The following is a 41,655-nucleotide window of genomic DNA, read 5'->3' as shown; positions in this document are numbered from 1 at the left end:
GAGTCCTACCTTCGGAGCCATGGCCCGTTGGTCAAGTGGTTAAGACACCGCCCTTTCACGGCGGTAACACGGGTTCGAATCCCGTACGGGTCATAAATTTAAATAATCTAGTATGAAGATGTAGCTCATACAAAACAGGAAAAAGCATGACTTTTGAGTCGTGCTTTTTTTACTTTTTAAAAAACTCTGCTTGTATTATCGCAGTACTTTCCTTAACATCCTACGATTTAGTTTTTAGTCACTTAGGAATTGTTTTTCTATTCGACTTTGTCGAAAAAGGGTGAAAATTAGATAAATGATACTGAAGCCTTTTGTTTGAAGTTAAGGTAAAATGTATTTTAGGTTTAAATACAAATTTCAGGAGATAAGAAGATGAGGCATGAGGGCAAAGAACAGCTGTGGACTAAGAACTTTATTATGATGTCGATTGTTAATTTCTTTATTACGCTTATTTTCTTCTTATTAATTATTACAATTGCTAGTTTTGCGGTGGAGAAATATGAAGCATCAACTAGTGCTGCAGGATTCGTTTCAAGTATTTTTGTTATAGGTGCTTTATTTGGAAGACTTTTTGCAGGGAGAGTGATCACTTCATTTGGCAGTAAGAAGACGTTATTTTATGGATTATTCTTTTTTATAGCGTTAACATTGTGTTATTTTATTGCAATGAGTATGCCACTGTTAATAATTATTCGACTGTTACATGGGCTTTCTTTAGGAGTTGTGACTACGGCAACAGGAACAATCATTGCACAGATGATTCCTAATAGTCGAAAAGGGGAAGGAATCGGCTACTACAGTATGAGTGGTGTATTAGCATCTTCTATTGGTCCGTTTATAGGGTTGTTGCTCATTCCAACAACTTATAGTTTTCAAGCTATTTTTACGTTGAATGCGATTCTGAGTATTTGTTGCTTATTGATGTATTTCTTCATTAATTTAGAAGATTATGAACCGTCGGCAAAGAAGTCAGTTGAGGGATCATCTAAAAGGTTTAATTGGAGAAACTATATTGAACCAAAGGCTGTTCCAGTATCGTTGATAGCGTTAATTATTGGATTTTCTTACTCAGGTGTTATGTCATTTTTAGCATTTTATATAGAAGAAATTAATTTAGTCAAAGCAGGTAGCTTATTCTTTTTTATCTATTCAATTGTTGTGTTATTCTCTAGACCGTTTACTGGTCCATTAATGGATCGTCGAGGTGCAACCATTGTGATCGTGCCATGTTTAATTATTTTTGCATTGGGAATGGTTCTATTCAGTCAAGCGTCTACAGGAGTTTTATTATTAACTTCTGCTATTTTAATAGGATTTGGATATGGGAATTTCAACTCAGTTGCACAAGCTCTCGCTCTAAAGGTAACCGAAAAACATCGGTTGGGATTAGCAACAGCTACTTACTATATTTTATTTGATATTGGATTAGGGATTGGACCTTTTGTTTTGGGTAATTTAGTCTCCCTCTTAGGATACCGAATGATGTTTTTATTAATGGTACCGGTCATTCTTCTTGCGCTTGTTCTTTATATGATTATAGTTAGGAAAAAACAGAATACTGATGTTATCGTTACTGAACAGCGTGGTCACTCCTTAAATTAGGAGGCCTCGCTATTTTTAATTTTATTTATTAGATTTTGAAGTTTTAACTATGTGTGACTTAGGTGCCATGATTTCTTTTTATTATAAGGAGTATGTCTATCTCAGGTGTTCTTGGGCAGGGGGACACTTGTGTTAAGGAAGTGGGACGAGGGACCTGTCCCTCATGTCCCTTGTCCCTGAATTTGAAGTTCAGCTCCATTTAGCTTTATCATGATTGTTACTTTTTTTACTTAATGTACCGATCATGCATTTGATGTCTTCCATACGTACGCAATTATAATAGCAATACCTAAAACAAACGTTGCAAAATAATAGGGATAGTTTAAGTTGAAATCAAATAAGATTCCGCCAATGATTGGTCCAATAATATTGCCTAAGCTAGTAAACATTGAATTCATTCCACCAACAAAACCTTGTTCGTCACCAGCGATTTTTGAAAGATAGGAAGTAACAGCAGGGCGAATCAAATCAAAACCTACAAACACAATACAAGACGTAATTAAGACCGATAAATATGTATTCACAATGGTCATTAAGAAGACGAGTAATGCTGACAAAATGAAACAATAACGAACGAGAGCAATTTCGCCAATTCGTATTGTAATCGGGCCAAAAAGTAACACTTGTGCAACAGCACCAACAAGTCCACCACCGGTTACAATAATAGCTATATCTGTAGGAGTAAAGCTAAATTTATGATCGACAAATAAACTAAATAAAGACTCAAATGAAGCTAATCCAAAAGTACTTAAGAAAATTAAAAACAATGGGATAAAGTATAGTGGCAAAAATAATTTGCCGAATCCACGTTTCAAATTAGAGGGAGTTTCGTTTACATTTTCTCCTCTAGTTCGTTCTGGCTCCTTTAAAAAGATTAGTGAAATTACAACTGCCACTACTGCAAGGATGGATGCAGCAAAAAAGGGGGCACGAGTTCCAAACCCTACTAAAAGTCCGCCAATTCCCGGACCAATAATAAATCCGGTATTAATGGCAGCTGACATATAACCAAGTACTTTGGGACGATCCTGTTCTGTTGTAATGTCTGCTATATACGCAGTAACCGCTGGCATAATAAAAGCTCCACTTACTCCACCTAGTATACGAGAAATAAACAGAACCTCTACTGTTTTTCCTAACCCAAATAATAATTCTGAAAAGCTAAAAATGATGAGTCCCATAATAATCATAATCTTGCGGCCAAATCGGTCAGTCCACTTACCTGCAATAGGCGATAGAATCAATTGAGCTATAGCAAAAGCAGCCACCATATAGCCCACAACCGAGCCACTAATCGACATTTCGTTCATAATGGTCGGTAAAACAGGAATAACGAGACTAATCCCAACAAATGAAATAAAAAGATTACTTAGAAGGATTGCTAATAGAAATTTTTGATTTTTCAAATGCATAATACGCTCCTTAAAAAATTAACGTACACGTGGACTTCTTAATTATAAATTAACCTTATTTATAAAATCAGAATCAATTAATTGGCCTAAATTTATTTTACTTTCTAAGGTTCAATCAATCCAAACAGGTTAATGTTAAATTTACATGTAGTAAAAGAGAAAGAGGCCGGGACATAAGTAGAATTTTTAAGGAAAGCCACTATTATTTTTAGTAAGATATTGATATTTTATAGTTTAAGAGCAATAAGTGTTAGCCATTCTCCGAAAAAACGCGGCCTACCACTGTAAGCCACGCCAGTTTTCGGAAAGTTTAGAAGGACAAATTTTATGTGAGCGGACCTAACACAAAGCCGGGGGCAAAAACGCCACGTCCGCATGTCTTGCCCCCATGACCAAGCACGCGCGGCCTCAAAGACAAGTCGTAAAGACACGTACTACGTGGCTTTGCGGCTTGTGTGGGGAGCGAAAGCGCCACGTCCTGTGGCATCGCTCCCATGACCAACGTCGTGTTGGCCTCTTAGTCCGCTCTCACCGGATACTTAATAGGATTCATTATTAGAATTAACAGCAGTTTTTTGGATTTGTCCCAGCCTCTACACCGTATACTACTAATCAATTTTTCTCCGTTTTCTAGCCCGGAAATTACCACGTAGTGATTTATTCTCGTAATAAACTTCTTTAACCTCTTTTTTCTCTTCTTTAAATGAGGAACTTTCCACATCATGTTGAAGACAACAGCTGCTGGAGGATTCTTCATGACTACAATCTTCATGAGAGCTAGAAGACTCTTCGTAATTACTATTATCATGACAGCTAGAAGATTCTTCAGAATTACTACGGTCATCATAGCTCGAGGATTCCTTATGCTGGTCCTGAGACGCATTTTTGTAATCCATTATAGAATTAAACTTCCCACCAACACCAACAACACTCATTAAATTAATTAACTCAGATAATTGAGTTAAGCTATTCATATCAAATTGTTCAAGTATTTTCATAGGATTATGATCATTTACTACGGGTGAGTTTGATTTTTCTTTAACGAGTTCATTTTTAGGTTTACTAGAAGGCTTATGTTTATTATGGGAAGTTGAAGAAGATGATTCTTCATAGTATTTATGTTCTTTCATATCTTGCTGGTGTTCATAGTTATTTTCATGATTAATTCCCTTGTGTTGGCAAGTATGGCAAATAGGATGCACATCTGCGTATTCTGTTTCTAATTCATCTAATAATGTAATGATTAGTAGTTTTATTAATCGATGTTTCTCCCTTTTTTTGTTAGAGCAATATTCGTTCATTGACATTAACTTTTGCGACTCCTTTTGGTATTGGCTGCACTCGCAAGCACACCCATTTTGGGGTTGGGTACAATTGTTACATTTGCAGTCCATAATTGCACCTCCTCTCTGTCTACATACTATTCACATGATAGATTCAAAGGATAGGCAATAAGCCCTTTTTGGGGAAATATGCCGTTACCATAGAAGATTTAATATATGAATTAGGCTAATTTCTAATTGAAGGTCTTAAGTTTTATGTAATAACAGGGAGAATTAATGATAAACAGATGTACAAAGTTTATAGAGACAAAAGTAGCTACTCTAGAATTAGAGTAGCTGTAGACTAGGTGGGAGGTGGAAGTTTTCCTGGTATTAATTCTTTCTGGGAGCGGAAGAGTAGTAAAGTTGTGTAAGTTGAAATTAATAGCTTAGAGTTTTTTTATTAATTTAGTATTTATATTGTTCGATTGGAAAGCTACTTCTTAAAACGCTAACCTCCTCTTTAGTAGCATTTAAGGCGAATCACCATTTATTAATCAACTTTTTCGATAAGGGAAAAGGAGATTCTTTAGTTGAGGAAGATTCAAATCTATTACAAACCCCTATATTTATTCAACATGTGATGACAATTGCCCTTACATGAAGAGTGGTGATTTTTCGTCCAACAATGTGAAGAAGATTCATAAGATGAAGACTCACAGTCAACCCACTTATGATGACAATGGCACTTGCAAGAAGAGTGGTGATTTTTCGTCCAACAATGTGAAGAGGATTCATGAGATGAAGACTCACAATCAACCCACTTATGATGACAATGGCACCTGCAAGAAGAATGATGCTTTTTCATACAACAATGAGAAGAAGATTCATTATTCCAGTTCATTTCTACACCTCCATTTTGTAATATATTATTCAGTTAATAAATAGGAGAGTGGTTAAATTGCCTTGATAACAAAAAAATGCTATTTCAATAGAAAGGTTTTGAGGGTCTATTGGATAATTTCATAGGAGTTAGGAGAGTAACGTGATATGCAAGGTGTTAGTGGAGGAGAGCCTGAAATAAAGATGAGTAAAAACTTCGTAGATTTAAGAGGAATTTAGATAATTGAACTATCTGTAACAAGGGTCAAATGATTATCTAATTAAGAAAGCTGACAAAAAAGAGCAAATGTGTCTTTTTAATCAGCTTCTATTAGTTATAACATAATTGTTAAAAAACACTTCTTCAACTTTTATAAATTGGTTAATTCTGTTTTACGACTAAGTTGTCTTTTGTCACTGAACCATCTACCAAAGAGTAGAAGAGCTAGTGCAAAGATTACAGCGCTTCCTGCGAAGGTTAATGGAGCCTTATAACTATTAAAATATGCTTCAAAACTACTAGCAAAAATTGGCCCAATAATTTGGCCTAAGGCATAGACTGTTGTCAAGATCGAGACGACAGTTCCACTTTGCTTTGGGAAAAGCTCTCTGGCATAAGCTGTGGATAGTGATACGATACCAACGAAAGTGAAACCAAATAAAAAGGCCGACAGTAATACACTCCAAGCGGTTTGCGAAAAAACAGGTAGCACAATTCCGATTACTTGTAATATGTAAGCAGCTGATAATAATTTGACAGTGCTAAATTTTGAAATCATGGCCATCCATAATGGGGCAGCTGGTGCAGCGGCAATACCAACAACAACCCAACTATAACTAGCATACACTCTTAAACTTTCAATATTATAAATAATATCCACTAAAAATGTACCTGTAATAATATAGCCTAACCCCTCAAGTCCGTAAGCAAGGACAAGCCACGGCATTAACCCTTGGAATATTCTTGTTTCCTTCGACTTTTCTATCTTTACGCTATCATGGACGGTAATTTGCCGCCAAAGTACAATAGTTGTTACAAAGAGAAGTGCAGATAGAAGACCAAGGCTAATCCACGTGCCTTCCCAAGAATAGGAACTTTCAATGAAAGGAACAAGTAAACCCGAAACTGCAATACCTAATCCAATGCCGGAAAATAGAAACCCTGACCATCTGGACAATGAATGTGAAGCTAAATAGTCCATTATAATACTAGAAGTTAAAACAAAGATATAACCAGCCGTAACACCAGCAATGAGCCGTAAAATAATCCAAAGCCAGAAGGAATGGGTTAATCCCATTATAAGAATAGACAGTATATTAAGAAGAATATTTATTATTAAAAATCCCTTTTTACTTCGATTAACAAATCCAGCCCCTAATGCACCAATAAAATAACCAATATAGTTACTCGAAGCAAGATAACCAGCTGCTTCAAAAGTAACGCCTTCATCGTTTCTCATAAAAGGTAGAATTGGTGTAAAAGCAAAACGACTTATTCCCATTGCAACAACTAATAATAATACGCCCCCAAACAGCACCCCTATATGTTGTCGCCTCATAATACACCCCCTAATTTAATCATCTGAAAGTAGAATGAATTTTCCTATAATTGTAACACTCAGATATTTAGAATTAAATAGAGTGAATTGAGAAAGTTGATAGGTGTCATTGAGGAATGCAGGCCAAATGCAGTTGAGATTCCAGTTTAAAGGGACTTTATAAGGGTTTTGAAGACAAAAATCTCTTTGATCGAGTAAAAGTTGACAGGGATTTATTTTTGATGTATATTTATCTCGAATTAGAGATACTTTGATTTGAATGATTTATTTTTTAGATATATATCTCGAAGGCGAGATAATAGAACGTTGGAAAGTTGTCTATCATTAAGTTGAAAAGGAGAATTAGAAATGAAAAAACAAACAATGGGCATCCACCATATTACAGCGATTGTTGGTCATCCGCAAGAAAATGTAGATTTTTATGCAGGTGTTTTAGGCTTGCGTTTAGTGAAAAAAACAGTGAACTTTGATGATCCAGGAACATACCATTTCTACTTTGGAGATGAAAGTGGTAATCCCGGAACGATTATTACTTTCTTTCCTTGGGCAGATGCTTACCAAGGTAAAATTGGCGATGGACAAGTTGGAACTACCACTTATGCAGTACCAAATGGATCCTTTGAGTTTTGGAAAAAGCGATTAAATCAATATAAGATTCAATTTACTGAATCTAAACGCTTCGATGAAGATTACTTACAATTTGAAGATCCTCATGGTTTACAATTAGAACTTGTTGAACGTGAAGAAGGAAAATTGAATAATTGGAACTTTGGAGGGGTTACACCTGAAGTGGCCATCAAAGGTTTCGGTGGGGCTACACTATTATCTTCAAATGCAAATGAAACAGCCAAATTACTAGAAAATGTGATGGGTCTTGAGAAGGTAGGACTAGATGGTGACTTCATACGTTTTAAATCTGCCGGTGATATTGGAAACATAATTGATCTGAAAATATCATCAGGTGGAAGAGGGCATATGGGAGTAGGTACAGTGCATCATATTGCTTGGAGAGCCAAAGACAATGAAGACCAACTTGAGTGGCAAAGTTATGTAGCAGAAAATGGTTATCATGTGACAAACGTTAAAGACCGTAATTACTTTAATGCAATTTACTTTAGAGAACATGGAGAAATACTTTTTGAGATTGCCACAGACCCACCAGGTTTTGCTCATGATGAATCCTTTGAAACAATGGGTAGTGAGTTAAAATTACCTCTTCAATTTGAACCACATCGTGATCAACTAGAAAACATTTTATTACCTTTCGAAATAAGGGAATTAGACTAGTTTCAAAAGCAGCTGTTCCACCTATTGATGAAGTTCAATCAGATAAATATTAAAGTCTTTCCGCCACTTAATTTCACCGAAAAAATTAAGTGGTGGTTTTTTAATTTTTACTTTTTATAGTGGTAGTCGCGCCTTAAGAAAGGCTAACTTTATTATTCTAAAAAAAATTGTTATACAATATTCCTAAATAGAACAATTACACTATGTATTTGTAATAATGGACAGCATATCAATATAATAGGGAGCTTGTTTACATGAAACTTACAGAAATAACAATCAGACATTTAAAGATGCATCTAAAATCGCCATTTAGTACGAGCTTTGGAACATTTTATGATAAAGAGTTTTTATTACTCGAAGCAAAGGATGAGCAAGGTACGAGTGGTTGGGGAGAATCAGTTGCATTTGTGGCACCTTGGTATACGGAGGAAACATTAAAAACAAATTGGCATATGTTGGAGGACTTCTTAATTCCCCTTATTTTAAACAAAGAAATTCAACATCCAGATGAAGTGACTCCACTATTTGCAGGTATTCGTAAAAATAATATGGCAAAGTCAGCAATTGAAGGAGCTGTTTGGGATATTTACGCTCAACATACAAACCAGTCACTTACGGATGCTCTAGGAGGAAATAAAAATAAGATCGAAGTAGGAATTAGTTTAGGCATCCAAGAATCAATTGAAAAACAAATCACTGTAGTAGAGCACTATGTGAAAGAAGGATATAAGCGAATTAAGGTGAAAATCAAACCAGGCTGGGACGTTCAAGTGATTCGTTCATTACGTGAGAGGTTCCCGGATGTTGCAATGATGGCAGACGCAAACTCAGCATATAGTTTGGAAGATATCAATATTTTAAAACAACTCGATGAATACAATTTAACGATGATTGAACAACCATTAGCTTCTGACGATATTATTGACCATGCAGTTTTACAAAAACAAATAAAAACACCCATTTGTTTAGATGAAAGTATTAATTCATTAGAAGATGCTCGAAAAGCCATTGAGCTTGGAAGCTGTGGGGTCATCAATATTAAAATCGGTCGAGTTGGGGGCATAAGTGAAGCGAAGAAAATCCATGACTATTGCGCGGAAAAGGGAGTTCCAGTATGGTGTGGAGGCATGTTAGAGTCCGGGATTGGACGAGCTCAAAATATAGCACTAACCACTCTATCTAATTTCGTACTACCAGGTGACACAGCGGGTTCAAGTCACTATTGGGAGAAAGATATTATCAATCCAGAAGTTATCGTAGAGGACGGGTACATACAAGTTCCAAAAACAATTGGTATTGGGTATGAGCCTAACATGGAGGCAATTAAAGAATTCACGGTTTCAAGTAAAGTTTATAAGTAAGTAGAAAAAAGGGGATTAAGTAGCCAAGAAAGCTAAATGATTCCCGTATAATTTAAAACAAATGAGGGAATTGGTGAGAAAAAGTTTACAAATTGGTGGGGCATTTGTTGGCTTAATAGTAGGTGGGGGATTTGCATCTGGGCAAGAAATCCTTCAATTCTTTACTGGTTTTGGTTGGTATGGGCTACTCGGTGGGATACTAGCTACTCTTTGTTTTGCATTTTTAGGGATGAATGTTGCGCAACTCGGTTGTGAATTACAAACAACTTCCCATAAAAAGGTCGTTTTTCACATTGCGGGTAGACATTTTGGGCTAGTCATTGATTTTCTAATTACATTATTATTATTTGCTATTACGGTTGCTATGTTTGCAGGCGGAGCTTCAACGCTAAATCAAATGTTTGGAATAAATCTTGTTCTTGGAAGTTTAATAATGGCAATACTTACGATTTCAACGCTTATGCTAAATGTCAAAAGTATAATAAATGTGATCGCATTGGCAACACCTTATCTTTTGGCTATTATTTTAATTATTGCTATTTATTCAATCTTTACGATGGATCTATCTTTCGCCGAAGCAGATCGATTAGCAAGAGAACAATCTACCGCAGCACCAAACTGGATTATGGGTTCTTTATTGTATGTTTCTTATAACATTGCGGGAGGACTGACAATGCTTACCGTAATGGGAAGTACGGTAAAAAGTAAAAGAATAGCAGGTCTTGGTGGATTCATCGGTGGGGTTCTTTTAGGTATCCTCATTATTCTAATGAATATCGCACTACTTGCAAAAATGGATATTGTAACAGGAACGGATATGCCAATTCTAGTCATTGCCAATAATATTCATCCGATTGTTGGTCTATTGATGACAATCGCCTTACTTGGAATGATCTACAATACTGCAGTCGGTATGCTGTTTTCATTTGTTGTTCGATTTGTACAACCAAAAGATAAGGCATTTAAAAGACACGTGCTTTACGTAGGAATAATTGGATATATCGCAAGCTTTGTTGGATTTACTACAATTGTTAGTAAAGTTTACTCGACAATGGGTTACCTTGGCTTCGCCATAATGATTGCCATTGTTTACTCTTGGATGAGGCGTAGAAAAATTGTTTGATGGGACAACAGGGACAGGTACATCGTCCCACTTTTCAAAAGAATAGTTGTAGATAAGAAAACGTATTTGAGAGGTTTCTCAAAGCGTTTTTTTATTTTAAAAATAAGTAAGACTTTAGAAACAAGTTTGGGGAACTTTTCAAACCATTACCGAATAAATAAGGAGAGAAATGAATTTTATCTTCACTAAAAATCATTTGTATTTATCATCAATGAAGAGGGGGATGAAGATGAATAGTAATTGGTATCCTAACTTTGACCCTAGAGGAAGAGGATTTTACCAAGCGCAGTTACCAATGCAACAAGGTCCGATCCCACAAACTAGACAAACCATTGTAGCAGTAAAATATGGGGATGTAACAGGTGACCGAGTGGACGATACTGTTTTCCTTACCGCAACGAAAAGCGAAGACAGCCCATTTTTAAAAAACATTACACTCCATATTCGAAATGGAAGAACCAACCAAGTTCAAACATTCCAGTTAACAGAAAATGCAGGGTATGACCCAACACTATGGCTCGGAGATTTTACGGGTAATGGTGTAAACGATATTTTAATCCAGATTCAATCTGGTGGGAGTGGTGGAATTATTTATGCCTACATTTTCGCTAATCAAAATGGAATGAAACAAATATTTGATTCCATAAAGTTTAATGAGCAACACCAATATAAAGTTGAATATGCCAATTACTTTAAAGCCAATGTTACAAGTGAAAATCCTCATAAACGATACACTCTAGATTTGACGTATAAAGGTCAGGAATATTTAAACGAAATTTATAACCCTTATGGAACATTGAAGCAGTCAATTGAAGGTTGGGTTGACCCTGTTAGTGGAATTTATCCAATTCAAATAGCCCAGAATGGGAAATATTACTTATTAACGAATCAACTAATTGCCGGGAGATACCACGCAGATGGTTTAGGTTATGTTGAAAATCTATTGTTATACAACGGAAATGAATTCAATGTTGTTAGGCAAACAGTTTGTATTTACGGGGAGAATTTATAATTTCTAACTTTTTCACTGAATAACCAACTTAAAATGTAACATGCTAACTACACAAATTTAAGGAGGTTTTTACGTGAAAAGATTCGCAATTCCATTTTCAATACTGCTTGCTGCGTTTTTAGTTGGATGTAATACAAATAATGCTGTAGAGAATGATACCAACGAAAGTGGAGAGGTAATTAACGAAGACGTTAATGATGATACTCAAAACGATGGAACAAATAACGCTGGTACCGATGTAATGGATGAAAACGCACAAAATGAAATGAATCAAGATGGTACTGTAGATCAGAATGGTAACAGCATACAAGAAGATGTTAATAACAACAATAATACAAATGGTTCTGCAATTAATGGTGGCATAGAGGAAAGTGTAACAAATCCAAAAGATGTTGAAACTGGGGATGTAGACGAAAATCGTGAAGATATGTCTGCCCCAAAGATAGAAAATAATCACTAAATGTAACTGGTTCCGAATAGGAGCCAGTTTTCTTTTTGCAAAAATGTCATAAAGTGAAAGATCCTTCAATATATAAGAAGATATTAATATTAACAAAATAAAGGGGGGCCATGAAAGATGATTACATATCCAACACTTATAAAAAAAAGGAAGGTCGCTGTGACGGCACCGTCAGCCGGCGTAGAGAGGGAGCTCCATCATCTACTTCACAAAGCTGTTGAGCGATTACAATCTAAAGGATATGAAGTCATGATTGGGGAAACATGTTGGACACAATACAAAGCAAAATCTGCCCAAGCATCGGTTCGCGCAGAAGAGTTAAATTCGTTGCTACAAGATGATACAGTGAATCTAATCTTCCCACCATGGGGGGGCGAATTACTTATTGAAATTCTTGAATTTATAGATTTTGAGAAAGTAATACCAAAGTGGATTTTGGGCTATTCTGATATAAGTGTTTTGCTATTGGCACTCACCCTAAAGACAGGAATCGCCACTGCTCATGGGACAAACTTAATTGATTTACGAGGAAAGTTTTCTGATCCGACAACAGCTATGTGGGAAAATGTATTATTCACGAAAAGTGGACAAGAAGTAAAGCAATATTCTTCAGAAAGATATCAACAAATATGGAATCATCACCAGGAAATCGACATTGTATTTTATTTAACAGAACAAACAAATTGGAAAACAATTTATAATAATCCATTCCTTATAAAAGGTCGGCTTTTAGGGGGATGCATTGATGTTATCCGACATTTAATTGGTACTCCTTATGGAAATGTAACTTACTTTCAACAGCAGTTTATCGAAAATGAACCAATCATTTGGTACTTAGAAAATTGCCAAATGACTGTTGTAGACTTGCGGAGATCCCTGATGCAAATGAAGTATGCAGGATGGTTTGATAACTGCCATGGAATTTTATTTGGAAGAAGTGAAGCGAACCAACCTGTGAATGACTACAATGTAGTAGATGTTTATATGGAATTAGCGGAAGAATTAAATTTACCCATTGCTTATGATATTGATTGTGGGCATATGCCACCTCAAATTACATTTGTAAATGGAGCATATGCAGAAGTAGAAGTTTCAAATGGTAAAGGAAAAGTAACTCAACGGTTTATATAAATTTAGGGTGCTACTTTAATAGTGGCACCCCTTTTAGATTGGTTTAATAATAATTCTTAAAACTAATTTCATTTTAAATATGTTTAAGTTAGAATGGTGCAATAGCATATTTGGATCACATAGAAAGGAGACAACCATGCTTTCAAAATTTTTTTCTTATTATAAACCACATAAACGTTTATTTTTAATTGATTTTACTAGTGCAATCATTGTGGCAATATTAGAACTTGCTTTTCCGATTGCTGTCCAGTGGTTTATTGATAAATTGCTGCCAACAAATGAATGGAATACGATCGTAAAAGTCAGTATACTTCTTCTACTTGTCTACGTATTAAGTACAATCCTAAACTTTATCGTTAATTATTTAGGGCATAAGCTAGGTATTAATATCGAAACAGATATGAGACAAGATTTGTTTAACCATTTACAAAAACAATCATTTCGTTTTTTTGATAACAATAAAACAGGCCATCTAATGAGCCGGATCACAAATGATTTATTTGATATCGGTGAGTTTGCCCACCATGGGCCTGAAGATTTTTTCATTGCTATTATGACCTTCATTGGGGCCTTTGCTATTATGTTTAACGTTAATTCTACATTGGCATTGGTGGCATTGATTGCGGTACCGTTTTTAATTTGGATTGTGACATTTAGTAATAAGAAAATGAATACTGCTTGGAAAACGATGTACGGTAAAATTGCTGATGTGAATGGCCGGGTAGAAGATAGTGTTGCTGGTGTTCGTGTCGTTCAATCTTTTACAAATGAGCAGTTTGAGATGGAACGATTCCGTGAACAAAATGGATTATTCAAATCTGCAAAACTCTATGCATACAAAATCATGGCAGGTACTCATTCGGGAATCTATATGATGACAAGACTCCTAACATTAGTTGTTTTAGTCGTTGGAGCTTGGTTAAGTTTTAATGGAAAACTATCCTATGGAGAACTTGTAAGTTTTGTACTTTATACGAATGTGTTAATTAAACCAATCGATAAAATTAGTGCATTACTTGAGCTTTATCCTAAAGGGATGGCGGGTTTCAAACGGTTCCAAGAACTATTAGATGAAGTACCTGAAGTACGGGATCGAGAGAACGCTATTGATGTCCCTTACTTGCATGGAGATATTCGATTCGAAAATGTGAATTTCAATTATGAAAATGATAAGCCAATCCTTTCAAATATTACATTTGAATTAAAGGCCGGGGAAATGACAGCATTTGTTGGTCCATCTGGTGCCGGTAAAACGACTATTTGTTCTTTAATACCAAGGTTTTATGATGTCAACAGTGGCTCAATAACGATTGATGATATAGATGTACGGGATATGTCAAAGCGATCATTGCGTGAACAAATTGGTATTGTACAGCAAGATGTTTTCTTATTTACCGGTACAATTCGCGAGAATATTGCATATGGCAAACGGGAAGCTACTGAAGAAGAGATATTGAATGCGATAAAAAAGGCGCATTTAGAAGACTTTGTAAATGGTTTATCTGAAGGGTTAGAAACACAAATTGGAGAGCGCGGCTTAAAACTTTCTGGTGGTCAAAAACAAAGACTTGCCATTGCCCGCATGTTTTTAAAGAACCCACCAATTTTAATTTTAGATGAAGCAACTTCGGCTCTTGATACGGAAACAGAAAAAATTATTCAAGAATCGTTAGCAGAATTAGCTGAAAACCGAACAACACTTGTGATTGCACATCGACTTGCAACTATTAAAGATGCAGATCGTGTGGTTGTTGTAACAACAAATGGAATTGAAGAAGATGGTTCTTATGAAGAATTGATTGCAGAAAACGGTATTTTTGCGAAATTACATCATCATCAATATAGTTAAGAAAAAAAGAGTGCTCTTCCCATTGAAAATCAATCCATTTTAAGGATTATCTTATGGGGGTAGCACTCTTTGCTTCTTATTATTTAACTACTAGCGCAGGACAGTTTACTCGTTTCATCACCTTATGACTAACACTGCCTAACACCATTTCCTGTAAGCTATTTAAACCACGACTTCCGACAACGATAAGATCTACTTTTTGCTCATTAGCATATCTCACAATTTCTGGACCAGGTGTACCATGCAAAATTGTTACTTTATATTGGATTTTCTCCTCTTTAAACAATTGCTCAATTAGCTGAAGTTTTTTACGTCGCGCAATGTTTAAAGCCTCACTAGTACCGGAATGTAAAACTTCAGTTTTGGCCTTTTCAAAATCTGCAACGTACACCACTTCGATAATCGAATCATTGCTACAGGATGCAATTTTCGCAGCCTCTTTTGCAGCACGAATCGCATTTTCAGATCCATCTGCGGCTAATAAGATGTGTTTATACATAAGAACCCCCTTAATGAGATGAAGACATTCCCCCGAGTTTTGCTATTACCTTTTTACTTGGCGAATCAAGTTCTATGACTTCGACAGTAATTCCTTTATCACCTAATAGTTCTTCTACTTTCAAGAGTGCTCCTACCCCTGAGTCATCCCAAATTCGACTGTTAGAAAAATCAATTTGAATTGTTTTACTTTGAATATCAATATTTTTAAAGTATTTAATGAATCCCTCTGTTGATGCAAAGAATAACTGACCTTCAACAATAAATCGATTTCCTTCTTGTTGGATTTTTACTGTAGATATTTTGACAACGAAGAAGATAGCACTTAGGATGACTCCCGAAATAACGCCAATCGATAAATTATGTGTCCAAACCACGATTATAACAGTAGTTAACATAACAATTGCATCAGCTCTAGGTGCTTTTACTAAATACTTGAAAGAACTCCAATCAAATGTCCCGATACATACCATAATCATAATACCTACAAGGACGGGCATTGGGATTTTTACAACTAAATCCCCTAGAACAAGTATTAAAAACATTAAGAATAACCCTGCAACCAGAGTAGATAAGCGTCCTCGACCACCTGATTTTACGTTTATTACCGATTGACCAATCATTGCACAACCTGCCATTCCACCAAAGAAACCTGTCACAATATTTGCAATCCCTTGTCCTCTAGCTTCTCCATTTTTGTTACTTTCTGTTCCTGTCATATCATCAACAATTTGAGAAGTGAGTAAAGATTCAACTAACCCTACGATTGCTAGTGAAAGGGAGAATGGGAAAATAATTTGTAATGTCTCTAAAGATAAAGGAACTTTAGGTAGAATGAAGGATGGTAAAGTTTGCGTAATCGTTCCTAAATCTCCAATCGTTCGTAATTCTACATCACTGAATATCGCAATTACTGTAAGAGTGATAATCGCAATGAGTGGTGCTGGGATCACTTTTATAAAACGTGGTAATGTATAAACTAAAACTAATGTGATCGCGACAAATACATAAGTGATCGTTGAGATACCGATAAAATGTGGCACTTGTGCTAAAAAGATTAATATAGCTAATGAATTAACAAAGCCAATCATGACAGCATTAGGAATAAACTTCATTAATTTAGCGATTTTTAAGATACCAAAAATGATCTGAATAATCCCAGTTAAGATGGTTGCTGCAAATAGATATTCTAGTCCGTAATCTCTTACTAGAGGGACCATAACAAGCGCCATTGCTCCAGTAGCAGCTGAAATCATTCCAGGTCTTCCTCCTGCGAAGGCAATAATCAATGCCATTGTAAATGAGGCATAAAGACCAATCATCGGGTCAACCCCAGCAATAATTGAGAAGGCTATGGCTTCTGGTATAAGGGCGAGTGCAACAACAATACCCGATAAAATATCACCACGTATGTTGCCAAACCATTGTTGTTTTAAACTTTGCATTATATTCTCCTTTTTTCTATAATAACTTAAGCTAATTTGAGAGAGATTAAAACTGGAGTTAGTTAATATGTTTACCACCCCCCGAAAACGGGAGATTAACTAAAATTCAGTAATTCCTTTGCAAATTTATAATGAATGAGAAGATGCCGAGGCTTAATCGTTTATATAATAACACCTACATTCCCAAAAAGGAACGTTTTTAGGAATTTTGATAGGAGAGAAAATATGATTTATGGTTATGTAAGACCTTTATATAATGATGCAGATTGTAAAGAACAGTTGAAAAAGATCCATTGCTCAGACATAACAATTTTCCGGGAAGCACACGGCTCTCCTAAAAAACGTATTGAACTTGAGAAAATGCTTATGGCTATACAAAGTGGTGATACGGTAATCGTCGAAAAAATGTTTGTCTTAGCTGATACTTCACGGCACCTGATGGAGTTATTAAAATTATGTGAAAAGGACGGAGTAACAATTCGCTTCATTAACGAAGGAATCAATAGCAATGAATTGTTATCAATATCTTTGCGGGATATGGTGGATATCTTTATTCATTTCCAATCAGATATAGTCAAACAATCGACTACACTGGGAATTGTTCATGCAAAAGAGCAGGGGAAAAGCATAGGAAGACCCAAAAAATCTGATGATAATGTAAAAAAAGCAATTACCATGTATCACTCAGGAAAATATACACTACTAGATATTAAAAACGAAACAGGTATTAGCAAATCAACCTTGTATCGTTATTTAGAAACAACCGAAGAAGAAAAATAGAGGGCTATTTAAAAAAGAACCATCTATTTTTTAGGTAGTAAAATAAAAATTAATTATGCTTCAGCGTAGTTAACACAACGCTTTTGGTCAAAAATTTGCAGAATGAAGATAAATAATTCGGCACTCCTTCCAACATAATATAACGGGACTATACTTTTGTTTGGAGTGTTGAATTTTGAAGTATTTTATAAAATCCTCACTAATAATTCTCCTAGTTTTAATAATTCCAATCCACGTTTTTGGGTCAATAAATGTTGAACAAAAAGTCAAATCCCAGTACATAGTTTCTAAAGATATAACAATAAGTAGGGATTCACTTTCAAATAATCCGATTTCGCCCTTTTCTGAAGATATAAAAGTAAAGGGAGAATTCCCAAGAGATATTGTGTCTATTAAAAATACCCCTTTTATGGACCGACAGGGGAATACAATAGGAACCTTTATAAAAGGTCAGCAAGTAACATTGCATTCAATCGGGCAATCTAAAGGGATTATTGATTTTCTTGGAAAACAAGTTTATGTAAACTTACATGACTTCCAACACACCAATCAAATCCTGCCAAAGAAACATATTAGTTATGGCGAGATGGAATATCATCTGCATGTTCTTTCATTGATGTACCCTGAGTTTACCAAATTAGAAAAGGTTGGTTTTTCGGTTGAAGGTCGTACAATCTATGCGTTTAAGGTTGGAACCGGTAAAAAAGAGGTGCTTTTTGATGCTGCAATCCATGCACGTGAACATATGACAACAAACGTACTATTAGAAATGATTGATGAATATACAAAGTGTTATACGAATGGAACAAAGTTAGGGGAATTTCCTGTTAAAGAAATTTTAGACACCGTCAGTATCTGGTTTATCCCGATGATGAATCCAGATGGGGTAAATTTAGTTCAATCTAATTTTGGTATTTATAACAGTTTTCTAATTAGTATCAATAATAGTGTTAACTTTAAACGTTGGAAAGCTAACATCCGTGGGGTCGATTTAAATCGCAACTTTGATGCAGCATGGCATGAATTGCAATCACCTAACAACCCAACCTTTAAAAACTATAAAGGTGAAAGTCCTTTTTCAGAGCCTGAGTCACTTGCTTTAAGGGATTTTATAAAGAAGCATAAGTTTAAATCTTATATTTCATACCATAGCTCTGGGCAAGTGCTTTTCTATTTTAATGACCAAAACAATCTACAACTAGAACGTGATAATTTTCTTACAAGAAAAATCCAGTATGTGACTGGCTATAAAATAATGCCTCCTAGAAAGATTAAAGGTTCAGGAACGTCTACTGATTGGTTTATCAAAAATTACAAACAGCCTGGCATTACCGTTGAAATTTCGCCTTTTGTGAAAGAAACAGAGGTCCCAATGGTCTATTGGGATCAAATCAAGAAAAAAAATAAAACTGTTGGGCTATTAGTAGCTAAGGAGGCCTCCACCAGAAGCAAACTCACAAGTAGCAACTAATTTAGAAATAGCGTGCATTTAAATAATATATAGACATTAACGAAGCAGGTGGAACCTATATTAATGGGTTCCTTTATTCGTCGAAAATCGTTTACACAGTTAGTGTTTTTCCACCGAGGAATTTCCAAATTTTTTTATGTACATCCCTGAATCACTTTTAACAAATAATAAATTAATATTCATGACTACTGCTTATTTCGGCCTTATTAAAAGTAGAAAGAAGTGGAATGAATGAGATGGAATGAAATAAGGATAAACATTATTAACCAGTTTCTCAGGAAAAGAAACGACATAGGAAATCAACAATTTTTTAGTGAATATGCAAAGGTTACTACATACTTTCCTAAGATCGTGATTGTGTGTTCCACTGACAGGCAAATTATTTCTATTAATAACGAAACCGAATTAGTAAAATTATTAGGTTATACGCCGAAACAAACAACGGATTTTAAAAAATTATTTAGTAACGAAGTCAATCAAATGCTTACAACAGCATTTAATCATGCGTTAGAGGGTAGAGAGGAAAGTCATGAAATTCAACTGAATCGAATTGACGGGAAAACAAGCTTCTTATCTGTAACGTTTGCCCCCATTATACAAAACAAAGGTGTACACCGTGTTTATATTATTGTTCATAATATAACAGAACAAGTTGAGTTAAAAAACTTGGCGTACCTTAGAGAAAAGCATTTAAATTATGCTCAACAAATTGCTAAGGTAGGTAGCTGGGAGTATCTAATTAAAGAGGACCAATTATTCTATTCAGAATATTTCTATGACCTTTTTGGCTTAGAACATACTCGTCATTATACGATGGACAAGCTGTTTAAATTGGTACATCCAGAAGATTATGAACGGTCATATAAATTTGTAAAAGAAGCGTATAAGGGAAAGAATTTTCGAAACGAATTTAGAATTTTCCATGGTAAAACAAATGAATTACGCTATATAAAAGTAGAAGCAGAAGTATTACATCAAAATGAAAATCCATATAAATTAATCGGAGTAGTTAAGGACTTTACCAATGAAAAACTTTTGGAAAATGCTTTAACGGAAGCCATTGAAAACTATGAGTATATCTTTGATAACTTATCTGCTGGCATATGGATGCGAGATTATATCAATGGTAATTTTAAGTTTGCTTCAAAGGGACTTGAGACCATTCTTGAAGTTCCAATTAACACATTATACTCTAATTCAAATATTTGGAAGGAAATGATTCATCCTGAAGATAAAGCAGAAGTAACCCAAAATATTGGTCGAATAGCTATGGGTGAAAGTATCCAAATGCTCTATCGTCTAATTTGTCCTAGCAGGAAAACGAAGTGGTTGTTGGAACAAGTTGTACCAAGACAAAATGCTAAAGGTGAGATTTATCAAATATTTGGATTGGTATCAGACGTAACAAAGGAAATCGAAAGTCAAGAAAGATTAACTTATTTAGCCCAATATGACGAATTAACAGGATTACCGAACCTATCAAGCCTAAATAAAAAGTTAGATGATTGCTGTAAAACAAAGGAAGCATTTGCAGTGCTCCATTTAGATATCGATCGATTTCATCTCATTAATGATTCTTTAGGCTATCATATTGGAGATGAAGCATTAAAAATCATTACCAATCGTTTAAAAGAAATGGTGCCTCATGAAGGATACTTAGCTCGCTTAAACAGTAACGACTTTATTATGATCATTCCCATTGAAGGAAACGAAAAAGTAGTATTTGAATTAGCCGATCAAATTATGGAAGTAATTGCCCAACCATTTGTCGTTCAAGATTATGAAATGAATCTCTCAACAAGTATTGGCATTGCTTTTTACCCAATTGACGGTAGTCAAACATTAGCTCTACTTGAAAGTGCACATTCAGCGCTTTATCAGGCAAAGCGGCATGGGAAAAATAATTATCAACCTTATTCTAATTCAAAGGGCTCAACCACACTGAGAAAGTATATTTTAGATCGTGATATGCGCATGGCTATTAATCGTCAGGAGTTTGAAGTCTATCTCCAACCGCAGATTGAAACCCAGAAGTACTCCATTAAAGGTGCGGAGGCCTTAATTCGTTGGAACCATAGGGAACTTGGGATGATTTCACCTGGTGACTTTATTCCCCTAGCGGAAGAAAACCATATGATTATTCAAATAACAGATTGGATTATTGAAAAGGTATGTAGTCTATTTAAGGATTGGAAAGAGCGCGGTATACCCATTTTTCCCATTTCTATTAATGTTCCACCTATTCGGTTTATGAAATATGGTCTAGTTGATTATATGGCAAAAATGATAAGGGAATATGATATCTCACCCGAATATATTGAATTTGAAATTACAGAAGGTTCATTATTAAGAAGTGAATCTAGTGTTATTGAAACTTTACATGCACTAAGGAAGTTAGGGGTTAAAATTGCTATTGATGATTTTGGAACAGGTTATTCTTCTCTAGAATCCTTACGAAAATTTAAACCCGATACAATTAAAATTGATCAAATCTTTATTAAAAATATTCATAAGGATAATTCTGTAGATCAGGGGATTATATCTTCCATATTATATTTAGGAAAACTATTAGGGGTGAAGATAATTGCCGAAGGAGTTGAGAAGAATGAACATCTTACATTCTTACAACAAAACGAATGTCTCTATATTCAGGGGTATTTATTTTCCATGCCTGTTCCAATTAAAGAATATGAAAAGATGCTTCAAGAAAAGGTATTAAAGCAAGATAAGAAATTAAAATTAAAAGATTTAATAAATGAAAAGCGAAAACATTTTCGTTTTGAATTACCTCATCCAGTAATAGGACAAATGATTATTAGTGGGGTGAATAATGAAAGAGTAAATACTAGTTCCATTCCTATTTTGTTAGAAAACATTAGTTTAGGGGGAATAAAATTTTCAACAAACTATAAAATCCCAGTGAACTCTAACATAAATTATAAATTTGAATTTAATCTTTGTGATATTAAGGTAGAGGCTTCTGGTGATTTAAGGTGGTTTGAAGAAAAATGTAGTGATACCTATTGTTATGGAGTTAAATTTCACATGAATCACAGTATTGAAAAACGGATTGAAACGATTATTCGCCGTCTTCCTGTGTTACGGAAAGGTCACGAAACCTCTTTTCAATAGAAAGAATCCTATTTTGATGGAAATTTAATGCGCATTGAAAAACACCCTAAGTTAGTCGTACGCAATGACTAACCTGTAGGGTGTTGTTTAAAATAGAAAGTATAATCTTTTGTAGTTTGAGTAATATTTAGCTCTGAACTCCAGCTCCTCGACAACTGTAGGGCTAAACGGGCATTCTCCACATTTCTAGTTTACATGTGGAAGTACTTTCTCCACTACTAATTGTTCACCAGCTTGGATCCATTTACCTTTGTCTTGAATTTGTCCATCTTGATCGGCGGGTGTTTGGAATTGGCTAAATCCAGTCGCGTCTGCTAACGAACTTCCATCATACTCTAATCCAATGTTGGCTACGTGTTTAATGACATATGGCTTTTGGAAAATAATATCCGTATTATAATCATCTAGTTGACCAGTTAGAACTTTAAAAGGTAATCGAAGATAAATGGTTTCGCCTTCCTCTTGATTTTGGTGGAGGATAGTATCAAAGCTCCCTCTGTCGTATTCCCAATTTCCACCAATAGAAAATCCGTATTTTTTGATATAATCACGCAATGTCCCGAAATGTGCATGTTTTCCAACTAGATCAGTTTCTAATTCGATCATCTTATAAGACACTCCTTTTTTCCATATATATTTAGCGTAACCGAAAAGGAAAAATTAAATACAATGAGGAAATTGTTTACATAAATTTTCTACTAAAACAAAAACAGTACAAACGCAAGTTTGTACTGTTTTTATGTCTTTTTCAGGAAGTCTGTAGGTATTGAATTTAATGCTTCTTTCGTATTTGAAAAGGGGGAGCGGAGAGTTAATAGTCGTTCAATATAATCAATCACTCCAATAGGTAGCTGCAATTCTTCTTGCCAACTACGCTCCTTTCGCTCTGTAGGTGTAAAGTTTGAATAGAGCAAAAATAGTAAAAAGTGTCCAACAAAATACAAATCACTAATATGATTTTCCACTTTTTTAGGATTATTTATTTTATCGACTTTTAGGTTTGGATTTAAATAGGCTGCTAATCCAAAGTCTATAATGTGTAAACCATCTTCGTTTATTAATATATTAGGAATACGCAGATCACGATGAACGATACCTTTCTCATGAATAGTTATCACAAGCTCAAGTAACTGTTTGGTGATTTCTAATGATTGTGCGAGGGTAAAGGTTTCCCCATCTTTAAAAATAGCCTGCTCAAACGTTTTACCATCCACAAAATCCATTATATAAAATGGTACGTCTTGCAGTTTCCCCTGTGTGTACACGGAAGGGATGTTTGGAATGCTGATTTCATTTAACATTGAAATTTCCTGTTGAAATTTTTCATGCAGCCTTTTTTTACAAAGATGTTTTGTTTTCATTCGTTTAAGTACGTACTGATTTCCACTTTTAGAATGTATAAGGAGGTAAGCGACCCCATAGGAACCTACCCCAAGTTCTTTTATGAAATGAAAATCAGTTTTTTGTTCAATATAATTTCTCACCAAATGATGGTACTTTTTTTCCTTCATAAAGCCCCACATTGATTAACTTCCAAAGAAGCCACTTGAGCTGAAGAAACTACCAGAACTTCTTCTTCTTCCATAACCTCTTTTATAATGTTTATGTCCATAATAATTATGTTTATGTGAATATTTACGACGACTACTTGAAGAGTAGCGACGACCTTTACCTAATAAAGATCTTAATATTTTATCTAACAAGTAATTCATTCCTTTCTAATTTAAATAAAATACGTTCTGCAATAAAATATACGAATAAATAACTATAAAGTTTCGTTAGAATAATAAAAAAAGACCTAACACGAAGCAATGGAACAAAAAGCATTGCTTTGTGCCAGGCACATTTTTTAGTCTTCCATATATATTTCTCCGTCTTTGTACGTCATTTGTTCTGGGTAACGTAGGTTGATGACAGCATCTTGAATCTCTTGAGAAGGTGGTTTAGTAGCTAAAGATACAATAATATTTGCAGCAAATGCAGCAATTGCTCCGAAGACACCTGCTCCAGTGTCAATGATTCCTAGAATTGTGAAGCCTCCAAATTTAGCTGCAAAGATATAAGTGAGTGTTACACCTAAACCAACTAGTAAACCAGCAATTAATCCTGCTGCGTTGGAACGTTTCCACCAAACTCCTAACACGAGAGCGGGGAAGAAAGTACCTGTCGCAAGTGCGAATGCCCAAGCAACGATTTGTGTAATGGCACCTGGTGGATCAAGTGCAATTAAACCAGCCAAAAGTGTTGCCACAACGATTGTAATACGTGCCACTGTCATACGCTGTTTTTCAGTCGCAGTAGGTTTTAATATACGATAGTAAATATCATGGGCAAAGGCAGATGAAATAGCAATTAGTAGTCCTCCTGCAGTTGATAACGCAGCTGCCATTGCGCCTGCAGCAACTAAACCTATAACGAATGCACCTAAATTTGCAATCTCTGGTGTTGCCATTACGACGATATCGTTTGAAATAATTAATTCATTCCACTCAAGAATTCCATCTCCGCTTGAATCAGCAACCTTTAATAGTCCAGTATCCACCCATGTTTTCGTCCATGCAGGTAACTCGGAGATTTTGCTTCCAGCGACTTGAGTCATTAAAATAAAACGAGAAAATGCAGCATAGGCAGGAGCAGAGAAGTATAATAATCCGATGAATAATAGCGCCCATGCACCAGACCAACGTGCAGCTTTCATCGTTGATACTGTGTAGAAACGGGCAATTACGTGTGGAAGTCCTGCTGTACCTGCCATTAAAGTAAACATAAGTGCAAGGAATTGCCATTTTGTTCCCTTTTCAAATGGTGCGAAATACTCGGATAAACCAAGTTCCCGATCGAGTGCACCTAATTTACCTACTATATCCCCGTAAGATAACCATGGTATTGGATTTCCTGTAATTTGTAGGGACATAAATATTACTGGTACTAAGTATGCAATAATTAACACAAGATACTGAGCAACTTGAGTCCAAGTGATTCCCTTCATTCCACCGAATGCAGCATAGATTGCAATTAATACAACTCCAATCATAGTACCAAGCTTCGCATCAATTTCAAATAAACGTCCAATTACTACTCCAGAACCAGATAATTGCCCGATTGAATAAGTAAAGCTAATAATCATCGTACAGATTGCCGCAATAATCAATGCTGCTTTATTTTGAAAGCGGTCTCCAATGAATTCAGGTACTGTATAACTTCCTGACTTTCTTAATTGTGGTGCAAGTAAAAAAGTTAATAATAAATAGCCACCAGTCCAACCCATAATATAAGCTAAACCATCGTAACCAAGAACCATGATTGTTCCGGCCATACCGATGAAGGAAGCGGCACTCATCCAGTCGGCACCAATTGCCATCCCGTTCCAAATTGGAGGTACACCACGTCCAGCAACGTAGAACTCAGAAGTTTCCTTCGCCTTGTTATAGATTGCAATCCAAATATATAGGGCGAATGTGGCTAAGATAATCGCTAACGAAACGATAAACTGTGTATCCAAAAGCGATCCCCCTTATCTAAGTTAAGTATCTCCTTAATGGTCAACCGTACTTCCCATACCAATTTCTGCATTTTTCTTATCATTGATGCCGTATTTCTTATCAATTTTATCTCCAACAATTGCATTCACGAATAGCAGAATGATAAAGACAGCTAGTGCCCCTTGTGCTCCCATAAAGTAATGGAATGGGAAGCCATTAAAATAAATCGTACTAAGTGGCTCAGCTAAAAGCACAACACCGTATGACACTACTGCCCATATGATGAAGTAAATGACCATATACGTATTTTTCTCTCGAAAATATCCATTAGCGACACTCTTATCAATTTTTCTCATGATGTCACCCCTAATTTAAAATTCTTCAAATTCAGTTTTGTGAAATAAACTCTGTTATTAGTTAGTAGGATTACGCCTCCTTTTAGGAATTACTGAGAAGGTTCATATTCACCTTTATCTAGTCTTAATGACAAAGGAAAAATACCTTATGGAAATAAATTGGGAATAGGTTATGCATTTTAGATTAGAGGAAATAGGAATTTGTTAGAAGTAATGATTTGGATATGTGGGAGGTAACTGTTAGCTTAAGCTAAAGATAAATTTAACAGTTTCAAAGAATGGAGCTGGAACAAGAGCAATTTCTACAACAATGTAACCAATCATGGCTACTACTGGTACTAGTAAGTAAAGAAATTGTTTTTTCCTTAATGCCAAAAGTAAACAAGTTCCTACGAGTATAAGAAAGATATATATAATTGTTGTTACCTCCTTTGGTGTGCTAGGTATTTTCTAAAATTTATGTAGGGAATTGTCACAATATTATCGATTTTCACAAGAAATTGTTATGCATAGGGGGAAAGTTTATTTTCCATTTTTAAAGTGGAAATGATGAATGTCTGTAGTACGGAATGCATCATTTGTTACTTTGCCTCTATGATTGTTTCTAACCCTTTTGCGAAGTACCAAGTGTACTAATTTCCATATTGCAAAACTGCATTGACAGAATAACGTAATGAAGCAAAATAAGCTCTTTTGCTCTTTAAGTCTTTTAAGATATATAAAAAGAAAAGAAATAAATTTTTTCTATTTTGAGGAATAGGGATGGACAACCTACAAGGGCTCCATTTTTCTACATAAATTGAATTTGAGCTGATGAAGAAAGGAGGTATGAATTTGACTAGAAATCAAGGAGGATTTCCAGGCTTCCCAGGCGGATTCCCAGGAGGAAGACCAGGTGGTGGTTTCCCAGGTGGAACACCAGGCGGATTCCCAGGAGGAACACCAGGTGGTTTCCCAGGAGGAGCTCCGGGCGGCTTCCCAGGTGGAGGCCAAAACATGATGCCAACTGCACCACCGCCAAACTTTACTCCACAAATGGATACGTTCCAACAACAACAGTTTACTCGTAGTGGTGGAGTAGGTGGTATTAGACGTTGTATGTTCCGTAACACATTTGTCTGGATGAGAAATGGCAATGCGTTTTGGTTCTTCCCTATTTTCGTTGCAGGTAACCAAATAGTTGGTTTCCGTTGGAGAGGTAATCGTGGATGGGTTTATGACTCTATCAATCGTAACAATGTTCTATTCTTCCAATGCTATTAATTATTATGAAAACAGATAAAAATAATGACTCCTTAAACGAATTTATAAAAATCTAAGTTTTTAAGAGTGAGACCATAACAGTCTCACTCTTATTTAGTTGGGAAAAAGCAAAGAAAAAAAGTAATAATTTCTATTTTGTATAAAAGTAGTTCTATTTTTCCCTTTTCTAAAATAATAGATACTATGAAGAAAGGGGAGATTACGATGGACAAGTTGGCTAAAACGAGAGAAGACTTATGGTTAAGTATTAGTGGATTGACAAATGAACAAGCAAACGAGGTTATCGAAGAGGGGACCTGGTCGATTGCTCAGGTTCTTGAACACCTTCATTTAATGGAAAGAAATGTTGTGCGGGGTATTAGAGATGCCTTGTTAAGTGATGAGAAACTTAAGGCAGAACAAAAGTCGTTAGAATTTGTAAAGGATCGTACTCATAAAGTTAAGGCTCCAGATAATCTTGTTCCTTCAAATGATTTTAAAGTGTTAGAGCGACTTAAAGAAGAATTAACAGATACAAGAAAAGCTTTACTGGAATGTATTAAAGATATTAAAGAAGATGATTTTAATGAAATTTCATTTATACATCGAAGATTTGGTGTGCTTAGCATTAAACAATGGGTTTCTCTAGTTGGATTTCATGAACATCGTCATATTAATCAAATAGAGGAAATAAAACAGAACCTTAAATTGAGCAAAGAAAGACTATAAGAATTAAGATGGGAATGGATTATGAGATAAACAATCCATTCCTTTTTTATTCATGAAATGATAGAAGTTTAAAAGGCTTGTAATATTTTATAATGCCATTAACTTAAAAGATCCTCTTGAATTTTATGGAATTATATAATAGACAAAAAATTATTACATAATATCATCATAACTAATAATGGTAAAAAGTTTAGAATATTTACTCTTTTGTTATCCCGTTTCCATTAATTTTGAATTATAATAAGAAAAAAGCACTAAATATTCACCTAAGTTAAAAAGTTGCTAATATTACATAATAAAGATTAATGAATATTGAACGCAAATAATAAATTAAGAAGATTGATTCGTTGGACACCCTAATATGAGCAATAGGAAATTGAACTTTTACAAAAATGCGAAGCAAAATTTAATGGATATAGATTTTTTAGGAAAGCTTAGAAAAATAGTAGATAAAAAAGGATTAAAGTTTCAACAAACGGGTATTGATTATGGCAAGTTAAGTAAATTGAAACTTCTAAGGAAGTATTTGTTCTTGGTCTAACTAATGTTATCGAAATATTGTATCTACTAAATCGATTTAGTTTGAATTCGAGATTTGCGAGAAAAATATGTGATAGTAATAAAAAGGCATAAATCAAAGAAAAGTGGTTCATCCATTGATATTGGAATGTCTTAAAATAGCAAGGTGAGAGGGTTATTTATGATGGCAACGAATAATGAAGTAGATTATAAAAATATAGGTAAAGACGTACAAGAAATCAATGGAAGACTCTTCTATAGTGAGCTGAATGATAATATGAAGAGTCACTTACAGCAGTTAGAAGATGAATATAAAAAAGTTGAAGAGTCGATGTTGAATGTTCAAACCAAGCTTAAACGCTTTGAAGACGATATTAACCAAATTACAAAAGAGGCAGCTGGTCAAATGTGCATCACTCTAGAAAGCTTCCAATCCGATGCCCAGCAGCAAATACCGAACCTGTCTCAGCAAATTGAAGAGGTTGCCTGGAATACGTTTAAACCGTTTAGGAATTTAGCTGAAGAACAAAAACATCTTATAGCTCAAACTAGTGAAGAGTGGCTTAATTTATCGGCTAAATTAATGAAAACACAAAAAGAAACCTATGACTTGATTGTGGGAGACTGGCAAATTAGTACAAAAGAGCAGCAAAGTGGACTACAGGAAAGCCTTAATGCAATCAAAGAAGTTCGTCAAAAACAACAGGATGTTATTAGTGCATTAAATGATTTGAATGCTGACTTTATGGAAACAACTAAAACTTATGAATTACAAACAGCTGCAGAAATTGAAACAAGAGATATGCTTTGGCAGAAGCAAAAAGAGGATTTGCATCTTGTCCAACAAACGCTTGGAAATCAAATGATCCTAAATAAGAAGTGGATGATTGCTGTTGGAACAACTCAAGTCATAATGGCGGCAGCGATTGCAGGGTTATACTTTTTCTAAACTATAAAAAAACACCTTCGACTTACTATGTAAAAGGTCTGAGGTGTTATTTTTTACGTTTCGTCAGCTGAGCTTAATAATTGTTTATTTTCAATCTTTTTTGAATAAATTATCTTATAGACATTTAAAAATAAACTAAGTACAATCACTTTGGGTTAGGAAATAACCATAATACGTTTAGTGAGGCTAATCAAATGCTTAATATATTGCTAATTTTAGTGTTACAACTTGTATATGTACCTTTATTAACTCTGCGGACTATTTTCTTAGTAAAAAATCTTACTTTTTTAGCTGCGGTATTTGGAATATTAGAAATGCTCATCTATGTATTTGGACTATCACTTGTCTTTAATGGAGACCAAAGTTTACTTGCTATGGTGGTCTATGCAGTTGGGTTTGGGCTTGGGATGTTTTTAGGAACAAAAATTGAAAATAAATTAGCTATTGGTTATGTTTATGTCACAATTAATACTCAAAATAAAAATCAAGAGTTAATTGATACGTTAAGACAAAATGGATTTGCCATTACCACTTATGTTGGTGAAGGGCGAGATAGCGACCGATATAAATATGAAATTTTAGCAAAACGTAATCGAGAAAAGGAATTGTTCCAACTTGTTGAGTTGATAGAACCAAAAGCGTTTATTATTTCATATGAACCGAAATCCTTTAAAGGCGGGTTTTTAGTTGACCGCATGCGTAAAATGAAAAAAATGTAAAACCATAAAGAAAGCTAGGGTGTTATTGACTACCCTAGCTTTTTATTGTGAAAAAAATCTTGCATACCAGGATACAATATACTAGTAGATCATTAAACCCGTGAGATAGAAAATTCGAAGTGAACTTCATCGACGCAAGGAAGTTCAAAATTAGAAGAAATAAGTATGGAAAACTCCAATGGGAAAAGTTTAAAAGAAATCAGTAATGACCTTTACTTGAAATATTAGTTATTATTTACAAGTTTTTTATACTCAATGGTGTTTTTAAAGGCCTGAATTAGTTGGTCTAGTCGTTCCTTTTTTGCAGGGCTATTAGGGCAGGGATGATAATACTCATTTTTTTCTGATAACACGCCAAAATAAGGGATTCCACAGTTATTAATCAAATGTAGCCATTTCCTTTTTTCACTTTCATAATAAGTCCAACGTTTTTTAGTTTCAACACCCCAACCAATTAATAACCATGGATGCGTTTTCATTTCTTGTAAAGACGGGAGTGAGATGGTTGGGTACTTACCAATAAGTTTTAGATGTTGAAATAAATTGATTGCATCAATATGGTTTGTTTGTCTTACATAAATCAAATTGTAAATATACAGACGACCTTCTAACTTAGAATGGGTTGAAGTCATAAAATCCACAAGCTGTCTCATGGTGCTATCGAGTGAAATTTCATCTGTATAGCAGCCTGTATGATGAAGCTGCCATTTTGCTTCACCTTTTAGATCAGCAGAACCTGGATTTAACATCACCACCGCTCCGAGCGATTGTTTTGCAGTACCAAATTGAATGTACGTATCTGTTCGGTAAATTTCTTCTCCAATTTGCCGAAAAGTAGCCACCGCTTTAACTCTTTCCACCTCAGACAAAACCCCCATTAAAAGTAGTAATAATATGTTTATTCGGCAGTTGGGGCATTAATGCATAATAAAAGGTTTATAATAAAATTTAGGATAATTGTTAAAACCGATAAAAATTACACGGTAAATTATGATCCGCTTAACGTCTTAGGGGGAACTCAAATGTTTGAAGAAATTTTAGGAACCTATGCCTCTATGTTAGATTGGCACATATGGGCAAAAATTCTAACGAGCTCAGAAGCATGGGGGTTAATACTCTCATTAGCGGTAATGGAATGTATTCTGTCTGCAGATAATGCCCTAGTGCTGTCTGCTTTTGTAAAACCTTTACCGAAAGAACATCAAAAAAAGGCACTGGTGTATGGTCTATGGGGAGCCTATATTTTCCGCTTTATCTTTATTGGTCTTGGAACAGTTTTAATTAAATTTTGGCCTATTAAATTAATAGGTGCTCTATATTTATTATATTTAGGATTTAAGTTTTTTAGAGATAAAAGAAAAAGTAATATGGAAGAGGATGAAATAGATTCTTCACCAAAGGGTTGGTTAGTGAAAGTTTTTGGATTGTTTTGGGCTACTGTTATTAGTGTAGAACTTATGGATTTGGCATTTTCAGTTGATAGTATTTTGACTGCTCTAGCTATCTCTGAGCAAGTTTGGGTAGTTTTACTTGGTGGCATGATTGGAATCCTTCTGATGCGCGGAATTGCGACGTTCTTTATAAGTCTCATGAACAAGGTTCCTGAATTAGAGACTACAGCCTATGTATTAATTGTTTTTATCGCTATAAAAATGGGACTTACTCTTGTATATATACATATCCCAAATGAAATTTTCCTTTCAGTCCTTGTATTGGCATTCCTACTTACATTCATTTTACATGCGTTAAAAGTGAAGAAAGAAAAAGTGTCTCATTAACGTTTTGAAATAAATGAGCTTAGTAAAAGGACTAAGCTCATTTTTTATTAGTTTAATTCAACTACACCGCTAGAAACATTTAAATTAATATGATATTTTCCTGTACCGTGTTTTCCAGATAACTCATTTTTAGAGCTTTGTTTGTTTTCTAATTGGAATTTATTAGCAATGTGGCCACTACTTACACGAGCATCTAATGTGAAATTGGAATCATCCGGTAAATCGAGTTTTAAATGTCCCGAGCTCACATCAGCTTCTACGTGATCTATTAATTCATCCATATGAATCACTAAATTACCCGAAGAAACATTCGCTTCCAATTTACCTGTAAACTGATTTATATCCATATTTCCAGAACTAACTTCAAAAACCCCACTATTAGCATTCAATGTTTCAATTTGAACGTTTCCTGAACCAATTTCCACTTCGACATTGTCAAGGTGTAAACCTTCACTGTCAACAAAATTAATATTTCCAGAACCAACTTCTATATCTAAATCACGGTCATAATCTTCAGGAATGCTAATAGTAAGTTTTGTTTTATCAAAAAAAGAAAACCATTCAAACCACTTTCGTCTATATTGAACTTCGATTCTGTTACCCTTTTTTACAACTTCTACTTTACCTTTACCTTTTAACTCAGCCGTTAGTTCATCCTGATTTTTGGGGATAATCGTTGCGTTTGTTCCTTCAACATCAATTTCAATTAATTTAATGTTGTTAGTAATTTCGGCTTGATGGTTATTTGTTGTAAAAAATGAAGTTACCCAAGAGGGGACAGATATAAAAAGGCTAATGATCCCAATTGCAATTAAAACAACTAGTAATACTTTCTTCAAAGTTGAACCTCCTAAAATGTTTTACATTCTAACATTCATGTTAAAGAAAAAATGAATCCCATACAATGATCCCTAGCATTAAATGTATCTAAGACCTGCGACGTAGTTTACTGAACTTGTGAACAGAATGGGATTGACAGTTTATAAACGTTTTGTTAAATTGTTTATATAAATGCAAACGAATATTAATTTTGTTTGTTATTTTGATGAATTCATACTTTGGTTTTGAAAAGTGAGGGTGTTAATAGTGAGTAATTCTGAAATTTTTTGGAACGCCTCTTTAGAGGAGATGAAGCTCGGTTATACAGAAGATCAAAATAAATTTATATGTCTTTTATGTGGTGAAGAAATTCATAAGGGTGTAATTTATCCGCATGAAAATGTTTTGTATGAGGCAAAACGATTCATACGGCTACATATTGAACAAATGCATGGTTCTGTTTTCGATTATTTACTAGGATTAGATAAAAAGTTAACAGGTTTAACTGAACATCAAACCGCTTTACTAAAAAATTTTTATGCCGGTAAAACCGATAAAGAAGTACAAGAAGAGATGGGGATAGGTAGTAGTTCAACTATCCGTCATCACCGATTCGTATTAAAAGAAAAGGAACGTCAGGCAAAAACATTACTTGCCATCATGGAATTACTAAAAGGAAAAGATCAATATGCACTAGCTTTTGTTGCGCCACATAAACATGCAACGATGGTTGATGATCGTTATGATATTACGACGGATGAACAAAAGAAAGTTTTAGATAAATACTTTCTAGAAGGCTTAACAGGCCCATTAAACAAATTCCCACCAAAAGAAAAACAACGTCTGATTGTACTTCGCGCCATAGCCGATCGACTCGATCCAAAGGTAATTTATACAGAACAAGAACTAAATCATATACTAAGTTCTATTTACGATGATTATGTGTTAATTAGAAGGTACTTAATCGAGTATGCATTGATCGATCGAAAAGCAGATGGTAGTGCTTATTGGGTGAAGAAATAAAGAAGAGGAGTGACTAGCGTGGAACGAAGAAAAGAACTGAAACAAATGTATCAAGAGATTGCCATCGTTGCAGGTATTTATCAAATTAAAAATAATGTGAATGGCAAAGTGTTTGTAGAGAGTACACGGAACTTAAAGACTATCAATGGGGTAAAATTTACTCTTAATAACAATACGCATATTCATAAAGAGCTTCAAGCAGATTGGAATACGTTCGGCAAGGATGCATTTACAATTGAAATTTTAGAGACATTAAAAAAGGATGATACAGATCCCTACTTTAACGAAAAAGAAGCATTAACAAAGTTAGAAGAGAAGTGGTTTGAGAAACTCCAACCTTATGGGGAGCACGGGTATCATACAAAAAAATCTTAACAACTTGGAGAAGTTAACATGGATACAATCATGAAAAGGCAAAAACCTGTCACTTTGAAAAAAACAATGGTCCTCTTTTTAATTCCTGTTGTTTTTTCAAGTGTAGTTCAATCTTTAGGCCAAGTTATTGGAACAATTGTAGTAGGGCAAACTCTGGGGGAAAACTCTTTAGCAGCCATTTCTGCTTTCTTCCCACTATTCTTTTTGCTTATTTCTTTTGCTATTGGAATTGGCTCAGGTAGTTCAATTTTAGTTGGTCAATCGTATGGTGCTAGGAATATTTCAAAAATGAAGGAGATTGTGGGGGTAACTTTAGCCGTAACATTGCTCATTTCAGTTGTTGCCGCTATTATTGGAGGGATTTTTGCTGAAGGTGTTTTGAAACTGATGGGAACGCCAAACAATATTTTAGGTGAAAGTGCTAATTATGCAAAAATCTTATTTTTCACGTTACCAATTACCTTTTTATATATGGGCTATACGACGTTCATACGAGGGGTTGGGGATTCAAAAACACCATTGATCTTTTTAATCATTAGTATTGTGTTGAATGTAATGTTTTTGCCAATTTTAATGTTTGGGTGGCTAGGGGTCCCTGCATTGGGCCTAAATGGTGCGGCTTATGCGACAGTATTATCTTATCTACTGTCATTTCTGTTGTTATTTGTTTATTTACACAAAAAGAATCATGTTTTGAAATTTGATAGAACCATTCTAAATAACATTCGCTTGCAAGGTGACATAGTAAAAACTTTATTAAAATTAGCTATTCCATCAAGTGTTAGCATGGTTGCTGTTGCGATGTCAGAAATTGCCGTTATAACGTTCGTAAATAGCTATGGTTCGGATGCTACAGCAGCATATGGCATTGTCAATCAAATAGTTAGTTATGTACAGATTCCTGCATTGAGTGTTTCCATATCGATATCAGTATTTGTTGCACAAGCAATCGGGGCAGGCAATCAAGAGAATGTGAAAGAAATAACAAGACTAGGATTGAGTCTTAATTATATATTTGGTGGTGCATTGATTATTATTGTGTATTTATTCGCCGAGCCAATAATAAGAATCTTCTTATCAAATCCAGATACAATTTCTATTGCAGAAGGCCTTATCTTTATCTCGTTATGGAGTTATTTAATTTTGGGGCATACAATGGCAATCTCTGCAACAATGCGGGCGACGGGTACTGTATTGTGGCCAACGGTTTTCATGATTTCTAGCATTTGGTTTGTTGAGGTCCCATCAGCCTATCTGTTATCGAACTTCACCTCTTTAGGAATAAATGGAATTTGGTTAGCTTATCCAATTGCCTTTATTGTTAGCCTAACTGCACAGTCTTGTTACTACCATTTAGTTTGGAAAAAGAAAACATTTCAGTCACTTGTCCACGAGTAGAGGTTCAAATAAAAGTACAATTCGCTTCAAAAGTGAATTGTGCTTTTTGTTTTGTGCATTCCTTTATAAGACTTCTGACGCCAATATTCTACAAAAAACGATTGTTACATATTATCTAATAAATAATAAGATTTTCCAAAAATTTACGAATGAATGGTTCCATTTATTATTGGGCCTAATTCTTTAATTTTTTGTGGAATATTAGGTAGAAAGGGGACTTTCTGATACTTGAAATATTTGCGATGGCTTTTATTGTACTCAGTAATCCTTTTGACTGCTTGTGGCGATCAGCTTTTGGAAGAGGCAGTAACTGAAGTAATAAAACTTTCAGAGGAAGCAATCGTAGAAGAGAATGAAACCGTTAATGCTACACCCACTAATTCATCGATGGAAGAAGTAACACAAGTCGACAATGGTTGCTTTAGTAATGAAGTTTATATAGAAAATGAAGATATCTGCACACTTGTAATTGAATGCTCTGATTATTTTACATGTGTTGAGTGGGGGAATGACGTTGTTACTCATCTAGAGTTTGAATATGGTTCACTTGTGTTAGAAGAATCCGTTGCCACCGATGATGATGGACTTAAAGTGCTAACAACTTATAATGTCGATAATGAACAAGAAGTGATCACAACAGATTCTGATGTAACCGACGAGGAATTAGCATATCATGGGGAGTTATGGTTTAGTTTTAGTTGGATTATTCCCGAAAAATATCGTGAAGAAATTACCCGTTTTGAAGTATTTGAAAGTGGAAACACGCTTGCTTATGTTTCGCTTCATGATGATTTTGGTGAATATTGGACACTTGGTATGAACTACGAAAACATTGAACTGGCTTCTGAAACGCTAGTAACTTATCTACATGAGTACTCTCATTTTTTATCATTAAATTTTAATGAGGTGGATTATTGGGAGGACGAAGCTAGCTGCCCTTCGTTATTCCTAAAAAATGCAGGATGCTTATATGAAGATGCTTATTTAACTGGTTTTTACTTACAGTTCTGGGAAAGTGGTGCTTCTGATGTTTTTGAAGGTAACTATGTATCGGAATATGCCATGACATCACCTGAAGAGGATTTTGCAGAGACTTTTGCTCATTTTGTGTTAACGGAAACACCAAAAGGGAATTCTGTTGCAGATGAAAAAATTTTATTCTTTTATCAATATGAGGAACTAGTAGAAATGAGGACAGAGATCTTATCTCGTACAGCTACTTGGTTAAAACGAAGTGTTGAAAAGTGAATGAAAGTTCAAACGCTTGGAACAATAGAATTCCAAGCGTTTTTTATTATTTTGCTAAACCATCAATAAAGGACTCAATTTCTTGTTGCGTTTTACGATCCTTACTTACAAACCGACCAAGCTCTGCACCATCTTCATATGCGATAAAGCTTGGGATACCGAATACATCTAATTCTACACATAGATCGATGAATTCATCACGATCTATTTTTACAAAACGATAATTTGTATATTTTTCCTCAATAGCAGGAAGAACTGGATCGATAAAGCGGCAGTCACCACACCAATTTGCAGAAAACATAAAGATAGTTTTACCTACATTTTTAAGTTCTTTAAATTGTTCAATTGATTGCAATGTATCCATAAATAAGCCTCCTAATCTTGTAACTTTATCCTATCGTACCATATTTGGTTAAACCCCACTTAAGCATCTGCTTAGATATTAACTTACAATATATGAAAACCAAATAAGAAGAACGCAATTAATTTTTAACGTATAGAGTTACCCAAAATTAAAGGTATTATCATGTAAAACTAAGACACATGGATTAAAAAAAAACGGTTATTCTAACTTTGTACGAAAGGAGGTTTAATGTTTGTCTAAATATCTTATTCCCTTTATAACTTTAACCATGTTTTGGAGCATAATTTTTTCTGAAGAAGCATCGGCAAATGAGGGGCCTACAAGGGAAGAGATTCTTCAACAACGTATGGCTTATTATTTACAATTCCAAGATATTCTTATTCCTTGGTACTATTTAGCCGCTGTCGATCAATATGAACGCAATATACAAGGTGTAAGAAAAGATATTCCTAAACGGGATAGTATAATTGCCATTCAGTTTTCAGAAGATTACTGGACAGGTCCATTAAACCCAATCATTAATGATACTTCACCTGTTACAATTAGTTATTTTGGGGGAATGGGGCTTGATGGAGATGGAGACGGAATTGTCAATTCTGATGATGATGAAGATGTATTGTTTACAATGTCATCTTTTTTAAGTAAATATGGATCACATGAAGATGACTTTAAATTAGCCTTGTGGGATTATTATCAAAGTGAAAAAGTGGTTAATCAAATAGTAACCATTGCCAAGCTTTTTAAACATTATGACTCAATTGATCTTGACAGCCATACTTTCCCAGTTGCACTTGGATATAATTACAGCTATAGAGGTACTTGGGGAGCAAATCGCGGTTGGGGCGGACGAAGAATTCATGAAGGTACTGATGTTTTCGCGGACTATAGTACACCTGTTCTTTCGGCTTCTTATGGAGTAGTAGAAGTGATGGGGTGGAATCAGTTTGGTGGTTGGCGAGTAGGCATTCGGGACAATCATAATTCGTATCACTATTATGCACATCTTGCTTACTATGATAAAGGCTTAAAGGTTGGAGATGTTGTAGAACCTGGGCAAGTAATTGGTTATGTTGGAAGTACCGGTTACGGAAAAGAAGGGACATCAGGAAAATTTCCGCCACATCTCCATTACGGAATTTATAAATTTGATGGACGAAACGAATGGGCATTTGACCCGTATCCATCACTTCTTCAATGGGAAAAAGAAGCAAAACAAGCAAGAAAGAAAAGATGATGAAGGTTGTTCCGAAATAGCGGAACAACCTTTTCAATTATATGATTGATTCTTTTTAAATCCGTACTTAAAAGAGATCAAGAAATTTCCTCCTAAGTTTTAATAAACGTATTGACGTTGGAAATTATCCGTGTTATTATTATCTCGAATTAAAGATAAATTAATTCATAGCAATAATTTGGTCTTTATTTTTTAACATATATCTCGAAATTGAGAAGTATTAAATTAAGATAAAATGGAGGGTTTTAAAATGGCAAAATGGACAGTAGATCAATCACACTCAAGCGTAGGTTTTGAAGTTAAACACATGATGGTATCGAAAGTAAAAGGTCAATTTGATTCTTACAGAGCAGACGTTGAAGCGGAGGATTTAACAGACTTAACAACAGCTTCAATCGCATTTAAATTTGATGTTTCAAGTATCAATACACGTAGTGAAGACCGTGATAATCACTTAAAATCAGCAGACTTTTTCGATACAGAAAAGTTCCCAACAATTGACTTTAAGTCAACAAACATCGTAAAAGATAGAGATGACTACAAAGTAACTGGTGACCTAACAATTAAAGGTGTAACAAAACAGGTAGCATTTGATGTTGAATTCGGTGGTAAAGGCACAAACCCATGGGGCGTAGAAGTTTACGGTTTTGAAGCTGAAGCAAAAATCAACCGTGAAGAATTCGGGCTTACTTGGAATGCAGCTCTTGAAACAGGTGGGGTACTAGTAGGTAAAGACATTAAAATAAAAGTTGAGTTAGAAGTTAATCCAGCTGAGTAATAATTAAATTTTAGCCAGTCAGTAAATTTGTTGACTGGCTGTTTTCATCAGATCATTAGGGTTTCATACAGATCTAATGGACCTCAGAAGATCGTTTTCAATAAGATTGACGTTTTTCTAAATAGATGATATCTTTATCTCGAATTAGAGATAAATTGACTCAATGTTTATTTTCGAAATCTCCAATTAAAATTAATTATAGACTTTTAGATGGTAACAACGTTTACAAAGCTATAAATTGCCTAACTCCAGTTAATGTACGAATTGAAGCTCTTCAGCGATATAAATTCGACCGAGATAAATAAAAAGGGAGAGAAAAGTATGAAACACATTTTCAAGCAAGGCAAAAATTTAGAAAAACCAGTTTTACTTCTTCTACATGGAACAGGTGGAGATGAAAACGATTTAATTCCATTAGCAGAAATAGTGGACCCTGATGCGTCTATACTTAGTGTAAGAGGGAATATTTTAGAAAATGGAATGCCTCGCTTCTTTAGACGACTAGCTGAAGGAGTATTCGATGAAGAAGACTTGATTTTTCGTACAAATGAATTGAATCAGTTTTTAGATGATGCTGCCAAAGAATTTAATTTTGATCGCCAAAACATTGTAGCAATAGGGTATTCAAATGGGGCCAATATCGCAGCAAGTTTATTATTCCATTTTAGTGGTGCATTAAAAGGGGCCATACTACACCATCCAATGGTTCCGAGACGTGGAATTGATTTACCCAATTTAGAAGGTGCAAAAGTATTTATTGCTGCAGGAACAAATGACCCAATCTGCCCTCAACAAGAATCCATTGAACTACAATCTTTATTAGAAGAGGCTAATGCATCGGTCAGTGTACATTGGGAAGACCGTGGCCACCAATTAACGATGGGTGAAGTAAAAGCTGCACAACAGTGGTACCAATCCAATTTTTAAAAAACGGAAGTAGAGAATAATAAAGCGTAGAAAGAGGGTGTCTGCTTTCTTTGTGACACCTTCTGTTTCACTAATTCGATTGAAATTTTATTAACTATTTCTAATTATTATATACATCTAGTTAATTGCATTAAAGTAGAGTACATGTTATCTTTATCTCGAATTAGAGAGTTTTGAATGCGAGAATTTAAATCCGAACTAAGGGTAACTTCTATTAGAAGGAGGTGAAATTAAAAGGCATGGGATTCTTCAAGAGTTTATTTGGACAAAACACTAACCAAACTGAAAAAGTTGGAGGAGATAAAATGACTAAAATCGGTATTATTTTAGGATCAACACGTGAAGGACGCGTAAGTCCACAAGTTGGAGCATGGGTTAAAGAATTAGCAGACAAACGCGGTGACGCGGAATATGAAATTATTGATATCGCTGATTTTAAATTACCGTTCTTAGGTGAAGCTGGTGCTGACAATTCAGGTATTGCAGCGTGGGGTCAAGCAGTAGGATCTTGTGACGGATTTGTATTCATCGTACAAGAATACAACCACTCAATTACTGGTGCGCTTAAAAACGCATTAGACTTACTTCGTGAAGAATGGAATAACAAAGCTGCTGGAATCGTTTCATACGGTTCAGTAGGTGGAGCACGTGCAGCTGAACATTTACGTGGAATTTTAGGTGAATTATTAGTTGCTGATGTTCGTGTACATCCTGCATTATCATTATTCACTGATTTTGAAAACGGTTCAGTATTCAAACCAAAAGAAGTTCAAGTACAATCAGTAAATGATATGCTTGATCAAGTAATTCCTTGGGCAAACGCTCTTAAAACAATTCGTAATTAACTTTAATACTATCGTTTAAAGTCCGTCTCATTAAATGAGGTGGACTTTATAATTGTAAAACTAATATATACTGTAGTATCACTTTTAGTTAAGAGCGTCATATAGAAAATTCACACAGTTTGTGCACTGTGTACAATTTTGCATAGGGAAAAATAGATAAATGATTGGTTAGAAAAGAAATGAAAAATTATTAAAAGAAGTTATTGACTTCTAATTGGAAAGTGTTTAATATAATAAAAGTCGCTAAGACGAAAACAAAATAAAACTTACTAAATAAAGATGTTGTTGACAAATATTTAGTGAGTTGATAGAATGATAAAGCTGTCTGTTGAGTTAAAAAGTTATTAAAATTAACTGTTGACAACGAAATGGCAATTTGTTATTATAAAAAAGTCGTTTTTAAAGAACGACGCGAATGAACCTTGAAAACTGAACAACAAAACGTTAATGAAATAAACGTTTCTTTTAATTAAGAAACAAAAATTTTGGACATCAAAATTGATGCCAGCAAATTTGAGCTTTATCAAATTTTCTTTTATGGAGAGTTTGATCCTGGCTCAGGACGAACGCTGGCGGCGTGCCTAATACATGCAAGTCGAGCGAA

General features: G+C 34.8%; 37 protein-coding genes, 1 tRNA gene and 1 rRNA gene. 26 read left to right on the top strand and 13 right to left on the bottom strand.

Features of this window, described 5'->3' with window-relative positions:
• Positions 1-21: 21 nt before the first annotated feature.
• Positions 22-93, top strand: a tRNA-Glu gene (locus tag JOD29_RS18120).
• A 279-nt stretch (positions 94-372) separates the two neighbouring features.
• On the top strand, positions 373-1,602 hold the full coding sequence (locus tag JOD29_RS18115) for an MFS transporter (protein WP_124766751.1): 1,230 nt from the start codon (positions 373-375) through the stop codon (positions 1,600-1,602).
• Positions 1,603-1,844: 242 nt separating this feature from the next.
• Here the strand turns inward: JOD29_RS18115 and JOD29_RS18110 are convergent, their stop codons facing one another.
• The 3 genes from JOD29_RS18110 to JOD29_RS18100 all read right to left on the bottom strand — a co-directional run bounded on the left by JOD29_RS18110 (position 1,845) and on the right by JOD29_RS18100 (position 6,717).
• The gene (locus tag JOD29_RS18110) at positions 1,845-3,008 is read right to left on the bottom strand and encodes an MFS transporter (protein WP_420844562.1); all 1,164 of its coding nucleotides are present in this window, start codon (positions 3,006-3,008) and stop codon (positions 1,845-1,847) included.
• Between the two features lie 614 nt (positions 3,009-3,622).
• Positions 3,623-4,321 carry a hypothetical protein gene (locus JOD29_RS18105; RefSeq protein ID WP_124766753.1) on the bottom strand — a complete coding sequence of 233 codons (699 nt, stop codon included), beginning with the start codon at positions 4,319-4,321 and terminating at the stop codon, positions 3,623-3,625.
• A gap of 1,208 nt (positions 4,322-5,529) precedes the next feature.
• On the bottom strand, positions 5,530-6,717 hold the full coding sequence (locus tag JOD29_RS18100) for a YbfB/YjiJ family MFS transporter (protein ID WP_124766754.1): 1,188 nt from the start codon (positions 6,715-6,717) through the stop codon (positions 5,530-5,532).
• Between the two features lie 348 nt (positions 6,718-7,065).
• Between JOD29_RS18100 and JOD29_RS18095 the strand changes: the two genes are divergently transcribed.
• The 7 genes from JOD29_RS18095 to JOD29_RS18065 all read left to right on the top strand — a co-directional run bounded on the left by JOD29_RS18095 (position 7,066) and on the right by JOD29_RS18065 (position 14,940).
• Positions 7,066-8,004 carry a ring-cleaving dioxygenase gene (locus JOD29_RS18095; protein ID WP_124766755.1) on the top strand — a complete coding sequence of 313 codons (939 nt, stop codon included), beginning with the start codon at positions 7,066-7,068 and terminating at the stop codon, positions 8,002-8,004.
• Between the two features lie 254 nt (positions 8,005-8,258).
• Entirely contained in the window at positions 8,259-9,365 is a 1,107-nt protein-coding gene (gene menC, locus JOD29_RS18090; protein ID WP_124766756.1) for an o-succinylbenzoate synthase, read from the top strand.
• A 73-nt stretch (positions 9,366-9,438) separates the two neighbouring features.
• A complete protein-coding gene (locus JOD29_RS18085) occupies positions 9,439-10,488 on the top strand; it encodes a YkvI family membrane protein (protein WP_124766757.1) in 1,050 nt (349 codons plus the stop codon).
• Between the two features lie 229 nt (positions 10,489-10,717).
• Positions 10,718-11,500, top strand: a complete 783-nt coding sequence (locus JOD29_RS18080) for a VCBS repeat-containing protein (protein WP_239585795.1) — start codon at positions 10,718-10,720, stop codon at positions 11,498-11,500.
• A 73-nt stretch (positions 11,501-11,573) separates the two neighbouring features.
• Positions 11,574-11,960 carry a hypothetical protein gene (locus tag JOD29_RS18075; protein ID WP_124766758.1) on the top strand — a complete coding sequence of 129 codons (387 nt, stop codon included), beginning with the start codon at positions 11,574-11,576 and terminating at the stop codon, positions 11,958-11,960.
• Between the two features lie 117 nt (positions 11,961-12,077).
• On the top strand, positions 12,078-13,091 hold the full coding sequence (locus JOD29_RS18070; RefSeq protein ID WP_124766759.1) for a S66 family peptidase: 1,014 nt from the start codon (positions 12,078-12,080) through the stop codon (positions 13,089-13,091).
• 136 nt (positions 13,092-13,227) lie between these two features.
• Complete coding sequence (locus JOD29_RS18065) at positions 13,228-14,940, top strand: ABC transporter ATP-binding protein (protein ID WP_124766760.1); 1,713 nt, start codon at positions 13,228-13,230, stop codon at positions 14,938-14,940.
• Positions 14,941-15,019: 79 nt separating this feature from the next.
• Here the strand turns inward: JOD29_RS18065 and JOD29_RS18060 are convergent, their stop codons facing one another.
• Positions 15,020-15,439 (bottom strand): universal stress protein, encoded by a 420-nt coding sequence (locus tag JOD29_RS18060; RefSeq protein ID WP_124766761.1) that lies wholly within the window; start codon positions 15,437-15,439, stop codon positions 15,020-15,022.
• A gap of 10 nt (positions 15,440-15,449) precedes the next feature.
• On the bottom strand, positions 15,450-16,886 hold the full coding sequence (locus JOD29_RS18055; RefSeq protein WP_124766784.1) for a SulP family inorganic anion transporter: 1,437 nt from the start codon (positions 16,884-16,886) through the stop codon (positions 15,450-15,452).
• 222 nt (positions 16,887-17,108) lie between these two features.
• Between JOD29_RS18055 and JOD29_RS18050 the strand changes: the two genes are divergently transcribed.
• The 3 genes from JOD29_RS18050 (at position 17,109) to JOD29_RS18040 (ending at position 22,266) form a co-directional block, all read left to right on the top strand.
• Positions 17,109-17,663 carry a recombinase family protein gene (locus JOD29_RS18050; protein ID WP_158610609.1) on the top strand — a complete coding sequence of 185 codons (555 nt, stop codon included), beginning with the start codon at positions 17,109-17,111 and terminating at the stop codon, positions 17,661-17,663.
• A 175-nt stretch (positions 17,664-17,838) separates the two neighbouring features.
• Positions 17,839-19,134 (top strand): M14 family zinc carboxypeptidase, encoded by a 1,296-nt coding sequence (locus tag JOD29_RS18045; protein ID WP_124766763.1) that lies wholly within the window; start codon positions 17,839-17,841, stop codon positions 19,132-19,134.
• Between the two features lie 231 nt (positions 19,135-19,365).
• Positions 19,366-22,266, top strand: coding sequence for an EAL domain-containing protein (locus JOD29_RS18040; RefSeq protein ID WP_124766764.1), 2,901 nt, complete (start codon positions 19,366-19,368; stop codon positions 22,264-22,266).
• Between the two features lie 186 nt (positions 22,267-22,452).
• Here JOD29_RS18040 and JOD29_RS18035 read toward each other — a convergent pair whose 3' ends face one another.
• From JOD29_RS18035 to JOD29_RS20670, 5 genes are all read right to left on the bottom strand, one after another.
• Positions 22,453-22,872, bottom strand: a complete 420-nt coding sequence (locus JOD29_RS18035; RefSeq protein ID WP_124766765.1) for a YugN family protein — start codon at positions 22,870-22,872, stop codon at positions 22,453-22,455.
• Between the two features lie 131 nt (positions 22,873-23,003).
• Complete coding sequence (locus JOD29_RS18030) at positions 23,004-23,777, bottom strand: protein kinase domain-containing protein (protein WP_239585793.1); 774 nt, start codon at positions 23,775-23,777, stop codon at positions 23,004-23,006.
• A gap of 338 nt (positions 23,778-24,115) precedes the next feature.
• Positions 24,116-25,768 carry a sodium:solute symporter family protein gene (locus tag JOD29_RS18025; protein WP_124766767.1) on the bottom strand — a complete coding sequence of 551 codons (1,653 nt, stop codon included), beginning with the start codon at positions 25,766-25,768 and terminating at the stop codon, positions 24,116-24,118.
• 33 nt (positions 25,769-25,801) lie between these two features.
• Positions 25,802-26,104 (bottom strand): DUF4212 domain-containing protein, encoded by a 303-nt coding sequence (locus JOD29_RS18020; protein ID WP_124766768.1) that lies wholly within the window; start codon positions 26,102-26,104, stop codon positions 25,802-25,804.
• A 240-nt stretch (positions 26,105-26,344) separates the two neighbouring features.
• Positions 26,345-26,479 (bottom strand): hypothetical protein, encoded by a 135-nt coding sequence (locus JOD29_RS20670; protein WP_275579666.1) that lies wholly within the window; start codon positions 26,477-26,479, stop codon positions 26,345-26,347.
• A 453-nt stretch (positions 26,480-26,932) separates the two neighbouring features.
• Between JOD29_RS20670 and JOD29_RS18015 the strand changes: the two genes are divergently transcribed.
• The 4 genes from JOD29_RS18015 to JOD29_RS18000 all read left to right on the top strand — a co-directional run bounded on the left by JOD29_RS18015 (position 26,933) and on the right by JOD29_RS18000 (position 30,262).
• Positions 26,933-27,367, top strand: coding sequence for a hypothetical protein (locus tag JOD29_RS18015; protein ID WP_420844563.1), 435 nt, complete (start codon positions 26,933-26,935; stop codon positions 27,365-27,367).
• 204 nt (positions 27,368-27,571) lie between these two features.
• Entirely contained in the window at positions 27,572-28,075 is a 504-nt protein-coding gene (locus JOD29_RS18010) for a DinB family protein (protein WP_158610611.1), read from the top strand.
• 700 nt (positions 28,076-28,775) lie between these two features.
• Positions 28,776-29,543, top strand: coding sequence for a hypothetical protein (locus JOD29_RS18005; RefSeq protein WP_124766771.1), 768 nt, complete (start codon positions 28,776-28,778; stop codon positions 29,541-29,543).
• A gap of 194 nt (positions 29,544-29,737) precedes the next feature.
• The gene (locus tag JOD29_RS18000) at positions 29,738-30,262 is read left to right on the top strand and encodes a DUF2179 domain-containing protein (RefSeq protein WP_124766772.1); all 525 of its coding nucleotides are present in this window, start codon (positions 29,738-29,740) and stop codon (positions 30,260-30,262) included.
• A gap of 224 nt (positions 30,263-30,486) precedes the next feature.
• Here JOD29_RS18000 and JOD29_RS17995 read toward each other — a convergent pair whose 3' ends face one another.
• Positions 30,487-31,122 carry a hypothetical protein gene (locus tag JOD29_RS17995; RefSeq protein WP_124766773.1) on the bottom strand — a complete coding sequence of 212 codons (636 nt, stop codon included), beginning with the start codon at positions 31,120-31,122 and terminating at the stop codon, positions 30,487-30,489.
• Between the two features lie 162 nt (positions 31,123-31,284).
• Between JOD29_RS17995 and JOD29_RS17990 the strand changes: the two genes are divergently transcribed.
• A complete protein-coding gene (locus JOD29_RS17990) occupies positions 31,285-32,040 on the top strand; it encodes a TerC family protein (protein WP_124766774.1) in 756 nt (251 codons plus the stop codon).
• A 47-nt stretch (positions 32,041-32,087) separates the two neighbouring features.
• Here the strand turns inward: JOD29_RS17990 and JOD29_RS17985 are convergent, their stop codons facing one another.
• The gene (locus JOD29_RS17985) at positions 32,088-32,879 is read right to left on the bottom strand and encodes a DUF4097 family beta strand repeat-containing protein (protein WP_158610612.1); all 792 of its coding nucleotides are present in this window, start codon (positions 32,877-32,879) and stop codon (positions 32,088-32,090) included.
• A gap of 247 nt (positions 32,880-33,126) precedes the next feature.
• Here JOD29_RS17985 and JOD29_RS17980 point away from each other — a divergent pair, with 247 nt between their 5' ends.
• From JOD29_RS17980 to JOD29_RS17965, 4 genes are all read left to right on the top strand, one after another.
• Complete coding sequence (locus tag JOD29_RS17980; RefSeq protein WP_124766776.1) at positions 33,127-33,882, top strand: DUF2087 domain-containing protein; 756 nt, start codon at positions 33,127-33,129, stop codon at positions 33,880-33,882.
• A gap of 18 nt (positions 33,883-33,900) precedes the next feature.
• Positions 33,901-34,257, top strand: coding sequence for a GIY-YIG nuclease family protein (locus JOD29_RS17975; RefSeq protein ID WP_124766777.1), 357 nt, complete (start codon positions 33,901-33,903; stop codon positions 34,255-34,257).
• An 18-nt stretch (positions 34,258-34,275) separates the two neighbouring features.
• Positions 34,276-35,655, top strand: coding sequence for an MATE family efflux transporter (locus tag JOD29_RS17970; protein ID WP_239585792.1), 1,380 nt, complete (start codon positions 34,276-34,278; stop codon positions 35,653-35,655).
• A 228-nt stretch (positions 35,656-35,883) separates the two neighbouring features.
• A complete protein-coding gene (locus JOD29_RS17965) occupies positions 35,884-36,903 on the top strand; it encodes a putative zinc-binding metallopeptidase (protein ID WP_124766778.1) in 1,020 nt (339 codons plus the stop codon).
• 46 nt (positions 36,904-36,949) lie between these two features.
• On the opposite strand, the gene JOD29_RS17960 is transcribed toward JOD29_RS17965, so the two are convergent.
• On the bottom strand, positions 36,950-37,267 hold the full coding sequence (locus tag JOD29_RS17960) for a thioredoxin family protein (RefSeq protein WP_124766779.1): 318 nt from the start codon (positions 37,265-37,267) through the stop codon (positions 36,950-36,952).
• A gap of 268 nt (positions 37,268-37,535) precedes the next feature.
• Between JOD29_RS17960 and JOD29_RS17955 the strand changes: the two genes are divergently transcribed.
• The 5 genes from JOD29_RS17955 to JOD29_RS17935 all read left to right on the top strand — a co-directional run.
• Entirely contained in the window at positions 37,536-38,501 is a 966-nt protein-coding gene (locus JOD29_RS17955; protein ID WP_124766786.1) for a M23 family metallopeptidase, read from the top strand.
• Positions 38,502-38,751: 250 nt separating this feature from the next.
• Positions 38,752-39,279: a YceI family protein gene (locus JOD29_RS17950; RefSeq protein WP_124766780.1), complete on the top strand. Its 528-nt coding sequence runs from the start codon at positions 38,752-38,754 to the stop codon at positions 39,277-39,279.
• Between the two features lie 321 nt (positions 39,280-39,600).
• On the top strand, positions 39,601-40,206 hold the full coding sequence (locus JOD29_RS17945) for an alpha/beta hydrolase (RefSeq protein ID WP_124766781.1): 606 nt from the start codon (positions 39,601-39,603) through the stop codon (positions 40,204-40,206).
• A gap of 239 nt (positions 40,207-40,445) precedes the next feature.
• Positions 40,446-41,051: an NADPH-dependent FMN reductase gene (locus JOD29_RS17940; RefSeq protein WP_124766782.1), complete on the top strand. Its 606-nt coding sequence runs from the start codon at positions 40,446-40,448 to the stop codon at positions 41,049-41,051.
• Positions 41,052-41,585: 534 nt separating this feature from the next.
• A 16S ribosomal RNA gene (locus JOD29_RS17935) occupies positions 41,586-41,655 on the top strand; the annotation flags it as partial.

The organism is Lysinibacillus composti, assembly GCF_016908465.1.
GTDB classification, from domain to species: domain Bacteria; phylum Bacillota; class Bacilli; order Bacillales_A; family Planococcaceae; genus Ureibacillus; species Ureibacillus composti_A.
Note: the sequence above shows the minus strand (reverse complement) of the source record. Positions and strands in the feature narration are given on the sequence as shown.

Excerpts from the sequence above, each read along its gene's own strand:
- JOD29_RS18030 (WP_239585793.1), bottom strand. The coding sequence starts at position 23,777 with ATGAAGGAAAAAAAGTACCATCATTTGGTGAGAAATTATATTGAACAA.
- JOD29_RS18080 (WP_239585795.1), top strand. The coding sequence starts at position 10,718 with ATGAATAGTAATTGGTATCCTAACTTTGACCCTAGAGGAAGAGGATTT.
- JOD29_RS18065 (WP_124766760.1), top strand. The coding sequence starts at position 13,228 with ATGCTTTCAAAATTTTTTTCTTATTATAAACCACATAAACGTTTATTT.
- JOD29_RS18040 (WP_124766764.1), top strand. The coding sequence starts at position 19,366 with ATGAGATGGAATGAAATAAGGATAAACATTATTAACCAGTTTCTCAGG.
- JOD29_RS17990 (WP_124766774.1), top strand. The coding sequence starts at position 31,285 with ATGTTTGAAGAAATTTTAGGAACCTATGCCTCTATGTTAGATTGGCAC.
- JOD29_RS17970 (WP_239585792.1), top strand. The coding sequence starts at position 34,276 with ATGGATACAATCATGAAAAGGCAAAAACCTGTCACTTTGAAAAAAACA.
- JOD29_RS18050 (WP_158610609.1), top strand. The coding sequence starts at position 17,109 with ATGATTTATGGTTATGTAAGACCTTTATATAATGATGCAGATTGTAAA.
- JOD29_RS18005 (WP_124766771.1), top strand. The coding sequence starts at position 28,776 with ATGATGGCAACGAATAATGAAGTAGATTATAAAAATATAGGTAAAGAC.
- menC (WP_124766756.1), top strand. The coding sequence starts at position 8,259 with ATGAAACTTACAGAAATAACAATCAGACATTTAAAGATGCATCTAAAA.
- JOD29_RS18115 (WP_124766751.1), top strand. The coding sequence starts at position 373 with ATGAGGCATGAGGGCAAAGAACAGCTGTGGACTAAGAACTTTATTATG.
- JOD29_RS17955 (WP_124766786.1), top strand. The coding sequence starts at position 37,536 with ATGTTTTGGAGCATAATTTTTTCTGAAGAAGCATCGGCAAATGAGGGG.
- JOD29_RS18070 (WP_124766759.1), top strand. The coding sequence starts at position 12,078 with ATGATTACATATCCAACACTTATAAAAAAAAGGAAGGTCGCTGTGACG.
- JOD29_RS17940 (WP_124766782.1), top strand. The coding sequence starts at position 40,446 with ATGGGATTCTTCAAGAGTTTATTTGGACAAAACACTAACCAAACTGAA.
- JOD29_RS18035 (WP_124766765.1), bottom strand. The coding sequence starts at position 22,872 with ATGATCGAATTAGAAACTGATCTAGTTGGAAAACATGCACATTTCGGG.
- JOD29_RS18060 (WP_124766761.1), bottom strand. The coding sequence starts at position 15,439 with ATGTATAAACACATCTTATTAGCCGCAGATGGATCTGAAAATGCGATT.
- JOD29_RS18015 (WP_420844563.1), top strand. The coding sequence starts at position 26,933 with ATGAATTTGACTAGAAATCAAGGAGGATTTCCAGGCTTCCCAGGCGGA.
- JOD29_RS18010 (WP_158610611.1), top strand. The coding sequence starts at position 27,572 with ATGGACAAGTTGGCTAAAACGAGAGAAGACTTATGGTTAAGTATTAGT.
- JOD29_RS18000 (WP_124766772.1), top strand. The coding sequence starts at position 29,738 with ATGCTTAATATATTGCTAATTTTAGTGTTACAACTTGTATATGTACCT.
- JOD29_RS18100 (WP_124766754.1), bottom strand. The coding sequence starts at position 6,717 with ATGAGGCGACAACATATAGGGGTGCTGTTTGGGGGCGTATTATTATTA.
- JOD29_RS18105 (WP_124766753.1), bottom strand. The coding sequence starts at position 4,321 with ATGTCAATGAACGAATATTGCTCTAACAAAAAAAGGGAGAAACATCGA.
- JOD29_RS17945 (WP_124766781.1), top strand. The coding sequence starts at position 39,601 with ATGAAACACATTTTCAAGCAAGGCAAAAATTTAGAAAAACCAGTTTTA.
- JOD29_RS18020 (WP_124766768.1), bottom strand. The coding sequence starts at position 26,104 with ATGAGAAAAATTGATAAGAGTGTCGCTAATGGATATTTTCGAGAGAAA.
- JOD29_RS18095 (WP_124766755.1), top strand. The coding sequence starts at position 7,066 with ATGAAAAAACAAACAATGGGCATCCACCATATTACAGCGATTGTTGGT.
- JOD29_RS17950 (WP_124766780.1), top strand. The coding sequence starts at position 38,752 with ATGGCAAAATGGACAGTAGATCAATCACACTCAAGCGTAGGTTTTGAA.
- JOD29_RS17960 (WP_124766779.1), bottom strand. The coding sequence starts at position 37,267 with ATGGATACATTGCAATCAATTGAACAATTTAAAGAACTTAAAAATGTA.